General features: G+C 60.5%; 38 protein-coding genes (1 of these 38 only partly in view). 15 read left to right on the forward strand and 23 right to left on the reverse strand.

All coding sequences use genetic code 11. The features are described from left to right. Together ACP3TY_RS06455 and ACP3TY_RS06460 are read left to right on the forward strand one after the other, a co-directional pair. A protein-coding gene (locus tag ACP3TY_RS06455; protein WP_426619521.1) for a non-ribosomal peptide synthetase crosses the window boundary here: on the forward strand, nt 1-10,393 show its 3' portion. Its footprint begins 2,606 nt before the window's first position; only the last 10,393 of its 12,999 coding nucleotides appear in the window; its start codon lies beyond the left edge, outside the window; the stop codon is at nt 10,391-10,393. A 191-nt stretch (nt 10,394-10,584) separates the two neighbouring features. Next, on the forward strand, nt 10,585-11,397 hold the full coding sequence (locus ACP3TY_RS06460; RefSeq protein ID WP_426619522.1) for an alpha/beta fold hydrolase: 813 nt from the start codon (nt 10,585-10,587) through the stop codon (nt 11,395-11,397). 82 nt (nt 11,398-11,479) lie between these two features. On the opposite strand, the gene dsbG is transcribed toward ACP3TY_RS06460, so the two are convergent. The 4 genes from dsbG to ACP3TY_RS06480 all read right to left on the reverse strand — a co-directional run bounded on the left by dsbG (nt 11,480) and on the right by ACP3TY_RS06480 (nt 15,656). After that, nucleotides 11,480-12,250, reverse strand: coding sequence for a thiol:disulfide interchange protein DsbG (gene dsbG, locus ACP3TY_RS06465; RefSeq protein WP_053122222.1), 771 nt, complete (start codon nt 12,248-12,250; stop codon nt 11,480-11,482). Continuing rightward, complete coding sequence (locus tag ACP3TY_RS06470) at nt 12,226-13,107, reverse strand: prolipoprotein diacylglyceryl transferase family protein (protein WP_426619523.1); 882 nt, start codon at nt 13,105-13,107, stop codon at nt 12,226-12,228. The genes dsbG and ACP3TY_RS06470 overlap by 25 nt, the downstream gene beginning before the upstream one ends. Continuing rightward, entirely contained in the window at nt 13,107-14,840 is a 1,734-nt protein-coding gene (gene dsbD / locus ACP3TY_RS06475) for a protein-disulfide reductase DsbD (protein ID WP_426619524.1), read from the reverse strand. Before dsbD ends, ACP3TY_RS06470 begins: the two co-directional genes overlap by 1 nt. 111 nt (nt 14,841-14,951) lie before the next feature. Further along, the gene (locus tag ACP3TY_RS06480) at nt 14,952-15,656 is read right to left on the reverse strand and encodes a hypothetical protein (RefSeq protein WP_426619525.1); all 705 of its coding nucleotides are present in this window, start codon (nt 15,654-15,656) and stop codon (nt 14,952-14,954) included. Between the two features lie 272 nt (nt 15,657-15,928). On the opposite strand from ACP3TY_RS06480, the gene ACP3TY_RS06485 reads away from it, so the two are divergent. The 5 genes from ACP3TY_RS06485 (at nt 15,929) to ACP3TY_RS06505 (ending at nt 20,479) form a co-directional block, all read left to right on the forward strand. Next, a complete protein-coding gene (locus ACP3TY_RS06485) occupies nt 15,929-16,609 on the forward strand; it encodes a response regulator (RefSeq protein WP_053122214.1) in 681 nt (226 codons plus the stop codon). After that, nucleotides 16,609-17,931: an ATP-binding protein gene (locus ACP3TY_RS06490; RefSeq protein WP_426619526.1), complete on the forward strand. Its 1,323-nt coding sequence runs from the start codon at nt 16,609-16,611 to the stop codon at nt 17,929-17,931. Before ACP3TY_RS06485 ends, ACP3TY_RS06490 begins: the two co-directional genes overlap by 1 nt. A gap of 199 nt (nt 17,932-18,130) precedes the next feature. Beyond that, nucleotides 18,131-18,616: a GNAT family N-acetyltransferase gene (locus ACP3TY_RS06495; protein ID WP_426619527.1), complete on the forward strand. Its 486-nt coding sequence runs from the start codon at nt 18,131-18,133 to the stop codon at nt 18,614-18,616. A 142-nt stretch (nt 18,617-18,758) separates the two neighbouring features. Further along, a complete protein-coding gene (locus ACP3TY_RS06500; protein ID WP_426619528.1) occupies nt 18,759-20,171 on the forward strand; it encodes an aspartate aminotransferase family protein in 1,413 nt (470 codons plus the stop codon). Between the two features lie 83 nt (nt 20,172-20,254). Next, on the forward strand, nt 20,255-20,479 hold the full coding sequence (locus tag ACP3TY_RS06505; protein ID WP_053122206.1) for an MbtH family protein: 225 nt from the start codon (nt 20,255-20,257) through the stop codon (nt 20,477-20,479). 143 nt (nt 20,480-20,622) lie between these two features. Here the strand turns inward: ACP3TY_RS06505 and ACP3TY_RS06510 are convergent, their stop codons facing one another. From ACP3TY_RS06510 to ACP3TY_RS06545, 8 genes are read right to left on the reverse strand one after another with little or no spacing between them, the layout of a single operon-like run. Next, nucleotides 20,623-21,525, reverse strand: a complete 903-nt coding sequence (locus tag ACP3TY_RS06510; RefSeq protein WP_426619529.1) for a metal ABC transporter substrate-binding protein — start codon at nt 21,523-21,525, stop codon at nt 20,623-20,625. Next, entirely contained in the window at nt 21,526-22,425 is a 900-nt protein-coding gene (locus tag ACP3TY_RS06515) for a metal ABC transporter permease (protein WP_007917717.1), read from the reverse strand. Next, entirely contained in the window at nt 22,425-23,273 is an 849-nt protein-coding gene (locus tag ACP3TY_RS06520) for a metal ABC transporter ATP-binding protein (protein WP_426619530.1), read from the reverse strand. Before ACP3TY_RS06520 ends, ACP3TY_RS06515 begins: the two co-directional genes overlap by 1 nt. Then, nucleotides 23,270-24,199, reverse strand: a complete 930-nt coding sequence (locus ACP3TY_RS06525) for a metal ABC transporter substrate-binding protein (RefSeq protein WP_053122200.1) — start codon at nt 24,197-24,199, stop codon at nt 23,270-23,272. Before ACP3TY_RS06525 ends, ACP3TY_RS06520 begins: the two co-directional genes overlap by 4 nt. Before the next feature lie 35 nt (nt 24,200-24,234). Continuing rightward, nucleotides 24,235-24,810 (reverse strand): DUF6162 family protein, encoded by a 576-nt coding sequence (locus ACP3TY_RS06530; protein WP_053122198.1) that lies wholly within the window; start codon nt 24,808-24,810, stop codon nt 24,235-24,237. After that, nucleotides 24,807-25,148 (reverse strand): hypothetical protein, encoded by a 342-nt coding sequence (locus ACP3TY_RS06535; RefSeq protein ID WP_053122197.1) that lies wholly within the window; start codon nt 25,146-25,148, stop codon nt 24,807-24,809. The genes ACP3TY_RS06530 and ACP3TY_RS06535 overlap by 4 nt, the downstream gene beginning before the upstream one ends. After that, nucleotides 25,145-25,687 carry a hypothetical protein gene (locus tag ACP3TY_RS06540; protein WP_053122195.1) on the reverse strand — a complete coding sequence of 181 codons (543 nt, stop codon included), beginning with the start codon at nt 25,685-25,687 and terminating at the stop codon, nt 25,145-25,147. Before ACP3TY_RS06540 ends, ACP3TY_RS06535 begins: the two co-directional genes overlap by 4 nt. Next, nucleotides 25,684-26,883: a PepSY-associated TM helix domain-containing protein gene (locus tag ACP3TY_RS06545; RefSeq protein WP_426619531.1), complete on the reverse strand. Its 1,200-nt coding sequence runs from the start codon at nt 26,881-26,883 to the stop codon at nt 25,684-25,686. The genes ACP3TY_RS06540 and ACP3TY_RS06545 overlap by 4 nt, the downstream gene beginning before the upstream one ends. Before the next feature lie 402 nt (nt 26,884-27,285). On the opposite strand from ACP3TY_RS06545, the gene leuC reads away from it, so the two are divergent. Continuing rightward, on the forward strand, nt 27,286-28,704 hold the full coding sequence (gene leuC, locus ACP3TY_RS06550; RefSeq protein ID WP_426619532.1) for a 3-isopropylmalate dehydratase large subunit: 1,419 nt from the start codon (nt 27,286-27,288) through the stop codon (nt 28,702-28,704). Next, nucleotides 28,701-29,315 (forward strand): 3-isopropylmalate dehydratase small subunit, encoded by a 615-nt coding sequence (gene leuD / locus ACP3TY_RS06555; protein ID WP_426619533.1) that lies wholly within the window; start codon nt 28,701-28,703, stop codon nt 29,313-29,315. Before leuC ends, leuD begins: the two co-directional genes overlap by 4 nt. A gap of 84 nt (nt 29,316-29,399) precedes the next feature. Here leuD and ttdR read toward each other — a convergent pair whose 3' ends face one another. From ttdR to soxR, 4 genes are all read right to left on the reverse strand, one after another. Continuing rightward, nucleotides 29,400-30,350, reverse strand: coding sequence for an L-tartrate utilization transcriptional activator TtdR (gene ttdR / locus ACP3TY_RS06560; RefSeq protein ID WP_426619534.1), 951 nt, complete (start codon nt 30,348-30,350; stop codon nt 29,400-29,402). Nucleotides 30,351-30,374: 24 nt separating this feature from the next. Next, on the reverse strand, nt 30,375-31,250 hold the full coding sequence (locus ACP3TY_RS06565) for an alpha/beta fold hydrolase (RefSeq protein WP_426619535.1): 876 nt from the start codon (nt 31,248-31,250) through the stop codon (nt 30,375-30,377). A 214-nt stretch (nt 31,251-31,464) separates the two neighbouring features. Then, a complete protein-coding gene (locus ACP3TY_RS06570; protein WP_426619536.1) occupies nt 31,465-31,923 on the reverse strand; it encodes a VOC family protein in 459 nt (152 codons plus the stop codon). Nucleotides 31,924-32,055: 132 nt separating this feature from the next. Beyond that, nucleotides 32,056-32,508: a redox-sensitive transcriptional activator SoxR gene (soxR, locus tag ACP3TY_RS06575; RefSeq protein ID WP_400648394.1), complete on the reverse strand. Its 453-nt coding sequence runs from the start codon at nt 32,506-32,508 to the stop codon at nt 32,056-32,058. Between the two features lie 93 nt (nt 32,509-32,601). Between soxR and ACP3TY_RS06580 the strand changes: the two genes are divergently transcribed. After that, nucleotides 32,602-32,967 carry an antibiotic biosynthesis monooxygenase gene (locus tag ACP3TY_RS06580; RefSeq protein ID WP_400648397.1) on the forward strand — a complete coding sequence of 122 codons (366 nt, stop codon included), beginning with the start codon at nt 32,602-32,604 and terminating at the stop codon, nt 32,965-32,967. Here the strand turns inward: ACP3TY_RS06580 and ACP3TY_RS06585 are convergent. The 4 genes from ACP3TY_RS06585 to msuE all read right to left on the reverse strand — a co-directional run bounded on the left by ACP3TY_RS06585 (nt 32,964) and on the right by msuE (nt 37,136). Further along, the gene (locus ACP3TY_RS06585) at nt 32,964-34,067 is read right to left on the reverse strand and encodes a sigma-54 interaction domain-containing protein (protein ID WP_426619537.1); all 1,104 of its coding nucleotides are present in this window, start codon (nt 34,065-34,067) and stop codon (nt 32,964-32,966) included. The two genes, ACP3TY_RS06580 and ACP3TY_RS06585, sit on opposite strands and share 4 nt — an antisense overlap. 36 nt (nt 34,068-34,103) lie before the next feature. After that, nucleotides 34,104-35,291, reverse strand: a complete 1,188-nt coding sequence (locus tag ACP3TY_RS06590) for an acyl-CoA dehydrogenase family protein (protein WP_400648400.1) — start codon at nt 35,289-35,291, stop codon at nt 34,104-34,106. A 125-nt stretch (nt 35,292-35,416) separates the two neighbouring features. Continuing rightward, nucleotides 35,417-36,562, reverse strand: coding sequence for an FMNH2-dependent alkanesulfonate monooxygenase (gene ssuD / locus ACP3TY_RS06595; RefSeq protein WP_053122175.1), 1,146 nt, complete (start codon nt 36,560-36,562; stop codon nt 35,417-35,419). A gap of 10 nt (nt 36,563-36,572) precedes the next feature. Continuing rightward, complete coding sequence (gene msuE, locus ACP3TY_RS06600) at nt 36,573-37,136, reverse strand: FMN reductase (protein WP_053122173.1); 564 nt, start codon at nt 37,134-37,136, stop codon at nt 36,573-36,575. Nucleotides 37,137-37,527: 391 nt separating this feature from the next. Between msuE and ACP3TY_RS06605 the strand changes: the two genes are divergently transcribed. From ACP3TY_RS06605 to ACP3TY_RS06620, 4 genes are all read left to right on the forward strand, one after another. Continuing rightward, the gene (locus tag ACP3TY_RS06605; RefSeq protein WP_053122171.1) at nt 37,528-37,797 is read left to right on the forward strand and encodes a hypothetical protein; all 270 of its coding nucleotides are present in this window, start codon (nt 37,528-37,530) and stop codon (nt 37,795-37,797) included. A 101-nt stretch (nt 37,798-37,898) separates the two neighbouring features. Beyond that, nucleotides 37,899-38,513, forward strand: coding sequence for a LysE family translocator (locus tag ACP3TY_RS06610; protein WP_426619538.1), 615 nt, complete (start codon nt 37,899-37,901; stop codon nt 38,511-38,513). Between the two features lie 205 nt (nt 38,514-38,718). Further along, nucleotides 38,719-39,885: an aminotransferase class V-fold PLP-dependent enzyme gene (locus tag ACP3TY_RS06615; protein ID WP_212543659.1), complete on the forward strand. Its 1,167-nt coding sequence runs from the start codon at nt 38,719-38,721 to the stop codon at nt 39,883-39,885. Between the two features lie 56 nt (nt 39,886-39,941). Beyond that, nucleotides 39,942-41,750 (forward strand): aminopeptidase P family protein, encoded by a 1,809-nt coding sequence (locus ACP3TY_RS06620; RefSeq protein WP_426619539.1) that lies wholly within the window; start codon nt 39,942-39,944, stop codon nt 41,748-41,750. Nucleotides 41,751-41,799: 49 nt separating this feature from the next. Here ACP3TY_RS06620 and ACP3TY_RS06625 read toward each other — a convergent pair whose 3' ends face one another. After that, nucleotides 41,800-42,396 (reverse strand): 2-hydroxychromene-2-carboxylate isomerase, encoded by a 597-nt coding sequence (locus tag ACP3TY_RS06625; protein WP_401241697.1) that lies wholly within the window; start codon nt 42,394-42,396, stop codon nt 41,800-41,802. Nucleotides 42,397-42,433: 37 nt separating this feature from the next. Next, nucleotides 42,434-43,162, reverse strand: a complete 729-nt coding sequence (locus ACP3TY_RS06630; RefSeq protein WP_212543656.1) for an SDR family oxidoreductase — start codon at nt 43,160-43,162, stop codon at nt 42,434-42,436. A 92-nt stretch (nt 43,163-43,254) separates the two neighbouring features. Here ACP3TY_RS06630 and ACP3TY_RS06635 point away from each other — a divergent pair, with 92 nt between their 5' ends. Continuing rightward, nucleotides 43,255-43,818, forward strand: a complete 564-nt coding sequence (locus tag ACP3TY_RS06635; RefSeq protein WP_426619540.1) for a TetR/AcrR family transcriptional regulator — start codon at nt 43,255-43,257, stop codon at nt 43,816-43,818. Between the two features lies 1 nt (nt 43,819). Here the strand turns inward: ACP3TY_RS06635 and ACP3TY_RS06640 are convergent, their stop codons facing one another. Next, a complete protein-coding gene (locus ACP3TY_RS06640; protein ID WP_053122157.1) occupies nt 43,820-44,101 on the reverse strand; it encodes a hypothetical protein in 282 nt (93 codons plus the stop codon). Nucleotides 44,102-44,189 lie beyond the last annotated feature (88 nt).

The raw sequence follows: 44,189 nt of genomic DNA on the forward strand, positions 1-44,189 counted from the left end.
CGAGCATCCAGTGCTGGAGCTGGCCACCGATCATCCGCGCTCGGCGCAACACAAACACAGCGCTGCACGTCACACCATGCGTCTGGACGTCAGCCTCAGCGAGGCGATTCGCAACACGGCGCTAGCGCATCAATCGACACCGTTCATGCTGTTGCTCTCGGCGTTCCAGAGTTTGCTGCATCGCTACAGCGGTCAGCGTGATATTCGCATCGGCGTGCCCAACGCCAACCGTCCGCGCCTGGAAACTCAAGGCCTGATCGGCTTCTTCATCAACACCCAAGTGCTGCGCGCCGAGATCGATTCGCGCCTGCCATTCGTTGAGCTGCTGGCGCAAACCCGCCAAGCCACACTCGGCGCGCAGGCGAATCAGGATCTGCCGTTCGAACAACTGCTCGAAGCTTTCCCGCAGGCCCGCGAACAAGGTCTGTTCCAGATCATGTTCAACCACCAGCAGCGCGACCTCAGTGCGCTCAAACGCCTGCCGGGTTTGCTCGCCGAAGAGTTGCCGTGGCACAGCCGCGAAGCCAAGTTCGACCTGCAATTGCACAGCGAAGAAGACCGTAATGGTCGCCTGACGTTGTCCTTCGACTACGCCAACGAACTGTTCGACGCCGCGACTATCGCGCGACTGGCCGAGCATTTCAGCAACCTGCTGCGCGCCGTCTGTGAACGTCCAGAGCAAGCCATCGGCGATCTGCAATTGCTCACCGTCGGCGAGCGCGATCAGCAGAAAAAATGGAGCGTCGCACCGTGCGTTCCGGCACAACAATGGCTGCCCGAACTGCTCAACGAACAGGCACGCCAGACCCCGGAACGCACTGCGCTGGTGTGGGAGGGCGGTAGCGTCGACTTCGCCGAACTGCACACGCAAGCCAACCGCCTCGCGCACTATCTGCGCGACAAAGGCGTCGGCCCGGACGTTTGCGTGGCCATCGCCGCCGAGCGTTCGCCACAACTGTTGATCGGCCTGTTGGCGATCATCAAGGCCGGCGGCGCTTACGTGCCGCTGGATCCGGAATACCCGGCTGATCGCCTGGCTTACATGCTCAGCGACAGCGGCGTCGAATTGCTCCTGACCCAGACCGAACTGCTCGGCCGTTTACCGGCCAGCGATGGCGTCAGCGTGATCGCCATGGACGCCCTGCACCTGGAAAACTGGCCGAGCCAGGCACCGGGTCTGCACTTGCACGGCGACAACCTCGCCTACGTGATCTACACCTCGGGCTCCACCGGCCAGCCGAAAGGCGTCGGCAATACGCATGCGGCACTGGCCGAACGTCTGCAATGGATGCAAAGCGCTTACGCGTTGAATGAAACCGATGTGCTGATGCAAAAGGCGCCGATCAGTTTCGACGTCTCGGTGTGGGAATGCTTCTGGCCGCTGATCACTGGCGCGCGCTTGCTGCTTGCCGGCGCCGGTGAACACCGCGATCCGCATCGCATCGCGCAATTGGTGCAAGAACATGGCGTGACCACGCTGCACTTCGTACCGCCATTGCTTTCACTGTTCATCGACGAACCGCTGAGCGCCGAATGCACCAGCCTGCGCCGCGTTTTTTCCGGTGGTGAAGCGCTGCCCGCTGAACTGCGCAATCGCGTGTTGGCGCAACTGCCGGCGGTGCAATTGCACAACCGTTACGGCCCAACTGAAACCGCGATCAACGTCACGCACTGGCATTGCACCACCGCCGATGGCGAGCGTTCGCCGATTGGCCGGCCGCTGGGCAACGTGATTTGCCGCGTGCTCGACGCTGATCTCAATCCCGTACCGGCCGGTGTGCCGGGTGAGTTGTGCATCAGCGGCATTGGTCTGGCTCGCGGTTACCTCGGTCGTCCTTCGTTGACTGCCGAGCGTTTTGTCGTTGATCCATTGGGCGAGCAGGGCGCCCGTTTGTACCGCACCGGCGACCGCGCGCGCTGGACGTCTGACGGGGTGATCGAATACCTCGGTCGCCTCGATCAGCAGGTCAAACTGCGTGGTTTCCGTGTCGAACCGGAAGAAATCGAAGCGCGGTTACTCGCTCAGGACGGCGTCGCCCAAGCCGTGGTGCTGGTGCGCGAAACCGCTGCCGGCGCGCAACTGATCGGCTACTTCACCGCGACCGATGCCAGTGAACATCACGACGAACAAATCGCTCGTCTGAAAACCGCACTCGCCGCCGAACTGCCGGAATACATGGTGCCGGCGCAACTGATGCGCCTCGACGCAATGCCGCTCAGCCCCAGCGGCAAACTCGACCGCCGTGCCTTGCCCGAGCCGCAATGGCAAGTGCGTGAACACGTCGAACCGGTGACCGAACTGGAACAAAAAATCGCCGCGATCTGGCGCGAAGTGCTCGGTCTAAGCCAGGTCGGCCTGCGCGATGACTTTTTCGCCCTCGGCGGCCACTCGCTGCTGGCCACGCAAATCATCTCGCGCACCCGTCAGGCCTGCGACGTCGAGCTGCCGCTGCGCGCGTTGTTCGAGCACAGCGAACTCGGTGATTTCGCCGAACAGATTCGCTTGATTCAAGTCAGCGGCCGCACCAACAAACAGCCGCCAATCGCCAAAGTCGACCGCAGCAAACCAGTGCCGCTGTCGTACTCGCAACAGCGCATGTGGTTCCTCTGGCAGATGGAACCGGACAGCCCGGCGTACAACGTCGGCGGCATGGCGCGCCTGCGTGGCGTGTTGCACGTCGAGCGTTTCGAGGCTGCGTTGCAAGCGCTGATCCTGCGCCACGAAACCCTGCGCACGACGTTCCCGAGCGTCGATGGCATCGCCCGTCAACAGGTGCATGCCGAGACCGGCGTGCGCATGGGCTGGAAGGATTTCTCGAAAATTGCCGCCGATCAGCGCGAGCAACAGGTTCAGCAATTCGCCGATGAAGAAGCGCATCTGCCGTTCGATCTGGAAACTGGCCCGCTGCTGCGCGCCTGTCTGGTGAAGACCGCCGAGCACGAGCACTACTTCGTGCTGACCCTGCATCACATCGTCACCGAAGGCTGGGCGATGGACATCTTCGCCCGCGAACTCAGCGCACTGTACGAAGCGTTTGTCGACGACCGCGATTCGCCGCTGGAGCCGCTGCCGGTGCAGTACCTCGACTACAGCGGCTGGCAGCGCAACTGGCTGGAATCCGGTGAGCGACAGCGCCAACTCGATTACTGGACGGCGCAACTTGGTCGCGAACATCCGCTGCTGGAATTGCCCGGCGACCGCCCGCGTCCGCCGGTGCAAAGCCACCAGGGCGAGCTGTTCCGTTTTGACCTCAGCGACGACCTCGCTACGCGGGTTCGTGCGTTCAACGCGCAAAACGGTCTGACCCTGTTCATGACCATGACCGCCGCGCTCGCCACGCTGCTTTACCGCTACAGCGGCCAGACCGATCTGCGCATCGGCGCGCCGGTGGCCAACCGTATTCGTCCGGAAAGTGAAGGGCTGATCGGTGCGTTTCTCAACACTCAAGTGCTGCGCTGCCAGCTCGACGGCATGATGTCGGTCGGCGAATTGTTCGAGCAGGTGCGCCACACGGTGATCGAAGGGCAATCGCACCAGGACTTGCCGTTCGATCATCTGGTTGAAGCCTTGCAGCCGCCACGCAGTGCTGCGTACAACCCGCTGTTCCAGGTGATGTGTAACGTGCAGCGCTGGGAATTCCAGCAGAGCCGCATGCTCGCTGGCATGACTGTCGAATATCTGGCCAACGATGCGCGGGCGACCAAGTTCGACCTCAATCTGGAAGTCACCGACCTCGACCATCGCCTCGGTTGCTGCCTGACGTACAGCACCGATTTGTTCGACGAACCGACCATCGCACGCATGGCCAGACATTGGCGCAACTTGCTCGAAGCGTTGATCGCCGATCCGCAACAGCGTCTCAGCGAATTGCCATTGCTAGATCAGCCTGAGCAACAGCAACTGCTCGACAGCCTCGGCATCGAGCCGGGCGAGCATCGTCTCGACCAGTGTATTCATCACCTGTTCGCTGAGCAGGCACTTGCGCGCAAAGACGCAGCGGCGCTGACCTTCGCCGGGCAGACCTTGAGCTATGCCGAACTCGACGCGCGTGCCAATCGTCTGGCCTGGGCCCTGCGCGAGCGTGGCGTCGGCCCGCAAGTGCGGGTCGGTCTGGCACTGGAGCGTTCGCTGGAAATGGTCATCGGCCTGCTGGCAATTCTCAAGGCGGGCGGTGCGTATGTGCCGCTGGATCCGGAATATCCGCTCGACCGTCTGCATTACATGATTGAAGACAGCCGCATTGGGCTGCTGCTCAGTGATCGCGCGATGTTTAACGCCCTCGGCGAGCTACCGTCGAGCGTGGCGCGTTGGTGCCTGGAAGACGACAGCGCGGCGCTCGCCGATTACCCGGCCAGTGAACTGCCGTTTATCAGCCTGCCGCAGCATCAGGCCTACCTGATTTACACCTCGGGTTCGACCGGTAAGCCGAAAGGCGTGGTGGTTTCCCACGGCGAAATCGCCATGCACTGTCAGGCCGTGATCGAGCGGTTTGGCATGCGCCCGGACGACTGCGAACTGCACTTCTATTCGATCAACTTCGATGCGGCGACTGAGCGTTTGTTGGTGCCGCTGCTCAGCGGCGCGCAAGTGGTGTTGCGTGCGCAAGGTCAGTGGGACGCGGAAGAAATCTGCGGTTTGATCCGCACGCATAAAATCAACGTGCTCGGTTTCACCCCGAGCTACGGCAGCCAGTTGGCGCAGTTCCTTTCGACGCAAAACGAGATCCTGCCGGTGCGGATGATCATCACCGGCGGTGAAGCGCTGACCGGAGAGCACCTGCAACGCATTCGTGCAGCGTTCAAACCGGCGATGTTTTTCAACGCTTACGGCCCGACGGAAACCGTGGTCATGCCGCTGGCCAGTCTGGCGCCGGAGGTGCTGGAAGAGGGTGCGGGCAGTGTGCCGATCGGCAGCGTGATTGGCGCGCGTGTTGCGTACATTCTTGACGCCGATCTGGCGCTGGTGCCACAGGGCGCGACCGGTGAATTGTTCGTCGGCGGCGCGGGTCTGGCGCAGGCGTATCACGATCGTCCGGGCATCACTGCTGAGCGTTTTGTCGCGGATCCGTTTGCCGCTGACGGCGGACGCATGTACCGCACCGGCGACCTGGTGCGCCAGCGTGGCGATGGCTTGGTTGAATACCTTGGGCGGATCGACCATCAGGTAAAAATTCGTGGTTTCCGCATCGAGCTGGGCGAAATCGAAAACGGTCTGCTTGATCACGCTTCGATCCGCGAAGCCGTGGTGCTCGCCCTTGATGCGCCAAGCGGCAAACAACTGGTGGGCTATCTGGTGACTGAAGTCGCCGAGCAAAGCGAAGCCAGACAGGCTGAACTGCGCGAAGCCCTTAAGTCGCACCTCAAGACACAACTGCCGGATTACATGGTGCCGACGCACCTGATTCTGCTGGCGAGCATGCCGCTGACCGCCAACGGCAAACTCGATCGTCGTGCTTTGCCGGCGCCGGATCCGGAGCTCAATCGCCAGGATTACGTGGCGCCGAGCAACGAATTGGAACAGACCCTGGCGCAGATCTGGTGCGCAGTGCTCAATGTCGAACAGGTCGGCCTCAACGACAATTTCTTCGAACTCGGTGGCGACTCGATTCTGTCGATTCAAGTGGTCAGCCGCGCGCGTCAGCAAGGCATTCATTTCAGCCCGCGTGATCTGTTCCAGCATCAGACTGTGCAGACCCTCGCCGCAGTAGCCAGCCGCAGCGAACAAGTGACAGCGGAGCAAGGCTTGGTGACCGGTGAATCGCGTCTGACGCCGATTCAGCATTGGTTCTTCGACACGGAAATCCCTGAGCGTCAGCACTGGAATCAGGCGCTGTTGCTGGAGCCAACCGTGGCGCTGCAACCGCATCGTCTGGAGCAAGCGCTGCTGGCGGTGATCGAGCAGCATGATGCCCTGCGTCTGCGCTTCACCGAGTCCAACGGCCAGTGGCAAGCGACGCACCAACCGGTGTCGGATGCGGCGGTGTTGTGGCAAGTGCGCGTGCCGTCGATGGACAAGTGTGAAGCGCTGTTCGCCGATGCCCAGCGCAGCCTCGACCTTGCGCAAGGCCCGCTGCTGCGTGCGGTATTGGTCGATGGCCCGGAAGCTCAGCAACGGCTGTTTATCGCCATCCATCACTTGGTGGTCGATGGCGTGTCGTGGCGCGTGTTGCTCGACGATTTGCAAACCGTGTACCGCCAACTCGACGCCGAGCAAGCGGTGAAACTGCCAGCAAAAACCAGTGCCTTCAAAGACTGGACCGCCCGTTTGCAGGCCTACGCCGGCAGCGAATCCCTGCGCGAAGAACTCAACTGGTGGCAAACCCAGTTGGCCGGTCAGAACGCCGATCTGCCTTGCGAAAACCCGCAGGGCGGCCAGCAGAATCGTCATGCACAAACCGTCAGCGTGCGCCTCGATGCCGAGCACACCAAACAGCTGCTGCAACAGGCACCGAGCGCTTATCGCACGCAGGTCAACGATCTGCTGCTGACGGCACTGGCCCGCGTGTTGTGCCGCTGGAGCGGTCAGCCATCGGCGCTGATTCAACTGGAAGGCCACGGTCGCGAAACCCTGTTCGACGAAATCGACCTGACCCGCACCGTCGGCTGGTTCACCAGTGCTTACCCGCTGCGCCTGACCCCGCACAACATCGAAGAGGCCGCAGGGCAGGGCGCTTCGATCAAGGCAATCAAAGAGCAACTGCGCGCGATACCGCACAAAGGTCTGGGTTATGGCGTGCTGCGTTATCTGGCCGATGATTTCACTCAGCGCAGCATGGAGGCACTGCCGCATGCGCCGGTCACCTTCAACTACCTCGGCCAGTTCGACCAGAGCTTCGCCAGCGATGCGCTGTTCCGCCCGCTGGATGAGCCGGTTGGCGCTGCCCACGATCCGCAGGCGCCATTGCCGAATGAATTGAGCGTCGACAGTCAGGTGTATGGCGGTGAATTGCTCTTGCGCTGGACGTTCAGCGCCGAGCGTTACGACGCGCAAACCATCCACGATCTGGCCGATGCGTACCTCGGTGAGCTGCAAAGCCTGATCGGCCATTGCCTGCAAGACGAAGCCGGTGGCCTGACGCCGTCGGACTTCCCGCTGGCCAGACTGACTCAGGCGCAACTCGATGCCTTGCCGGTGCCCGCCGCGCACATCGAAGACGTCTATCCGTTGACGCCGATGCAGGAAGGCATGTTGCTGCACACCTTGCTCGAACCGGGCACCGGTCTTTACTACATGCAGGATCGCTACCGCATCAACAGCGAACTCGACGCCGAGCGTTTCGCCCAGGCGTGGCAAGCGGTGATCGCCCGTCACGAAGCGTTGCGCGCGTCGTTCTGCTGGAACGTCGGCGAAGACATGCTGCAAGTGATTCACACACCAGGTCGCACGCCAATCGAATATCTGGACTGGAGCGAAATCGCCGAAACCGAGCAGGAACCGAAGCTGCAAGCCTTGCTGAAAAGCGAGCGCGAGGCCGGTTTCGATTTGCTCAATCAGGCGCCATTCCATCTGCGCCTGATCAAGGTCGGCGCGGCGCGTTACTGGTTCATGATGAGCAACCACCACATCCTTATCGATGCCTGGTGCCGCTCGTTGCTGATGAACGACTTCTTCGAGATTTACACCGCTCTGGGTGAAGGACGCGAAGCACAACTCGCCGTGCCGCCGCGTTATCGCGATTACATCGGCTGGTTGCAACGCCAGAGCCTGGCCGAAGCGCGGCAGTGGTGGCAGCAGAACCTGCAAGGGTTCGAGCGCACCACGCCGATCCCGAGCGACCGTCCGTTCCTGCGCGAACATGCCGGTGAAAGCGGCGGCATGATCGTCGGCGACCGCTACACCCGCCTCAATATCGAGGACGGTGCGCGGTTGCGTGAACTGGCGCAGGCGCATCAGTTGACCATCAACACCTTCGCCCAAGCAGCGTGGGCCTTGGTGCTGCGTCGTATGAGCGGTGATCGCGACGTGCTCTTCGGCGTCACCGTGGCCGGGCGGCCGGTGGACATGCCGGAGATGCAACGCACCGTCGGTCTGTTCATCAACAGCATCGCGCTGCGGGTGCAGATGCCGGCAGACGATGAACGCAGCAGCGTGCGTCAGTGGCTCAGCGCTTTGCTCGACAGCAACATGCAACTGCGCGAGTACGAATATCTGCCGCTGGTGAACATTCAGGAACAAAGCGAATTGCCGAAAGGCCAGCCGCTGTTCGACAGCCTGTTCGTCTTCGAAAATGCCCCGGTGGAAGTCTCGGTGCTGGATCGCGCGCAGAGCCTGAACGCGACCTCGGACTCCGGACGAACCCACACTAACTTCCCGTTGACGGCGGTGTGCTACCCGGGCGATGACCTTGGTCTGCACCTGTCGTATGACCAGCGTTATTTCGACGAATCGACCATCGAGCGCATGCTCGGCGAGTTCAAGCGTTTGCTGCTGGCGCTGGTCGACGGCTTCCATGGCGACATGGCTGATCTGCCGCTGCTGGGCGCTGAGGAGCAGGACTTCCTGCTGCACGGTTGCAACCAGAGTGCCCACGATTATCCGCTTGAGCAGAGCTATGTGGCGCTGTTCGAAACGCAGGTTGCCGCGCATCCGCAACGCATCGCCGCGACGTGCCTTGATCAGCAACAGAGCTATGCCGAGCTGAACCACAACGCCAACCGTCTCGGCCATGCACTGGTCGCGGCGGGTGTGCAGACGGATCAACCGGTGGCGTTGCTCGCCGAACGCAATCTCGACCTGCTCGGCATGATCATTGGCAGCTTCAAGGCGGGCGCGGGTTATCTGCCGCTGGATCCGGGTCTGCCGAGTCAGCGTTTGCAACGCATCATCGAGCTGAGCCGCACGCCGCTGCTGGTGTGCAGCGAGGCGTGTCGCGAACAGGCGCAGACCTTGCTGGATGAATTCAGCTGCGCCAATCGTCCACGGCTTCTGGTTTGGGAAGAAGTGCAGGCTTTGGCGTTATCGTCAGCGAATCCTGGCATTTACAGCGGCCCGGACAACCTCGCTTACGTGATCTACACCTCGGGCTCCACCGGCCTGCCGAAAGGCGTGATGGTCGAACAGCGCGGCATGCTCAATAACCAGTTGAGCAAGGTGCCGTACCTGAATTTGAGTGACGCCGATGTGATCGCGCAGACCGCTTCGCAGAGCTTCGATATTTCGGTCTGGCAGTTCCTTGCTGCGCCGCTGTTCGGCGCGCGAGTGGACATTGTGCCGAATACGATTGCCCACGATCCGCAAGGTCTGCTGAAGCATGTGCAAGCGCAAGGCATCACCGTGCTGGAGAGCGTGCCGTCGCTGATTCAGGGCATGCTCGCCGCGGATCGCCTGAGTCTCGATGGCTTGCGCTGGATGTTGCCGACCGGTGAGGCGATGCCGCCGGAGCTGGCGCATCAGTGGTTGCTGCGTTATCCGCAGATTGGTCTGGTCAACGCGTATGGCCCGGCGGAATGTTCCGATGACGTGGCGTTCTTCCGGGTCGACATGGCTTCGACGCGCGGCAGTTATTTGCCGATCGGCACGCCGACCGACAACAACTTGCTGTATCTGCTCGATGGTGCGCTGGAACTGGTGCCGTTGGGTGCGGTGGGTGAGTTGTGCGTGGCGGGCACGGGCGTCGGTCGCGGCTATGTCAGCGATCCGCTGCGTACTGCGCCGGTGTTTGTGCCGAACCCGTTCGGTGCGCCGGGCGAACGTCTGTATCGCACCGGAGACCTGGCGCGGCGGCGTAGCGATGGTGTGTTGGAGTACGTTGGCCGCGTCGACCATCAGGTGAAAATTCGTGGTTACCGGATTGAGCTGGGTGAGATCGAAGCGCGTCTGCATGAACAGCCGGAAGTGCGCGATGGCGCGGTCGGTGTGCAGGAGGGCGTCAACGGCAAGCATTTGGTCGGTTATCTCGTTGCTGCTGATTCTGCGTTGAATTCGAGCGAACGCCTTGAGCGGATCAAACAGCGCCTGCGCGCCGAATTGCCGGAATACATGGTGCCGCTGCACTGGTTGTGGCTCGATCAACTGCCGCTGAATGCCAACGGCAAACTTGATCGCAAAGCCTTGCCGGCGCTGGAGATCGGTCAACTGCAGAGTCAGGATTATCTGGCGCCGCGCAATGAACTGGAGCAGACGCTGGCGGACATTTGGGCCGAGGTGTTGAAGGTCGAGCAGGTCGGTGTGCGCGACAACTTCTTCGAACTGGGCGGGCATTCGTTGCTGGCCACGCAGATCGCTTCGCGGGTGCAGAAATCCTTGCAACGAGATGTGCCGCTGCGAGCGATGTTCGAGTGCAGCACGGTGGAGGAGTTGGCCGAGTACATTGATGGGCTGGCGGCGAGTGACATTACCGAGGAGAAGGTGGATCGGTTGAATGATCTGATGGCGGAGCTGGAGGGGCTTTAATTCTCTAGTGTCTGCACGGGCCCCTTCGCGAGCAAGCCCGCTCCCACCGTTGGAATGCGTTCCCCTGTGGGAGCGGGCTTGCTCGCGAAGGCGTCATCAGCCTCAACACAAACCGCATCATTTCCCCGATTGACGACAACCAACCGGCAGCTCAGTCTGCCGGTTCTGTTTTTTACCGCGCAGGTGAATCGATGCCCTTCTTCACGGTTGACGGACAAGCGCTGCATTACATTGATCAAGGCACCGGCCCGGCGGTACTGCTCGCCGGCAGTTATCTGTGGGATCAGGCCATGTGGGCGCCGCAGATCGCCGCGCTATCGCCACACTATCGGGTGATCGCCCTCGATCTGTGGGGCCACGGCGAGTCAGGCCGGCTACCGGAAGGCACCACCTCCCTCGATGACATCGCCCGGCAGGCGCAGGCCTTGCTCGATCATCTACAGATTGATCAGGTCACTCTCGTCGGATTGTCGGTCGGCGGAATGTGGGGCGCACGTCTCGCGCTGGCGGCACCGAAGCGGATCAACGGGCTGGTGCTGATGGACACCTACCTCGGCGTCGAACCGGAACCTACCCGCCAGTACTATTTCTCGCTGTTCAAGCAAATCGAAGACACCGGCGAAATCTCCGAGCAACTGCTCGACATCGTCGTACCGATCTTCTTCCGCCCGGGCATCGATCCGCAATCGCCGCTGTATCAGGCATTCCGCGCGAAACTGGCGGCCTACAGCGCAGATCGCCTGCGCGAAAGCATCGTGCCGATGGGGCGCATCACTTTTGGCCGCGAAGATTTGTTGCCGCGTCTGGGCGAATTGGACGCTGCCAGCACGCTGGTGCTGTGCGGCGATCAGGACAAACCACGGCCACCGTCAGAGGCAAAGGAAATGGCCGAGTTGATTGGCTGCCCGTGGGCGCTGGTGCCGGAGGCGGGGCATATCTCCAATCTGGAGAATGCGCAGTTTGTGACGGAGGTGTTGTTTGCCTTTTTGGCTGAGCGCCATTGAAAAGATCGCAGCCTGCGGCAGCTCCTACAGGAAACGCATTCCCCTGTAGGAGCTGCCGCAGGCTGCGATCATTTGATCTTGCTTACTTAGGCCCGAGAATCTGCGCCAATTTGTCCGGTGAAGGCGCACCTTGCTGTTGTTGCAGCTCGCCCTTGGCATCCATGTAGAAAATCGCCGGGGTGGCCTGCAAATCCAGGTCTTCCATCAACTGCATGTTCGCCGCCAGTTTGGTTTGCACGGCTGCGGGAATATCTTTCAAGGCTTTGAGCGAGCTGCCCTTGCCAGCCTTTTCGTGATCTTCCAGGGCTTTGGCCGGGTCTTTTGCGGCCAGCAGTGCAGCGGATTTGCCCGGGCTGTCTTCGCGGATGATCCCGACCATGATGTGACGCAATTGCACCTTGCCGGACTTCACCCAGGGCCGCGCCTGTTCCCAGAACATGTTGCAGTACGGGCAGTTCGGGTCGCTGAACAGATACACGGTACGCGGTGCATCTTTGTTGCCGTCCTGAATCCAGTTGCTCGCCTCGAACTTGGCCCAGACTTCCTTGGCCATTGGCGCATAGACCAGTTTCTGCAACGGTTCGCTGCTCAAGTCCTTGCCGTCGGCGTCGTACATATTGCCGAGAATCACGTGTTTGCCGTCCGCGGTCAGGTACAGCGCCATGCCACGATTCTGGTATTGCGCCGCGTAACCGCGCAAACCGTCGGGGGCATCGAACTGGCCGACGATTTTCGCGCCTTTGGCTTCGATCTGTTTGATCGCGGCCGGCAGTTCTTCAGCAGCCTGCACGGACGGCAGGTGCAACAGGGCAGTGCCCAGAGTCAGCGTCAGCAGGTGGCGGAGGCGGGGCATGGCAGTTTCCTTGCAGAGTTGACCGTCGCTGCGGCCGGATTGGGACTTGAAGGCGCGGTGTCGAAGTTTTCCAGTGCGCGCGCCAGGCTGGCATTGGACAACTCGCCCAAGTGGCTGCCCAGCAGGCGGCCATCAGGGCTATAGAACAGCGTAGTCGGCAAAGCCATGGAGCCCACGGCTTGACCGAGTCGACCGCCGCGATCGAACAACACGTTGTTCAAACTCAGGCCTTGGGTTTCGAGAAACGTCGCGACGCTTTGCATGCTTTCCGCCTGATTGACGAACAGGAAGGTCAGGTCGGGACGTTGTTTCTGAGCGTTTTCCAGCACCGGCATTTCCCGTCGGCACGGCGGGCACCAGGTCGCCCAGAGGTTGATCACCAGCGGGCCACCCTGATAATCGCTGAGTTTGACCGTCTCCCCGGCGGCATTGCGCAGGGCAATGTCCGGCAGGCGCGTGCCCTGTTCGTAAATGTTCAGCGACAGCGTCGCCAACAGCCAGAACACCACGCCACTGGCCACGCCAAAACCCAACGGTCGACGCAATCCCGGACGACGCCAGCCGCGATACAGCGCTGCCAACAGCAAAACGATCACCCCCGGCCAGGCCAGAAAACCACCATCGCGCAGGTCGATGATTTGCCACGGGTCATTGCGGTAGTGCGACCAGTACATCAGCACAAACGCGATGCGCGCGGCCAACATGCCCAGCAGAAACAGACTGAACAGCGCCGACTCGGGGTTATCACCGCCGCGCTTGGCCACCCGCCAGCCGACAAACGTCGCCAGCGCCAAAGCACTGATCAGCAGCAGGTGGTTAAGCGCGATGGCAAAAGTGCCGAGGGTGAAGGTCAGCATTAATTGGCGTCCCGGGTGGTGGCCCAGCGTTGCAGGAAGGTGTCGGCATCGACTTCGCCGGTGATGCGCTGGCTGCGGCGTTCTTCGCCGTCAGTGCCGATCCAGACGAAACTCGGTGGCCCCGGCACTTTGTAACGGCTGAGCAGTTCGCGGCTGGCAGCGTTGTCGGCGGTGACATCGAGCCTGAGCAGACGCACATCGCTCAGCGCCTGCATCACCTTGTCTTTGCCGAACACCTGTTTCTCCATGACTTTGCACGACACGCACCAGTCGGCGTAGTAATCGAGCAGCACCCACTGGCCCTTGGCTTTCGCAGCATCCAGTTCGCTTTGCAAAGCGACAGGATCCTTGATGGTGGTGAACGCCTCATGACCATTCGGTGCAGCGCTTGCGGTGCGACCGGCACTGTAAACCTGCAGCGGCTGATACGGATCATCACTGCCACCCGCCGCGCCGATCACCAGCAAACTGCCCCACAAACCCAGCAGCAGTGCAGCGGCGCCGAACATCTGCGCAACCCGGCCAAAGCCTTCGGATTGTTTCCAGGCGCTGTAAGCAGCGATCAACAGCAGCGCCCCGCACAGGCCCAGCCACAACGACGGATCCAGCACCGGACGCAGCATCAGCAACGCGGTAGCAAGAAAGAGGAAACCGAACACGCCTTTAAGCAGGTTCATCCACGCGCCCGGTTTTGGCAGGAAGCGATTGCCGACAGTCACCAGCAGCAACAGCGGTACGCCAATACCAATACCCAGCGAGAACAGAATCAAACCGCCGTGCAGCGCATTGCCACTCTGCGCGATATACAGCAGCGCACCGGCCAGCGGCGCGGTCATGCACGGGCCGACCAGCAAACCGGACAACGCGCCCAAAACACCGGCGCCAATCAGGCTGCCACCACTGCGACTGCGTGAGGCGTGTTCAAGACGATCACGCAGCGCCACTGGCAATTGCAGTTCAAAGAAGCCGAACATCGGCAACGCCAGCACCACAAATATCGCGGCAAAAGTGCCGAGCAGCCAAGGGTTTTGCAGCCACGCTTGCAGGTTGGCGCCGAGCAGCGCGGCAATCACGCCCATCGCGGCATACACCAGCGCCATGCAAATCACATAACTGCCGGCTAGCGCGAAACCTCGACGCGGAGTGGCGCCGCTGCCGACGACCATACCCGCCAGAATTGGCAACATCGGCAACGTGCAAGGGGTGAAGGCCAGCAACAGACCAAGGCCGAAGAACACCAGCAAGCTCCAGCCCAGCGCGCGCTGTTGCAGGCTGCTGGCCAAGGCTTGATCCGGTGCTTCGGTACTGGCGGCGACGGCGGCTTTGCCCCCCAGATCAATCACGCGGGTTTGCGGCGGGTAGCACAGGCCAGCATCGGCACAGCCCTGATAGCTGACTTTGATCTGGCCGCTGGCCGAGGCCGGGATTTTCACCTCCAGGCCTTGGCGGTAAACCGGTTGCTCACCGAAAAACTCATCGCTGTGGGATTCACCTGTTGGCAGCGCTGGTTGTTGTTCGGCGGTCAGCCCATCGAATTTCAGGCGTTTCTGATACAGGTAGTAGCCGTCAGTGATTTGCCAGAACAGCTGGGTTTCACCGGATTCCAGGCGTTCGGAGGTGAGCACGAACGCCTTGTCGACCGGCAAAAATTCCGGTTTTGATTCGAAAGGATTATTCCCGGCCTGGGCCAGACTCGAAATCAGCAGTGCAAAAAAAAGAAAAAAATGACGCATGGAGGAGCCTTGTCCCTGTGCAAGTGTGGCGAACAATGGGGGCTAGAGATTAACCGATGATTAACCTCGCCCGGTAACCCGCTGACCTGCCAGGCGCTTCGTTTGGCCTGTTCAGTCGCGCAATAGCCCCGGCCAATTGCCGTCGTTGACGTCGATCGGCCCCTCGAGCAATCGATGCGTCCAAAGATTGCACCTGAGGTACTGGTTTCCCGTTAGAAAAACATAGTAGTAACTGTCCGCCAGTGACCGGTCGTTTTGCACCGCGGTAATGATCCTGTGTTGATAACGGCTCAGTTCAGGCCAAATATCTTTGATGTTTTTATGGTGGACGGTATTAACGTCGTTAGTGAGGTTGATAAGAACGCAAGTCCCATCATTAAGCAGGAACTCAAAGGCGCGCGGCTGGTGCGCGCTTTCTCTCCAGGTACCGGCGATAATACGATTGAAGTAGGGTTCCAAAAGAAACCAAGGCGATTTGGACAGAGGCATGAAACTGTTAGCCTTGTCCGTGTCCTGATCGTATTTACACACCATGGGTTGCTCGCCGTCGTGGTAGAAAAGCCACAAGATATCGGAGTCAAACCCCAGATACTCGGGGGTTTCAAAGCCAGTGGTGGTGAATCCGAAACGCAGATCCTGCGCGTGGGGGTGGAAGTCATGCCAGTTGATGGCGTTGGGCGTAGTGGGATGTCCATCAATAACCCGGTTGTCCTCGATGTCGAAGCGGGAGTAAGTGTTGGTGTCTTTGAAGAAGAAGTAGATTTTGTCTTTGCCTGCGCGCCAGTCGACCGCTACGAAGTTTTTTAGTTGGGGCATGATTGTTTCCGAATCTGAAGTTGTTGATAGGTTAAGTTGCTTTTATCGACAATAATCCAATCATCGTTAAAAGCGCGGTGGTGTGTTATTCGGATTGTTGCTACGGCAGATTCAGCCATCCAGTTTTAATCAACAGCCTGATAATAAGGTGCAATCAAACAGGGGATTCCGAGCCGTTTTTGCCGCCGCGCTTCTCCCCAGCGATAGTGCTTGCCATAATTGCCACTTAATCTTTCTCTGTTCGAATCGCCTTTTTTGCTCACGGAGCTCCCATGCACGTACTGGTTTGCGAAGACGATGAGCTGATCGCCAGCGGGATCGTTGCCGGTCTCACGGCTCAGGGGCTGACCGTTGAGCACGTCAACACCGCGTCGAAGGCGCGGGCGATGCTCAAGGTCGCGGAATTTGACGTGATGGTGCTCGATCTCGGCCTGCCCGACGAAGATGGCCTCAAGTTGCTGCAACAATTGCGGCAAAGCGGCCTGGAGATTCCGGTGCTGATTCTGACCGCGCGCGACTCAGTCACTGATCGCGTCGATGGCTTGCAGGCCGGCGCCGACGATTACCTGCTCAAGCCGTTCGATCTGCGCGAACTGTTCGCGCGTCTGCAAACCCTGTTGCGCCGCGTCGCCGGTCGCAGCGTCAATCTGATCGAGCACGGCGCATTGACCTACGACCCGAGCAGCCGCGAAACCATGCTCGCGGGGCAACCGGTGGATTTGTCGCGACGCGAGCAATCACTGCTGCAAGCGCTGTTGCACAATCGCGGCCGGGTGCTTTCCACCGAACAGTTGAAAGACAGCGTCTACGGTTTCAACGACGAGTTGGAAAGCAACGCGCTCAACGTGCACATTCACCACCTGCGCAGCAAACTCGGCAAAGGCATCGTCGAAACCGTGCGCGGTCTGGGCTATCGCCTGGGCCCGGCGGATGGCGGAGATCAAGGCAAGTGATGAGTCTGCGACTGCGTCTGAGCCTGACCCTCGGCGCCGCGTTCGCGCTGATCTGGGCGCTGGCCGCGGCCTGGATGCTCAGCGACCTGCGCAACCAGATGATGTTTTCCCTCGACCAGCGCCTGGTGGCGTCGGCGCGCATGGTCGCCGGGTTGCTGGAGCAATTGCCGACACTGCCAAGCAAAGGCGAAGGCACTCACTTCAGTGCTGAACAACTGAACATTCCCGGCGGCATGGCGTGTCAGGTCAGTTCGTTACGCGGGGAAATTCTTGCCCGCAGCCACAACAATCCTGAACAAGCGCTGGAAGCCGAGAAAATGGGTTTCCACGATCAGATGATCGACGGCGCGCCGTGGCGCAGTTTCACCCTCGCGCGCGGCGATGTGCGCATTACCACGGCGGATCGGCAGATCGAACGTGAGGCGCTGAACATGTCGATTCTGCTCGCCGCTTCGGTACCGGTGGGCGTGGCGTTGCTCGGTTGTCTCTGCCTGTTGTGGCTGGGCATCGGCCAGGGGTTGGCGCCACTCAATCGACTGCGCGAAGCGTTGATGCGGCGTAATGCCGACTCGCTGGAACCGTTGCAGTTGCAGGCGTTTCCCAGCGAATTGAAACCGTTGCTGGATACGCAGAATCAGCTGTTTCAGCGCATTGGTAAGACCATCGAGCGCGAACGCCGTCTGACCGGTGATGCGGCCCATGAACTGCGCAGCCCGCTGACGGCGATTAAAACGCACCTGCAAGTCGCGCGCATGACCGAAGGCAGCGCCCGCGATCAGTCACTGGCGCGGGCCGAGGAGGGCGCTGACCGATTGCATCGAACCCTTGAGCAATTGCTGTTGCTGGCGCGGGTCGAGGGCAGTTTGTCGTTCGACGACGGCTCGCAGTGCAGCGCCGAGCAAGTTGCCCGACTGGCTATTCAAGATGCCACTGGCGGTGAACGGCTGCGGATCAAACTGCAACTGCCTGCGCAACTGTCCGAGGCGCCGCTGCAAATGCCGGCAGTCTTGGCGATTGCCGCGTTGCGCAATCTGCTCGACAACGCGCTGCGGCATACACCGGAAGATTGCGCGGTGGAGGTGAGCATGGAAACCATCGGCAACCGGGTGCGCTTTGTCGTGCGCGACCATGGCCCGGGCATTGCGCCGGATGATTTGCAGCACCTGACCCAGCGTTTCTGGCGCAATGGTCAGAGCACCGGTTGCGGCCTGGGACTGGCGATTGTTCAGGCGATCGTCCAGCGTTGTGATTGCGCCCTGCATTTCGACAGCCGCGCGGATGGGTTGCGCGTCGAACTGAGCATGCCGCTGCAACCCCTCTGATACCACTCCCTCCTGTAGGAGCTGCCGAAGGCTGCGATCTTTTGATCTTGATCTTGAAGAGCAAAGTCAAAAGATCGCAGCCTTCGGCAGCTCCTACAGGGGTTACTCATTAAATGTAACTTCTTGGCGGTCGCTATCCGTTGGTGTGAGGGTTAAGGTCAGCCCCAGCTTTATCTCAATGGATTGAGGAAACTGCGCCATGGAAGCCCCCATCTGCATTCGTCCCGCCACTCTGGCTGACGCCGGCATCATCAGCCGCATCATCGAACGTTCTATCCGCATCGGTTGCGCACTCGATCATCGCAACGATCCCCGACGGGTCAACGAATGGATTTCCCGGCAGTCAGCTGAAGACATCAGCGCCTGGCTCGCCAACCCGCAGCTCTACCTCAACATCGCCCTGCTCGACGACAAACCGATCGGCGTCGGCATGGCCACAGCGAATGGCGATATCACCTTCTGTTACGTGCAACCGGAGTGCTTTCGACGCGGTGCAGGCAGGGCGCTGATGACCGATCTCGAAGGCTGGCTGCGCATTCGCGGGGCGATCCACATTCAACTCAACAGCACCCGCACCGGTGAGCCGTTTTATCGCCATCTGGACTACCGCGAATCGGCGCCAGCCCTTAACGACAAAGGCCTGCAGACGCAGCCCATGAGCAAGCCGTTGCCAGACTCCAGCTGACAACTCGATCAAGGGTCTAAATCCTCGACACGCTGAAGCGTTTCCAGAACAGGAAAACCTGCAAGTGCGCCCCGCGACGGGAACGCGCATCTGCCCGGTGTGCTGTTTTGGTCACTATCCATAGCGTATTGAGGGTCGAGAGATGTCAGTCGCCACCAGCCTTATTGAAGAGTCGTCGGCCCGGGTCACCTCGGTGCCGGCGGAAACGCTGTACCAGTTCAACGAGTCGCCGCTGCTCGCGCGTCAGGCACAACAGGAATCCAATGCCCGCAGCTATCCGCGGCGCATTCCGCTGGCGCTCAAACGCGCCAAAGGTCTGTACGTCGAAGACGTTGAAGGGCGCACGTTCATCGACTGCCTGGCCGGTGCCGGCACGCTTGCGTTGGGGCATAACCACCCGGTGGTGATCGAAGCGATCCAGCAAGTGCTGGCCGATGAATTGCCGCTGCACACGCTGGACCTGACCACGCCGGTCAAGGATCAATTTGTTCAGGATCTGTTTGCTTTGCTGCCAGCGGCTTTGGCAGCAGAAGCGAAAATCCAGTTCTGCGGCCCCACCGGTACTGATGCCGTGGAAGCGGCATTGAAACTGGTGCGCACGGCCACCGGACGCAGCACCGTGCTGTCGTTCTCCGGCGGTTATCACGGCATGAGCCAGGGCGCGTTGAGCCTGATGGGCAGTTTGGGGCCGAAGAAACCGTTGGGCGCATTGCTCAGCAACGGCGTGCAGTTCATGCCGTTCCCGTACGACTACCGTTGCCCGTTTGGCCTTGGTGGCGTGGCCGGTGTGAAGGCCAATTTGAGCTATCTGGACAACCTGCTCAACGACCCCGAAGCCGGCGTGCAACTGCCCGCAGCGGTGATCGTCGAAGCAGTGCAGGGCGAGGGCGGAGTGATTCCGGCCGACATCGAGTGGCTGCGCGGTTTACGCCGGATCACCGAGAAGGCCGGCGTCGCATTGATCGTCGACGAGATTCAAAGCGGATTCGCCCGCACCGGCAAGATGTTTGCCTTCGAACACGCTGGCATCGTGCCAGACGTGGTGGTGCTGTCCAAAGCCATCGGCGGCAGCCTGCCGCTGGCGGTGGTGGTCTATCGCGACTGGCTCGACACCTGGCAGCCGGGTGCGCACGCCGGCACCTTCCGTGGCAATCAAATGGCGATGGCTGCCGGGTCGGCGGTGATGCGTTATCTGGTCGAACACAATGTTTGCGAACATGCCGCCGCCATGGGCGAACGCTTGAGCGAGCACCTGCGCATTCTGCAGCGCGACTTCCCGCAACTCGGTGATATTCGCGGTCGCGGTCTGATGCTCGGGGTTGAACTGGTCGAGCCGAACGGTGCGGCGGATGCGCTCGGTCATCCGCCGGCCTTCGCGCGATTGGCGCCGCTGGTGCAGCGTGAATGCCTCAAGCGCGGGCTGATTCTGGAGCTCGGCGGTCGGCATGGCGCCGTTGTGCGTTTCCTGCCGCCGCTGGTGATTACTGCAGCGGAGATCGACCGTGTCGCCGAGATCTTCGGCCGCGCGTTGGCCGCTGCCACCGCCGCTGTGTAAATTTTTCGCCGCGCCGAACGTTCTTTCTTTATACCCGGCTGCATTCGATGTGCAGCCCACCCTTACAACGATGGAGAACCAGCATGACGTCAGTATTCGACCGCGAGGACATCCTCTTTCAGGTCGTGGTCAACCACGAAGAGCAGTACTCGATCTGGCCGGACTACAAAGCCGTGCCGGAAGGCTGGCGCACCGTGGGCAAGAGCGGCCTGAAAAAGGAATGCCTGGCCTACATCGAAGAAGTCTGGACTGACATGCGTCCGCTGAGCTTGCGTCAGAAGATGGAAGCGCAGGTCGCGGCGCAGTAAGTCATCAGGCAAAAACAAACCCGCTGAACCGGTGACGGTTAGCGGGTTTTTTTATGTCCTTAAAAGATCGCAGCCTTCGGCAGCTCCTACATTGGTAAGCATAAATCCTGTAGGAGCTGCCGAAGGCTGCGATCTTTTGATCTTCAGCCCTTCAATCCTTTAAGCACCAAATCCACATTCCCCTCCAGCTCCGCCACCGGATCCGCCGTATCGGTACTCAACACCACCAACCGACTTCCCGAGGCCGCCACCGCCGCTTTCACCGCCTCCGAAGGCTGACGATGATGCAGCACCACCGCCACATCATTGTCCTTGAGTGTCGCCGTCAGTTTCTGCAGATCCTCAGCCGTCCATTCCGCATCCGGCCGTGGATCCTGGCCGACCAACTCCAGATTGAGGCTGCCAATCAAATAGCCAAAGTGATCACTCAAACTCATCACACTCAGATTATCCGCGCTGGCCAACTTCGCCTCGCTGTCGGCACTGAGTTTGAGCAAACGCTGTTTCAACGCCGCCAGATTCGCTTCTATTTTCGGCTTGGCGCTCGGTGCCAGACGCACCAGATCCGCCGCCATCACGTCGGCCATGCGCCCCATGTTGTTGCTCGCCAGCCACGGCTGACTGTTCAAACCGTCCACCTTCAAATCCGGCTGCACAGCGATGCCGGGCAGGGCGCCGTCCACCGGGCGTGCGGCGTCGACCTCAACGATACGGATATTGCTGCGCCGAGAAATCGGGTACAGCGGATCATCGGCCCACAGCGAGCGCACGCCGATCACCGCGTCGGCGTCGGTCGCCAGTTTGCTCAGCGCCGGCGCGCCGCGTCCGGTGAAGTAAGCGGTCTGGCGACTGCCCGGCAGATTCGCCGGCGCCGCGCGTTCGAGCTTGACGTCAGTGCCTTTGAGCAACACTTCGCCCAAGCCGTAAGTGATCGGCAACGAGGCCAGCACGTGCAGCGGCTTGGTGCTTTCAGCGGCGAACACAGGTGTGCTGACCACGCCGCACAGGGCCAAGGCCAAGGTTAGTTTGCGCATTGAAAAAGTCATTTATCCAAGATTCCCTTTCAGACTCGGGACGACACCGCGCGCGATGGCGGCGAGGGCGAAGGCGATGCCGGCAACCAGAATGATCGCGGCGCCGGACGGAATCGGCAGATCAAAGACGATCGGCGCGAGAATTCCGCACAAGGTGCTGACGGTGGCGATCAGTACCGAACACCAGAAGAAGCCCTTGAGCGACTGGCTGAGCAAGCGCGCCGCAGCGGCCGGAATCACCAGCAGCGCACCGACCAGAATCGCACCGATGACTTTTACCGCCGCCACAGTGATCAAGGTCACCAGAATCACAAACAGATAGTCCAGTGTCTTCACCGCGACGCCGCGCACCGCCGCCAGTTGCGGGTTGAAGCTGGCGAGCATGATGCGGTTGTACAGTGGCAGCGCCAACGCCATGACCAGCGAACCGACGATGGCCAGCACCGCCAGATCATTGCCGTTGACGGTCAATACAGAACCGAACAGCACGTTCTCGAGAATGTGCACGTTGATCTTGCCGGCGAGAATCAGCAGCAGGCTCGCACCCAAGGCCAGCGACACCGAGAGGAATACGCCGATCAAGGTATCCGGCGCCAGACCGGTGCGGTTGCGCAGGTAATTGAGCAGGATGCCGAACAACAGGCAGTAACCGAACAGACTGCCGTATGGCCCGGTGTAGGGTTCGCCAAGCAGAATGCCAATGGCCACGCCGGTCAGCGCGGCGTGACCGACTGCTTCGGAGAAAAACGCGAAGCGCTTGACCACCACCAGCGTGCCGAGGCCACCGAGTACCGGGCCGATCAACAGGCCGGCGAGCAGCGCATTGACGACAAAACCGTAGGCCAGCGCTTCCGGCAGATAACCGGACGAGGCCCAGCCTTGAACCATCAAACGAAAGGCTTCGTAACTCATCAGCTCGCGCTCCGTGGATGGGTCGAAAACAGTGTCAGCAGACGCTCCGGGGTCAACGCCTCGCGAGGTGTGGCGTCGAACAGCACGCGACGGTTGAGGCCGGTGACGCGATCGGCCAGACGGCCGACGGCTTCCAGATCATGTTCGATCCACAACACCGTGATGCCGGCCGCGCGCCAATCGCCGAGCAGGCGTTCGAACACCTGAATCCCGGCTTCGTCGAGGGCCGACATCGGCTCATCGAGCACCAGCAATTGCGGCGCCGGAATCAAACCCTGTGCGAGCAAAACCCGCTGCCGCTCACCGCCGGACAGCGCGCCCATGCGCCGCTTGCGTTTGTCCTGCATGCCGACGCGTTCCAGCGCATCACCGATAGCGCCGGCGTAGTGTTTGCTCAAACCAAGAAATGCCGGGCGACGCTGGCACATCGCGGCCATGAAATCGTCGACGGTCATCGGCAGGCCGCGATCGAATTCCAGCGCTTGCGGCACATAACCGATGGTGCCGGGCTCGCCGGGCCATTGCAGGCTGAGCTGGCCTTGATGCGGCATCTGCCCGAGCAGGGTTTTGATCAACGAACTCTTGCCGCCACCGTTCGGGCCGACCAATGCGTGTACGTTGCCGGGCTGCACCTGAAAAGTGACCTTGTCGAGGATCGTCGTCCGCCCCAGCGTCAGACAAACCTCCGCAAAATCCAATGTCGGCCCCGAAACCTGTAGGAGTGAGCCTGCTCGCGATAGCGGAGTGTCATCCAACAATGATGCTGGCTGATCTGGCCCCATCGCGAGCAGGCTCACTCCTACAGGGGATTCGGTGTTTTCGGGAGAGAGGGTTTCTTTTGAAGTCATGCCCCCGACTCCTGAATCGCCCGCACCACGGTGTTGAGGTTGCCGGTCATTTCCTTTTCGTACTTGTCGGCGGTGTATTCGCCGTAGGAAATATGCGACAGCGGGTACAGCTTCACCCCGGATTCACGCTGAATGGTATCGACGTAACTCGACGGGAAATCCATCTCCGAGAAGATCACTTTCACGTCCAGTTCGCGCAGTTGATCGATGGTCTTCTTTAACTGGCTCGGGCTCGGCTCGATGCCGTGCGCCGGCTCAACCACTGCCGTCACTTCCAGACCGAATTCACGCAGCAGGTAGTCGTAAGCCGCGTGTACTGTGGCCACGCGCAGCTCGGCGTTCGGCGCCTCGGTCAGCTTGGCCAACGCGTCGGCGCGCATCTGCCGCAGGCGTTTGCCGTAGGCGCGGGCGTTCTGCGTGTAAGTTTTGGCGTTGTCCGGGTCGAGTTTGCCCAGTTCGCGGGCGATGTTGTTGACCTGGGCGATCGAGGCGCTGATCGACAAGAACGTGTGCGGGTTGACCACTTTGCCGGCCCCGCGCGCGGCGACCCCGGTGGCGGCCAAGAGCGGCACGTTTTCGTTGGCTTCGATGGTTTTGACGTTCGGCGTTTCGCTGGCGGCGATCATGCGGTCGGCAAAATCATCATGGCCGACACCGTTGAGCACGATCACGTCCAGCCCGCTGATGCGCTTGATGTCCTCGGCGCGCGGCTCGTAGGCGTGCGGGTTGAAACCGGCCGGAATCAGCGGCACCACTTCGGCCTTGTCGCCGACGATGTTCGCCACATAGCTGTAATACGGATGCAGGGTGATGCCAATGCGCAGGCGTTTGGCCTGATCGGCGCTGGCCAACGGGCTCAGCAGGCAGGCACAGAGACCGGCTAAAAACAGACGCAACAATGGACGGCGGGACGATGAAATAGACATGGGCAAACGGTCTTCTCTCGGGTGAGGGCGAGGAATCAATGGCGATGTTCGCGGGTAACCCCGGCATCGTATTGCGCGACGATCTGTTTCCAGCCCGACGCGGACAGGGCGGCGTCGGTCAGTTCGGTCGGCACTTTGAGATCGGCATCGCGGTTGAGCCAGATGTCCGGTGCAGCGCTGTGATCGGCGCTCAACAGCATCACGAACGAACCGGCGACGGCGGGTGCCTGGCTGTGGCCGAAATAGGCAGTGTCGGCCAGCAATTGCCAGGCATGACCGCCGCGACTGACCGAACTCGCATCCTGAGCAAACGGCGCGAAACCTTCGTCAGCCAGATTTTTTGGGGTCGGCAAGGTTTGCTGTTCTTCGCGCAGCAGACGGATTTCGTCGAGGGTCACCCGCAGATCGGCATAGATGCCTTGCTCCGAAGCACTGAGATCGCGGCGCGCATCGAACTGATGGCTGGCGACCGGCTCCGGCTCATGCGACACCCCGCGCCACGCCACCACCGAACCGGCGACCGCGAGAATCAGCAGGCACAACAGCAGCACATTGAGGGTTTCATGGCCGGCACCGGCCGGGCGGACGACTTGCGTGGTGGGCGTACTCATGGGGCCTCAATATCCGCTTGGTCGATTTCGACGACGTGGCCGGGACCCGCGTCGAACAGCACGTAGAATTCGGCGCCGGGTTTTTTGAAGGTCAGCGTTGAATCGCTGCCAAGCTTGCCCGGCACCAGAATCGTTTCGTCGTAACCGATCACGTCGAGGGTCACGCCGGGGGCGCCGCTGCCGTCGGAAAAACCGCCGGTGCATTTGATCTGGTCGGCGTCGATGGCTTTGCATTCGCACATCGGGTTATGCGCCAGAGCGCTGCCAGTGAAACCGGCGCAGAGCACCAGCAACGCGGCGCTCAGCCGCAGGCGGGAAGGGCGTTGCGAGCGGGTCATGGTTTGGCTCCTTGTTGAGTCAGCCAGGCAATGGTGGCGGGGGAGGCCTGGCTCAGGGGAATCGAGGCCTGATGCATGCTGCCGTCCCAGCCTTCCATGGTGATCCACAGTTCGGCGTCGGCTTTGGTTTTCTCCGGCACCGGCAACTGCGCGCCCATGCGGTACGGCGCGCCGAAGAAAATCACCCCGGCGGCGCGCAGGCTGCGCGGTTTGCCGATGCGCAGATAAGTGGCTTTGACTTTGTCGATGCAAGCATCACAAAGCGCGGCGTTGAAGCCTTTCATGTAGCCGGCCGGGCCTTCCAGACGTGGCGCCTCGTTGCGCAATTCGGCGAGGCGCAGGCTCCACGGGCCGACTGCGATTTCGCCGACTTCGCGTTCACCGAGGCCGGCATCGCCGCGAAACAGCGCGACATCGGCGAAGTATTTCGGCATGAAACCCAGCGGGATCAGCAGCAACAGCACGTTGATATGGAAACGCCATTTGTGCCAGAACACGCTCAAGCGCGACGGTTGCGGCAAAGCTGCGGACTTGCTCATGGGTTGACCTCCGACGTTTCCCGGCGCATCGCCGGTTGCGCCTGCACGCGGTTTTTCTTCGATTCACGCTTGAGTGCATTGGCCGTGGCCAGCGCGGTGCGTTTGGTCCAGATCAGCAAACCGCTGAGCACCATCATGCTCAGCAGCAGGCCGAAGAAGAACCAGATCAACTTGATCCACAACCCGCCGAAGTCGCCGGTGTGCAGCGGGCGCATGGATTCGGTGACGAACTCCAGCGACGTGCGGTCGCTCAACAAACGTGAAGTGGCCAACTCACCGCTGTAAGGATCGAGCGTCGCGGTCTGGAACATCAACGGATACCAGCCGCGACCGCCGACGTTGAGGTGGGTATAGGCGTTGGCCGGCAGGCTGACGAAGCTGACTTCGAGGCCGGGGATTTTCTCTTGGGCGATTTCAATGGCGCGATCCAGACTGATGCGCGGCGGCGGGTTGCCGTCGGCCGAGATCGGCACCGCTTCACGGGACATCGCCGGAATGATCGGTTCGCTGGAGATGGAAATGTGGTTGTCGAACAGCAGCGCCTGAATCAGAAACCAGGTGCCGGTGATCGAGATCACGGCGATAAACCAGATCGACCAGATGCCACTGAGGCGGTGGAAATCGCCCCAGAAAATTCGCGCGCCGTGGCGAAAGCGCAGGGTCGGACTAAAGAATCCTTTCCAGAAGCGTTTATAAACCACCAGCCCGGTGACCAGCGAAGCCAGCAACGGCAGACCGAGGAACGACACCAGGTACCAGCCCCAACTGAAACCGTTGGTGAACGGCACCAGCCACCAGCCATGCAGGGCGCGGGTAAAGGCCTGGAAGTTGAAGTCGGGCGCGACTCCCTGAATCACCCCGGTATACGGGTTGACGTAAACGGTCTGCTCGCGGCCGTCCGGGTAGCTGACCTGCACGTCCAGGGCAAAATGCGACTCATCCGGGCGGCTGATGCTCTCGACCACGGTGCGTGGTTCGGCTTTTTTGATCGCCGCGAGTACCTGGTCGTAGCTGAGCAGCGGTGCGTCGTCGGTCGGTTGGCTGGCGCGCATTTGCGGGTTGGCCAGCCAGACGATTTCCTGGCTGACCACCGCCAGCGTGCCGGTGACACAGACGATCAGCACAAAGAACCAGATCGGTAACGCCAGCCAGCTATGAACGAGGAACCACAGTTTGGAGCGGGATTTCTTCGACATGATTGCGCGTCTTGATTTCGATGGAAGGGCGCGGTACCACGGGCTTCGCAGCACAGCAGTCCCCGAACGACCGGTCGTGGCTTTTGCCTACGCGAACGGCCTGCATCTCTATAAGACGAATGAGCGACGCAAATCCCGAAAAGCGATATGAAAGCAAATGTTTCGCAATTCGCCGAATTATCACGGCCCCTTGTAGGAGTGAGCCTGCTCGCGATGGCGTCGCGTCAGTCGATTAATTTATTGGCTGTTATATCGCTATCGCGAGCAGGCTCACTCCTACAAAAGCGTAGGGCGGGGGGATTGAACACGATTCATGATCTGCGCCATCACTGTCTGGCAATTGATGGGGGGCAGCGCCTGCCTATGATGGGAATCACTTGGATTGCTTGAGTGAATGCCCTGATGAGCCCCAGAACCCTTTACGACAAACACATCGATTCCCACACGGTCTGCCGTCTCGACGATCAGGGGCATGTGCTGCTGTATATCGACCGTCAGGTGATCAACGAATACACCAGCCCGCAAGCGTTCAGTGGCTTGCGCGCGGCTGGGCGCGAAGTGTGGCGGCCGGGCACGGCGCTGGCGGTGGTCGATCACGTCAACCCGACCACGCCTGTGCGCATCGCCGCGATGCCCGATGCCGGCGGTGCGCGGCAAGTGTCGTATCTGGCGGAGAACTGCCGGGACTTCGGCATCGAACTGCTGGACATCCTCGACAAGCGCCAAGGCATCGAACACGTAATCGCGCCCGAACAAGGCTTCATCCTGCCGGGCATGGTCATCGCAGCCGGCGACAGCCACACCACGACTTATGGCGCACTTGGCGCGTTCGGATTCGGCATCGGCACCTCCGAGATCGAGCACCTGCTGGCCTCGCAGACACTGGTCTACAAACGCCTGAAAAGCCTGCGCGTGACGGTGGATGGCGAGTTGGCGCCGGGCCTGACCTCGAAGGATGTGATCATGGCGCTGATTGGCCAGATCGGCGCGTCCGGGGCCACCGGTTACGCCATCGAATTCTGCGGTTCGACCATCGATGCCTTGAGCGTCGAAGCGCGCATGACCATTTGCAACATGGCCGTCGAGGCCGGTGCGCGCGGGGCCTTTATGGCGCCGGACGAGAAAGTCTTCAGCTACTTGAAAGGCAAACCGCGCGCGCCCCAAGGTGAGCTGTGGGATCGCGGCGTGGAAAAATGGCGCGAATTGCGCAGCGATCCCTACGCGGTGTTCGATCGCGAAATACACCTCGACGCCAGTGGGCTGGAGCCGATGGTCACTTGGGGCACCAGCCCGGACCAGGCCGCAGTCATCGGCGCACGGGTGCCGGATCCGCAAACGATCAGCGATCCGATCCTGCGTCAGGACATGCGCCGCGCCCTCAACTATATGGGCCTCGAAGCGGGCATGGCGCTCAGCGACATCGTCATCAGCCACGCTTTCATCGGTTCATGCACCAACGCGCGGATCGAAGATTTGCGGGATGCCGCCAGCGTCGTGCGCGGGCAACGCGTCTCCGAGCACGTACGCGCGATGATCGTGCCCGGCTCCAGCGAAGTGCGTGCGCAAGCCGAAGCGGAAGGGCTGGCGCAGATTTTTCTCGACGCCGGTTTTGAATGGCGTCAGTCCGGCTGCTCGATGTGCCTGGCGATGAACGACGACGTGCTCGCCCCCGGCGACCGCTGCGCCTCCAGCACCAACCGCAATTTCGAAGGCCGCCAGGGCGCCGGCGCACGCACGCATTTGATGAGTCCGGCGATGGTCGCCGCTGCTGCGATCAACGGTCGACTCACCGACATCCGCCACTTTGGAGAACGCCCATGAGCATGCAACCCTTCACTCAGGTCAGCGGTCAGGCCGCGCCGTTTCTGGCGGCCAACGTCGACACCGACGTAATCATGCCGAAACAGTTTCTCAAGGGCATCGATCGCCAAGGACTGGATCGCGGGGTGTTTTTCGATCTGCGATTTTTGCCGGATGGCAGGCCCAATCCTGATTTCGTGCTCAATCAAGCGGCATGGCAGGGCGCGAGTTTTTTGGTGGTCGGGCCGAATTTTGGCTGCGGTTCCAGTCGTGAGCACGCGGTGTGGGGGTTACAGCAGTTGGGCGTTCGCGCGTTGATCGGCAGCAGTTTCGCCGGAATCTTTTATGACAACTGCCAGCGTAACGGGGTGTTGTTGATCACCCTGGAAGAGGCGCAGGTGCAGCGGATCGGCCAGCTTGTTGGTCAGGCTGAAACGGCGCGGATCAGCATTGATCTGGACGAGCAGCAGATTGGTTTGGCGGATGGCAGTGTGATCGATTTCCAGATCGATACCCTGCGCAAAACCTCGCTGTTGCTGGGGCTGGATGCGATTGGCAGCACCTTGCAACGCCGCGAACAGATCCACGAGTTCGAACGCCAGCACCTGGCCAGTAATCCCTGGTTGTCCTGACCAAAAAGATCGCAGCCTGCGGCAGCTCCTACATGGAACACATTGCCCTGTAGGAGCTGCCGCAGGCTGCGATCTTTTGATCTTCTAAACAGACAACTCTTTGAAGTGTTCCTGCAAGAATTCCACACACGCCCTCAACTTCCCAGAATTCGCCAATCGCGTCGGGTACACCGCCCAGACATTCGCGCTCTGCCCGTAATCCTCCAGCACCTGCACCAGCAACCCTTGCTCCAGCAACGGTTTCACATCCCACAATGAACGCAGCAACACCCCACGCCCATCCAGCGCCCATTGCAGAACGATCTCGCCATTGTTCGACGACAACGGCCCGCTGACCCGCACACTTTCCTGCCCGCCCTCGCGATCCAGATTCCAGATGCCGAAAGCGTTGTCGCGTTCCTTGATCACCAGGCAGTCATGCTGCTGCAAGTCCTCCAGCGTCAGCGGCGTGCCACGTCGTTGCAGATAGTTCGGCGCCGCGCACAGCACGCGTCGATTGCTCACCAGACGTCGACCGATGTGCTGCCCGGGAATGTCATCGCCGACGCGGATTTCCAGGTCGAAACCTTCGTTGATGATGTCCACCACCCGATCAAACAGGTCGAGACGAATCTGCAGTTCCGGGTAGCGCTCGGCCAGCAACGACACCGCTGGCGCCACGTGATTGCGACCGAAACCGAAACTGCTGCAGATGTGCAAACGCCCACGCGGTCTGTCGTGGGCGTCGGAAAGTTCGTCGTGCAGTTGCTGGAAGTCATCAAGAATGCGCAACGCCCAGCGCTGCACACGCTCGCCATCCTCGGTCAGCGAGACGCGCCGACTGGTGCGATGCAGCAGGCGTGTGCCAAGGGTGGTTTCGAGAATCTGGATGCGTTTGCTGACATAGGCGGGCGACAGGCCCAACTCATCGGCCGCGGCGGCAAAGCCGTTTTTGCGGATCACGGTGAGCAGCACACGCAGGTCTTCGGGCAGGGGCACGGAGTCTTTCTTCTGGGACATGTCAAAACGCACGCTGGCGGCAGAAGCCGCCAGCATAGCACCGCGATTTACAAGCTCTGTTCAGCGCAGAAAGGCCAGCGCTTCTGCAAGCAACAGTCCGGGGACTTCTTCGGCGATGTAATGGCCGGCGGGCAGGGCCTGGCCGGTGACGTTCGTCGCCACTTGCTGCCATTCCTTGAGCGGATCGAAACAGCGGCCGACGGTGCCTTCGGCGCCCCACAGCACCCGCAGCGGCAAACCCAAATGATGATGGGCGGCGATGTCGGCGCGGTCGTGTTCCAGATCGATGCCGGCGCTGGCGCGGTAATCTTCGCAGATGCCGCGTGCGCTGCCGGGTTGTTGCAGGCAGCGGCGGTATTCGCTGAAGGCTTCGTCGGTGAACGGTTTGAGGCCGGCGCTGCGACTGCCCATCACGCTGCGCAGATAACCTTCCGGGTTGGCTTCGATCAGCGTTTCCGGCAGCGGCGCCGGGCGAATCAGGAAGAACCAGTGCCAGTAGGCGCGGGCGAAGGCTTCGTTGGTTTGGGTGTACATCGCCAGGGTCGGGGCGATGTCCAGCAGCATCATGCGTTGCACGGCGGCGGGGTGGTCGAGGGCGAGGCGATGAGCGACGCGCGCGCCACGGTCGTGGGCGAGGATCGAGAATTGCTCGAAGCCCAGCGCTTGCATTAAGTCGACGTTGTCGCGGGCCATTTCGCGTTTCGAGTAGCTGAGGTGCAACTCGTCAGCGTCGGGGCGACTGCTGTCGCCGTAACCGCGCAGGTCGGCGGCGACCACGGTGAAATGTTCGGCCAGTTGTTCGGCAATCTTGTGCCAGATCACATGGGTCTGCGGATGGCCGTGCAACAGCAACAGGCCCGGCCCGCTGCCGCCGACGCGGTAGGCAATGTCGACGCCGTTGACGTGGCGCTGGTCTTTGAGAAATCCGGCAAACATCGGGCTGATCCTTGTTTCAGGGTTCTTGTGGCCTGCATCCTGAAAGCGTCCGGGGTTTGGGGCAAGGCGCAAAGCGTGATGGGCGGGTTCATGAAGTGTGATTTGTTTGTCAGTACCGGCCCCATCGCGAGCAGGCTCACTCCTACAATTGGAATGCAGTCCCCCTGTAGGAGTGAGCCTGCTCGCGATAGCGCCTATGCAAACACTGCAAAACCTAACCCTGGCTAAACATCTCCATCGCTCTTTGCCTGATCTGCTCCTCAGTCAAATCCTCCTTGCGCGAGGCCAGAAACCACAGATGCCCATACGGATCCTTCAACGTCCCGCTGCGATCACCGTAAAACTGATCCTTGACCTCCGACACCGATGTCGCCCCGGCATCCAGCGCTCGCTGAAATGACTTGTCGACATCCGTTACATACAGATGCAAACCAACCGACACCGCTTGATCCGGACTGCTCAACGGCCCCTGATCACACGGCGAACCGAGCATGATCGCGCTGTCACCGATGCGCAGTTCGGCGTGGCCAATGCCGCCGTCGGGCATGGACAGGCGCATGACTTCGGTGGCACCAAACGCTTTTTTGTAGAACTCGATGGCCTCGGCGGCTTTGTGAATGCCGAGGTAGGGGGTGATGCTGTGATACCCCTCGGGAATGGGTTTGACGCTCATGACCTTCTCCCTGATTGTTGTTTTGCGAGGTGAAGGATCACTATAGAACTGTCCGCGCACACCAGACTTTTGCCCGACGAGCAGCACCTAATCTGGGGGGGTACACCCAACCCTTGCCACAGGGGGTTTCAGTCAATCCTTGGGGAAGTGCGGCCCAGGCCCTTGTTCACCCAACACATCGCCCTGATTGCGCAGCGGGCAGGCTTCCATTGAAAGGCAGCCACAGCCAATACAGCCATTCAACCGATCCCGCAGCAGCATCAACTGCTCGATCCGTTCATCCAGTTCCCGCCGCCACTGCTCGGACAACACCCGCCAATCCGCCGCCGTCGGCGCACGGTCATCCGGCAAAATCTTCAGCGCTTCGCCAATTTCCGCCAACGGAATCCCCAGCCGTTGCGCAACCTTGATCAATGCCACCCGCCGCAGCACCTCACGCGGATAGCGCCGCTGATTGCCGGCATTACGCTGGCTCTTGATCAGTCCCTTCGATTCATAGAAGTGCAGCGCCGTCACCGCCACGCCACTGCGCGCCGCGACTTCGCCAACCGTTAGCTGCTTGTGCACATGTTCTTTGCTGATCATTGGAAAACAGCTCTTGACCTTGACTTAACTAGAGGTTTTACCCTGCAGGCCTTCGAGTCGCAAGATTCGCCTTACAGCCAAGTGGGGACTTTCATGCAAGCAGCAGCGAAAAATCGCAGTTTCACCCAGTTGATCGAATTCGAAATCGAACCACGTCAGCAGCCGGCATTGGTCAATGCGCTGTCGGTACAGACTGAACGTCTGGCCCAGCGCTACGCGGGATTTGTCAGTGCCAGCGTGCAGGCCAGCGACGATGGCCGGCGCGTATTGAGTTTTCTGCAATGGCAGACCCGCGAAGCGGGGGAGGCGGCGTTTCGCAGTTTCGAGAGCGGCGAGCAGGACTTCTGGCAGTTGATCCACACGCATCAAGCGAAAACCATCACCTTCAATTCCTTTCAGGTGCTCAGCAGCATCGCCCGCAGTCACGACGATGCGCTGCACTGCAATCTGGTCGGCTAGATCGACAGTTGAAGCAGGCGTTCGCCGTGCAGATTGGCGGGTGCCCGGCGCTTGTTCACTGCCAGTTCGCCGATGTTGATCAACCGTGTGCGCGTGACGTTGCGGCTCAGGCCGAGCAGGGCGGCGGTGTGCACTTGGTTGTAGTGGCAGAAGCGGTAAGCCGCGCGCAGCAACGCGTCTTCGACTTTTTCGTGGAGGGCGCCGGCCTGTTGCGCGAAGAGTTTTTGAAAGGCCTGCTCCAGCAATGCTTCCGGTGAGTCGTCGGCGCTGTTGTGATGATCGTCCGGGCGCTCGATGCGCAGATTGGACAGGCGCAAATCATCACGTTCGATCACGCCGTTACGGCAGATCAACAAGGTGTGATGGATGACGTTTTCCAGTTCGCGGATGTTGCCCGGCCAACTGTAACCGCGCAGTTTGTGCTCGGCGCCGGGGCTGATGCTGACTCGCCCGTAACCGAGACGCTGGCTGTAGGCCTCAATGAAATGCCGGGTCAGCGGCAGGATGTCGCCGGGGCGATCACGCAACGGACTGAGTTCCAGATTGACCACGTTGAGGCGGTAATACAGATCCTCACGGAAATTGCCGGCATTGATGGCTTTTTCCAGTTGCACGTTGGTCGCGGCCAAAACCCGCACATCGATCGGAATGCTTTTACGCGAACCGAGCCGCACCACTTCGCGCTCCTGCAACACGCGCAACAACTTGACCTGAATCGCCATCGGCAGATCGCCGATCTCGTCGAGAAACAAGGTGCCGCCGTCCGCCTCTTCGAACCAGCCAGCCTTGGCGCTCAAGGCGCCGGTGAACGCGCCTTTTTCATGACCAAACAATTCGGCCTCGACCAGCGACTCGGAAAACGCGCCGCAATTGACCGCGATAAACGGCCGATGGCGACGGTTGCTCAGGTTATGAATATGCCGCGCCACCAACTCCTTGCCGGTACCGGTCTCGCCGATGATCAGCACGCTGGCCTCGCTCGGTGCAACCTGTTGCAAATGCGCGAGCAGGGCTTGGGACTTCGGATCTTCGAACACCTGCGCGGTGGCACGGATCGACGTGGCCAGCGCGGGTGAGGGCGGTAAGGTCAGCAGTTGCATGGGCTCGTCCTTCTTTTTAGTTCAAATGCAGACAGGTCAGGAATAGAAAGTCGGCACCGGCAGCGACTGGTTCAGCGCCCAGTCGCCCAGTTCATGGAGTTTGTAATCCAGCGGGTCGTGCAGGGTTTGCGTGCGCAAGTTGCGCCAGTGCCGATCGAGACGCAGCGAGGCGTGGGTCGAGCGCGCGCCGGTGACTTCGAACAGACGGCTGCAAATCTCCAGACCCTGACGGCTGGCCGCGACTTTGGCGGTGGCAATCGCCGTGGCGACATGCCCGCGTTCTTCGGCGCTGAGGTTTGCGCCTTTCGCCCACGCTTCATCCAGCAACGCCGCCGCGCGTTCGACCAATAAACGAATGCCTTCGAGGGCCACCCAGAACTCGCCGAAATGCGCGAGCACATACGGGTCTTCACTGACTTCGCGCGCCGAGGATTTGTGCCAGAGCCGTGTTTCCTTGAGGGTGTACTGCCGCGCTTCTTCGAACGCACCTTCGGCAATCCCGAGAAACATATGCGTGAAAGTCAGCTGCGCGATCAGTGGTCGCAAGCAAGCGAACGGCGTGCTCAGCGGGCCCGGATCAAGCAGCAGCTCCGACTCTTCGACACGCACCCGTTCAAATGTCGCGCTGCCGCTGTCGGTCTGACGCTGGCCGATATTGTTCCAGTCGTTGTGCAAAGTGATGCCGCTGCGGCCGCTGGGAATCGCCGCGATCAGCAACTTGCCGCCCGCGCTTTCATCGACTGCCGAGGCAATCAACATCTGCGAATCGCTGGCGCCGGAGCAGAAGCTTTTCTTCCCGGAAAACTCACGCCAGCCACCGAGGTTTTTGACCACGGTGCGGGTGTCGAGCGGGTTCAGCGCGTTGCCCCAAAACCAGTTCTGCCGCGCGGTCTGTTCGAACCACGGCTGCCATTGTTCCGGTCGCGAGAACAGGCGCACGGTGGCGAGCATCAGATGATGAAAGCCGAAGACGTGGGCAATCGAGCTGTCGACCTTGGCGAACTCGCGGACGATCTGCAGGGTTTCACTCCACGTCGCGCCGAGGCCGCCGTAGCGGGTGGGAATGCTCAGGGCCAGCAGGCCGCTGTCGCGCAGAGCATCGCGCTCGGCTTTCGGCGTGCCACCGCGCTCGTCGCGTTCGACGGCGGTGAGGGCAAACTCGGCGGCCAGTTGGCGGGCGGTTTGCAGCGGGGATAACAGGGTACTTTGCGGTTTGGCGGTCACACCAACACTCCTGAATTCAATCTTCCCGTGTAGGAGCTGCCGCAGGCTGCGATCTTTTGATCCGGTTTTTTAGAAAATCAAAGTCAAAAGATCGCAGCCTGCGGCAGCTCCTACAGGGGATTTGTTTATGCCGTGGCTTTAGTGGGCAGCACATCATTGGCAATCATTTCGCCAAACGGCCCGGTCAGGTTGGTCACGCCACGTCCGGCCAGGCTCGCGTACGGCTCGGGCAGCAGCGGGAACACCAGCTCGGCAAAGCGGTAAGCCTCTTCCAGATGCGGATAACCGGAGAAGATGAAGCTTTCGATGCCCAGATCCGCGTACTCCTTGATCCGCGCTGCCACTTGTTGCGGATCGCCAACCAGCGCCGTCCCCGCGCCGCCGCGCACCAGACCGACACCGGCCCACAGGTTCGGGGCGATTTCCAGGTTGTCGCGACGGCCATCGTGCAACGCCGCCATGCGCCGCTGGCCTTCGGAGTCAAAGCGCGAAAAGGATTTCTGCGCCGCTTCTATCGTCTCGTCGCTGATGTGCTCGATCAGCTTGTCCGCAGCTTTCCATGCCTCTTCGGCGGTTTCGCGGACGATCACGTGCAGACGAATACCGAACTTCACCGTGCGACCGTGGCGCGCCGCGCGTTCGCGCACATCAGCGATTTTTTCTGCGACCGCCGCCGGAGGTTCGCCCCAGGTCAGGTAGACATCAACCTGCTCGGCGGCCAGATCATGCGCCGCATCGGAGGAGCCGCCGAAGTACAGCGGCGGGTAAGGTTTCTGCACAGGCGGGTAGAGCGCTTTGGCGTTCTGCACTTTCAGGTGCTTGCCCTCGAAATCCACCGATTCGCCTTGCAGCACGCGGCGCCAGATTTTCAGGAATTCATCAGTCACTTCATAGCGTTCACTGTGGCTGAGGAAGCTGCCGTCGCCACGGTTTTCATCCGGGTCGCCGCCGGTCACCACGTTGATCAACAAGCGGCCGTTGGACAATCGATCCAGCGTCGCCGCCATCCGTGCCGATACGGTCGGCGAGATGATCCCCGGTCGAATCGCCACCAGGTAACGCAGGCGTTCGGTCAACGGCACCAGTGCCGAGGCGATCACCCACGAGTCCTCGCAGGAACGCCCGGTCGGGATCAACACACCGTGATAACCGAGGCTGTCAGCGGCTTGCGCGACTTGTTTCAAATAGTTGAGCGTGACCGGGCGCGCACCTTGGGTGGTGCCCAGATAGTGGCCGTCGCCGTGGGTCGGCAGGAACCAGAAAACATCCATGAACAGCTCCTTAAGCGATCTTTAGCAACGGTTTGATTTGCGTGGCGAACAGCGGCGCAGCGCGTTCGGCGGCCAGACGGATGCGCGCTTTCAGCGGTTCGCTGGTGATCTGGTAGTCGGCGAAATCGGCTTCGGTGGCGTACACACCAATCGGCAAGGTCACGGCCTGGAAGAAACTGAACAGCGGGCGCAATTGGTGATCAAGCACCAGCGCATGGCGTTCGCTGCCACCGGTGGCAGCGAGCAGCACCGGGGTATCGATCAGCGCATTGAGGTCGATCAGGTCGAACAAATGCTTGAGCAGCCCCGGGTAAGAACCGCGATAAACCGGCGCTGCAACAATCAGCAAATCCGCTTGTTCGATGGCTTGCAGCTCGGCCTCGACTTCGGCGCTCAGCTCCTGACGCGAGAGGGCACCGCCGAGCGGACGGGCAATGTCACCGAGTTCGATCAGATGGCTGTCGATCGGCAAATGCCCGGCGAGTTCGGCCAGCAAGGCCTGGGTCAGCACCAACGTACGCGAGGGACGCCAGGTTCCGCCGGAGAGGGCGACGACTTTCAGAGGACGCGACATGATCAATTCCTTGTTTTCAACAGTTGCTCAGCGAGCAGTGGCTAAGTCACTGGGCTTGAGCAAACGCTGTACCAATTCCTGGAGGCCCGGTGTGGCGGGGCTTTGAGTGTTTTGCTAGCGGCCGTTTGTACGAATTTCAGGTGGCTTTGTTGAACCGCTGTTGCCTGGGCAACAGTTGCTGGAGCAACACTGAAGCGCCAATGGGGAGAAGTTATAAAGGCTAGTTGTTATTCCGCAAAAGACCTTTAATCGATATTTATAGATCGTTAACGAATATGTCAGAGGCTCTGCGAAAATCCTGATAGCCACTATTGAGAGCGTTGATTTCTGCGCGAGCGAGCCCGGGCGTAGCCTTTGTCCATCGCCTACCACTGCTCGCCAGGACGCTCCCATGAATCATCTACTGACTGTTTCGCTGCTGCTCGCTGTCTCTGTACTCGCCGGTTGTGCCGGTCACGTTTCGCCAGAATTGCGGCCTTACAGCGCAGAAGAATCCCGCGAACTGGCGATGGAAGCACTGAACCGCAGTGGTTTGTCCTTCGACGAATATCACGCGAAAAAAGCCCAACTGCTCGGCCAGCCACAGAAGACTTTCGGCTTCGATAAACAAGGTGAGATGAGCGCCGAGCGAGCTGTACAGCTGCACGGTCGCCCTAGCTGATAACAAACTGTACTGCTGGAAGTTTTACTCAACTGTCCGTGGGTTTGCGCGGTGGCGTGAGATAGGGTCAACACCTGAATGACCCTGACGGATTGCCCACCATGACCCTCTCGCTTGATCTGCTGCTGGGCTTTGCCCTGTTTGCCCTTGTCACCTCGATTACGCCGGGGCCGAACAACGCCATGTTGCTGGCATCGGGCGTGAACTTCGGCTTTAACCGCACCATTCCACACATGCTGGGTATTACCTGCGGATTTTTCGTGTTGGTGGTGGCGGTCGGTTTTGGGCTCGGCGCGGTGTTTCAAACCTATCCCATTCTTTATACGATCCTGCGCTACGTCGGCGCGGCGTATCTGCTGTATCTGGCGTGGAAAATCGCTCACTCGGGGCCGGTGGGCGACAACGTTCAGGGCGAGGCCAAACCGATCAGTTATCTCGGCGCTGCGGCGTTTCAGTGGGTCAATCCAAAGGCGTGGATCATGGCCATCGGCGCAATCAGCACCTACACGCCGATGCAGGGTTATTTCACCAATGTCGTGGTGATCGCGGCCGTTTTCGCCATCATCAACCTGCCGAGTGTCGGCGTCTGGGCTGCCTGCGGCACGCTGTTGCGCAATGTGTTGAAAGATCCGCGCTGGTTGCGCGTGTTCAACTGGGGCATGGCCGCGCTGCTGGTGATTTCGCTGTACCCGTTACTTCTCGAAAGCTTTCACTGACGCATAGCCTTCAACCCGCGGCCCGATGCCTGTTAAGCTCGCTTCAGGAGCGTTCCTACGCACTTTTAAATGAAGTTGTTCTTCTTTAACGGCATCCGATCAGGTATTGATGACGCTCTCGAACTGACGCGCAGCTCACAAGGCTGCGCGGTGCCGTTTGCAGACACGAGCCTCCTGATCCCGGAACACGCTCTGCGAGTCTTTTATGAACACACGTCCGTTGTATTTCGATTACGCCGCCACCACCCCGGTGGACGAGCGGGTCATCCAGGTGATGATCGAATGTCTGGGGTTTCACGGTAACTTCGGTAACCCGGCTTCCAGCTCCCACGCCTTCGGCCAGCAGGCCCGGCACACGGTCGAGCAGGCGCGCCGGCAAGTCGCCGAACTGGTGGGCGCCCAAGCCGAACAGATTGTCTGGACGTCCGGCGCCACCGAGTCCAACAACCTCGCCCTCAAAGGCGTGGCACAGGCGCGCGGCGTGTCCGGCGGCCACATCATCACCAGTCAGATCGAACACAAAGCCATTCTCGATACCGCCCGCCAATTACAGGACGCCGGCATCGCCGTGACCTATCTGGTGCCGGACGCCGATGGCCTGATCACGCCGCAGGCGGTCAGTGAAGCGCTGCGCGAGGACACCTTTCTGGTGTCGCTGATGCTGGTCAACAATGAGTTGGGCACCGTCAACGACGTGCAAGCGATTGGCGAAATCGTGCGCAACCGTGAAGCGCTGTTTCACGTTGATGCGGCGCAGGGGGCCGGCAAAGTGGCGATCGATCTGGCGCAGTGGCCGGTCGACCTGATGTCGTTTTCGGCGCACAAACTCTATGGCCCCAAAGGCATCGGCGCGTTATATGTCGGCCCACGGGCACAGCAAAAGCTGCAGGCACAAATTCACGGTGGCGGCCACGAAGGTGGCTTGCGTTCCGGGACGCTGGCAACTCATCAGATCGCCGGAATGGGCTCGGCGTTTGCGCTGGCGGCTGCCGCGTTTGATGACGAAAAAAGCACGATTGTCGCGTTGCGCGAACGTCTGCTCGAACAATTGCTGAGCCTGCCCGGCGTACGCCTCAATGGCAGCGCCAGTCAGCGCATTCCGCACACCTTGAGCCTGACGTTCAGCGAAGGCGAATTCAACAGCGCCGCGCTGAGCCATTCGATCGCGTTTTCCGCGACCTCAGCGTGTAACTCCGCCAGTAACGCACCGTCTCACGTGCTGTTAGCGCTGGGGCATGATGCGCACCTGGCCGGGCGCACCATTCGCCTGAGCCTCGGCCGTTTCACCACCGCCGACGATATCGACAAGGCTTGCGAACTGATCAAGACCGCCTGCGCCAGTGCTCCGGCATTCTGGGCGACAGGGCTGTAAACCAGCCGACCTAACGGCTACGAACAATAACGATGAAGTGATTAGCAGGAGACATGATGAGTACCCAGACCTTGACCGAAGGATCGGTGCCCCAGCGCCTGGCGCACACCCGCGAGCTGATGCGTCGCGAAGGCATTCACGCACTCTTGGTGCCGTCTGCCGACCCGCATCTGTCGGAATATCTGCCGGGTTACTGGCAGGGCCGGCAGTGGCTGTCGGGTTTCCACGGTTCGGTGGGCACTTTGATTGTCACCAACGATTTCGCCGGTGTCTGGGCCGACAGCCGTTACTGGGAACAGGCAACCAAAGAACTCAACGGCAGCGGCATCGAACTGGTCAAGTTGCAGCCGGGTCAACCGAGTCCGCTGGACTGGCTGGCTGAGCAAACGCCGGAAGGTGGCGTGGTCGCCGTCGATGGCGCAGTAATGGCTGTGGCCTCGGCGCGCACGTTGAGCAGCAAACTCGAAGCGCGTGGCGCGCGTTTGCGTACCGACATCGATTTGTTGCAGGAAGTCTGGAGCGATCGCCCGACGCTACCGAATGCAGCGATCTATCAGCATCTGCCACCACAGGCGACCGTCAGCCGTGGCGAAAAACTCGCCAAGCTGCGCGAAACCTTGCAGACACGTGGCGCTGATTGGCACTTCATCGCCACCCTCGACGACATCGCCTGGCTGTTCAACCTGCGCGGCGGCGACGTGTCGTTCAACCCGGTGTTTGTGTCCTTTGCGTTGATCAGTCAACAGCAAGCCACGTTGTTCGTGGCGCTGAGCAAGGTTGATGCGGATTTGCGCGCCGTGCTGGAAGCCGATGGCGTCACCCTGCGTGACTACAGTGAAGTCGCTGAAGCCTTGCGCGCCGTGCCGAGTGGTTCGAGTGTGCTGGTGGATCCGGCGCGGGTCACCAGCGGACTGCTGGAAAACCTCGACAGCGGCGTGACGCTGGTCGAAGGTCTTAACCCGACAACGCTGGCCAAGTCGCAGAAAAGTGAAGCCGATGCTCAGCACATCCGCCAAGCGATGGAGCAGGACGGCGCGGCGCTGTGCGAATTCTTCGCCTGGCTGGAGTCGGCCTGGGGTCGTGAGCGGATTACCGAGCTGACCATCGACGAGAAACTCACCGCTGCCCGTGAACGTCGTCCGGATTATGTCTCGCTGAGTTTCAACACCATTGCCGCGTTCAACGCCAATGGCGCGATGCCGCACTATCACGCCACCGAAGAAGAGCACGCGGTGATCGAGGGTGATGGTCTGCTGCTGATCGACTCGGGTGGTCAGTACCTCGGCGGTACCACTGACATCACGCGAATGGTGCCGGTCGGTACACCAACCGAAGAGCAGAAACGCGATTGCACGCGCGTGCTCAAAGGCGTGATTGCACTGTCGCGAGCGCAGTTCCCGAAAGGCATTCTGTCGCCGCTGCTCGACGCCATCGCCCGCGCGCCGATCTGGGCTGAGAGTGTCGATTACGGTCACGGCACCGGTCATGGCGTTGGCTATTTCCTCAACGTTCACGAAGGCCCGCAGGTGATTGCCTACCAAGCCGCGCCAGCACCGCAAACCGCGATGTTGCCGGGCATGATCACCTCGATCGAGCCGGGTACCTATCGTCCGGGTCGTTGGGGGGTGCGCATCGAGAACCTGGCGATGAATCGCGAGGCGGGCAGCAGCGAATTCGGCGAATTCCTCAAGTTTGAAACCTTGACCCTGTGCCCGATCGACACTCGCTGCCTGGTGCCGGCGCTGCTGACTCAGGAAGAGAAACAGTGGTTCAACGCCTATCACGCTGAAGTGCGTGAGCGTTTGAGCCCGTTGCTGGAAGGTGCTGCGCTGGAGTGGTTGAACACGCGTACTGCTGCCATCTAAACGATTGACGCTCGGGCGCTGTCGCCAGCGCCCGAGTGATGGCTTCGAACTAGATCTGGCGCAATGCCTCTTCGACGAAGTCGAGTCGATCCTGACCAAAGAACAACTGGTTGCCGACGAACATGCTCGGTGCGCCAAACACGCCGCGTTTAACCGCAGTCTCGGTATTCTCTTTCAACACAGCTTTGACGGATTCGTCGTTGGTCAGCGCCAGTACTTCCTGCGGATCGAAACCGTGTTTACTCAATACCGCTGCGACGGTTTGCGGTTCGTCCATGCTGCGGCCATCGACCCAAAGCGCCGTAAACAGACAATCGATAAACGCTTGGAAGCGTTCAGGCTGACGCAGTTGGATGCCCGTGACGGCGCGCATCAGCATCAACGTGTTGATTGGGAAGTGCGGGTTGAATTTCAGCGGCACGCCGTAGCGTTTTGCATAGCGATCCAGATCTTGAAACATATAGCGACCCTTGGCCGGGATCATCGCGGGGGAGGCGTTGCCGGTCGCCTTGAACACGCCGCCGAGCAGCATCGGGATATAGATCAGTTCGCTGCCAGTCTCTGCGCAGATTTTTGGCAATTGGCTGTAGGCCAGGTACGTGGCAGGGCTGCCGAGGTCGAAATAGAACTCCACGGTTTTCGTCATGGTTGCTGCACTCTCATTATCGTTATGGGCGGCGGGTTTACCAGCGTTCATTCCATGGACGCAGATCCAGCTCGAATGTCCAGGCATCGCGCGGCTGACTGTGCAGGTACCAATAGTTTTCGGCGATGTGCTCGGGGTTGAGAATGCCATCCTGATCCTTGGTGGCGTATTTCTCCGGGAAACTGTTGCGAATGAAGTCGGTATCGATCGCACCGTCGACCACCACATGGGCGACATGGATGTTCATCGGCCCCAATTCCCTTGCCATGCTTTGTGCCAGTGCGCGGATACCGTGTTTGGCGCCGGCGAATGCGGCAAACCCTGAAGCTCCGCGTAACCCGGCGGTAGCGCCAGTGAACAGGATCGTGCCGCGATTGCGCGTGACCATGCGCTTGGCCACTTCGCGTGCATTGAGGAAACCCGAGAAGCAGGCCATCTCCCAGATCTTGAAATATTTGCGGGCGGTTTCTTCGAGGATGCTGCACGGCACGTTGGCGCCGATGTTGAAGACGAACGCTTCGATCGGGCCAACGCGGGTTTCGATGTCTTCGATCAGCGCGATCACGTCTTCTTCCTTGCGCGCATCGCAGGCGAAACCGTGTGCTTCGCCGCCGTCTGCCTGAATCGCGTCTACCAGCGGCTGCAATTTGTCGGCACTGCGTCTTGTGACGCAGGCAACGAATCCTTCTTTGGCAAAGCGCTTGGCAATCGCGCCCCCCGTGGCATCGCCCGCTCCGACAACCAACACGACCTTTTTGTTATTCATGGGTAGATCCCTTTGCTAAACGATCGTTAAGTGAACGAACGTTATGCTAGGATTCCGACAACGTCAAGGCGGTCAATTTCGAGGGCAAACACATGCGTTACTCCGCCAGTCACAAACTGGAAACCCGGGAAAAGCTGCTGCAGAGCAGTTCGCTGTCGGCAAAGCGTTCGGGGTTTTCTACGGTAGGCGTCGATGGTTTGATGAAGGCTATCGGCTTGAGTGGTGCGGCGTTCTACAGTCACTTCGCGTCGAAGGATGCGTTGTTTACCGCTATCGTCGAGCGCGAATTGGGCCAGAGCTTGGAACGGTTGGGCGGGCATGGCACTCAGGATCACGAGCGACTGCAGCGGTGTCTTAAACATTACTTGAGCATGGCCCATGTCGAGCAGCCTGAGTCCGGCTGTGCCTTGCCATCGCTGGGTGCGGAGATCGCCCGTTCTGATATTCAAGTGCGTGAGCAGGCAGAGCTGTGGATCTGCCGGTTGCAGGAGAGTTGGGCGAAAATATTGGAGAGCGACAGCCTGGCGTGGTCAGTGCTGTCGCAATGTGTCGGGGCGTTGGTGGTGGCGCGTATGCTGGCCACACCGGACATTCAGCACACAGTGCTGAAGTCCAGTCAGGAGGAAATCGCTCGGCAGATCGCCAGACCGCAATGAGTTATTTGCAGATGACGATCATGCTGCGGCTGGTGTAGCCGGCAGGGTTGAGGCCGAAAGGATAATCGCCAGGCTCTTCGACGCCATCCCCCGATTTGGCAATGACTTTATAGCCCTTGGGGGCACAGGCGTTGGCGGCGTGGGTGTAGCACTTGTCCCAGGAGGACGATAGCCCTGAACAGTTGATGTGCAGCCCCTTCTTACCGCGTTTTACCTGGGTTTCCGATGTCGCCGCGCAGCCTGCAACTGCGAGTATGGCGATCAATATCAAAATTCGTTTCATTACCGTCCTTATGGCAGCCAGAAGTCTGTTGCTATGGTCTGCCTGTATGCGATCGCGCTTGAAGCGTTCTGACGTCCGTATTCGAAAA

Origin of the sequence: Pseudomonas rustica, from assembly GCF_049959085.1 — a bacterium.
Taxonomy (GTDB): domain Bacteria; phylum Pseudomonadota; class Gammaproteobacteria; order Pseudomonadales; family Pseudomonadaceae; genus Aquipseudomonas; species Aquipseudomonas rustica.

Coding starts and splice junctions, on each gene's coding strand:
- leuC (WP_426619532.1), top strand. CDS start 27,286: ATGAGCCCCAGAACCCTTTACGACAAACACATCGATTCCCACACGGTC.
- ACP3TY_RS06510 (WP_426619529.1), bottom strand. CDS start 21,525: ATGACTTTTTCAATGCGCAAACTAACCTTGGCCTTGGCCCTGTGCGGC.
- ACP3TY_RS06580 (WP_400648397.1), top strand. CDS start 32,602: ATGCAAGCAGCAGCGAAAAATCGCAGTTTCACCCAGTTGATCGAATTC.
- ACP3TY_RS06545 (WP_426619531.1), bottom strand. CDS start 26,883: ATGTCGAAGAAATCCCGCTCCAAACTGTGGTTCCTCGTTCATAGCTGG.
- ACP3TY_RS06610 (WP_426619538.1), top strand. CDS start 37,899: ATGACCCTCTCGCTTGATCTGCTGCTGGGCTTTGCCCTGTTTGCCCTT.
- ACP3TY_RS06640 (WP_053122157.1), bottom strand. CDS start 44,101: ATGAAACGAATTTTGATATTGATCGCCATACTCGCAGTTGCAGGCTGC.
- ACP3TY_RS06505 (WP_053122206.1), top strand. CDS start 20,255: ATGACGTCAGTATTCGACCGCGAGGACATCCTCTTTCAGGTCGTGGTC.
- ssuD (WP_053122175.1), bottom strand. CDS start 36,562: ATGGATGTTTTCTGGTTCCTGCCGACCCACGGCGACGGCCACTATCTG.
- ACP3TY_RS06530 (WP_053122198.1), bottom strand. CDS start 24,810: ATGAGTACGCCCACCACGCAAGTCGTCCGCCCGGCCGGTGCCGGCCAT.
- ACP3TY_RS06460 (WP_426619522.1), top strand. CDS start 10,585: ATGCCCTTCTTCACGGTTGACGGACAAGCGCTGCATTACATTGATCAA.
- ACP3TY_RS06520 (WP_426619530.1), bottom strand. CDS start 23,273: ATGACTTCAAAAGAAACCCTCTCTCCCGAAAACACCGAATCCCCTGTA.
- ACP3TY_RS06570 (WP_426619536.1), bottom strand. CDS start 31,923: ATGAGCGTCAAACCCATTCCCGAGGGGTATCACAGCATCACCCCCTAC.
- dsbG (WP_053122222.1), bottom strand. CDS start 12,250: ATGCCCCGCCTCCGCCACCTGCTGACGCTGACTCTGGGCACTGCCCTG.
- ACP3TY_RS06485 (WP_053122214.1), top strand. CDS start 15,929: ATGCACGTACTGGTTTGCGAAGACGATGAGCTGATCGCCAGCGGGATC.
- ACP3TY_RS06495 (WP_426619527.1), top strand. CDS start 18,131: ATGGAAGCCCCCATCTGCATTCGTCCCGCCACTCTGGCTGACGCCGGC.
- ACP3TY_RS06620 (WP_426619539.1), top strand. CDS start 39,942: ATGAGTACCCAGACCTTGACCGAAGGATCGGTGCCCCAGCGCCTGGCG.
- ACP3TY_RS06500 (WP_426619528.1), top strand. CDS start 18,759: ATGTCAGTCGCCACCAGCCTTATTGAAGAGTCGTCGGCCCGGGTCACC.
- ACP3TY_RS06585 (WP_426619537.1), bottom strand. CDS start 34,067: ATGCAACTGCTGACCTTACCGCCCTCACCCGCGCTGGCCACGTCGATC.
- ACP3TY_RS06605 (WP_053122171.1), top strand. CDS start 37,528: ATGAATCATCTACTGACTGTTTCGCTGCTGCTCGCTGTCTCTGTACTC.
- ACP3TY_RS06490 (WP_426619526.1), top strand. CDS start 16,609: ATGAGTCTGCGACTGCGTCTGAGCCTGACCCTCGGCGCCGCGTTCGCG.
- leuD (WP_426619533.1), top strand. CDS start 28,701: ATGAGCATGCAACCCTTCACTCAGGTCAGCGGTCAGGCCGCGCCGTTT.
- ACP3TY_RS06625 (WP_401241697.1), bottom strand. CDS start 42,396: ATGACGAAAACCGTGGAGTTCTATTTCGACCTCGGCAGCCCTGCCACG.
- ACP3TY_RS06515 (WP_007917717.1), bottom strand. CDS start 22,425: ATGAGTTACGAAGCCTTTCGTTTGATGGTTCAAGGCTGGGCCTCGTCC.
- ACP3TY_RS06615 (WP_212543659.1), top strand. CDS start 38,719: ATGAACACACGTCCGTTGTATTTCGATTACGCCGCCACCACCCCGGTG.
- ACP3TY_RS06535 (WP_053122197.1), bottom strand. CDS start 25,148: ATGACCCGCTCGCAACGCCCTTCCCGCCTGCGGCTGAGCGCCGCGTTG.
- ttdR (WP_426619534.1), bottom strand. CDS start 30,350: ATGCTGGCGGCTTCTGCCGCCAGCGTGCGTTTTGACATGTCCCAGAAG.
- ACP3TY_RS06480 (WP_426619525.1), bottom strand. CDS start 15,656: ATGCCCCAACTAAAAAACTTCGTAGCGGTCGACTGGCGCGCAGGCAAA.
- ACP3TY_RS06630 (WP_212543656.1), bottom strand. CDS start 43,162: ATGAATAACAAAAAGGTCGTGTTGGTTGTCGGAGCGGGCGATGCCACG.
- ACP3TY_RS06635 (WP_426619540.1), top strand. CDS start 43,255: ATGCGTTACTCCGCCAGTCACAAACTGGAAACCCGGGAAAAGCTGCTG.
- soxR (WP_400648394.1), bottom strand. CDS start 32,508: ATGATCAGCAAAGAACATGTGCACAAGCAGCTAACGGTTGGCGAAGTC.
- dsbD (WP_426619524.1), bottom strand. CDS start 14,840: ATGCGTCATTTTTTTCTTTTTTTTGCACTGCTGATTTCGAGTCTGGCC.
- ACP3TY_RS06540 (WP_053122195.1), bottom strand. CDS start 25,687: ATGAGCAAGTCCGCAGCTTTGCCGCAACCGTCGCGCTTGAGCGTGTTC.
- ACP3TY_RS06525 (WP_053122200.1), bottom strand. CDS start 24,199: ATGTCTATTTCATCGTCCCGCCGTCCATTGTTGCGTCTGTTTTTAGCC.
- ACP3TY_RS06565 (WP_426619535.1), bottom strand. CDS start 31,250: ATGTTTGCCGGATTTCTCAAAGACCAGCGCCACGTCAACGGCGTCGAC.
- msuE (WP_053122173.1), bottom strand. CDS start 37,136: ATGTCGCGTCCTCTGAAAGTCGTCGCCCTCTCCGGCGGAACCTGGCGT.
- ACP3TY_RS06470 (WP_426619523.1), bottom strand. CDS start 13,107: ATGCTGACCTTCACCCTCGGCACTTTTGCCATCGCGCTTAACCACCTG.